Here is a 56,165-nt window from a genome sequence, read left to right as displayed (position 1 = left end):
AGGCCGACCAGGTCCATCTGTTCAACGCCAGCACCCAGCCGCCCCTGCATTTCAAGCCGCTTCTCGATCGCATCGAGCCCCATGCGCGCGCCATCAGGTGGCTGGCCCGCACGTCCCGCCACCACTTGGCCGATCCCGGCTGCCTGTATCTGCCGCAGCCGACCCTGGCGCCTGAGGCCTGGATTCGGCGGCCGCTGGGCCGTAACCGCTACAGCCTGTGCGGCATCACCCATACGACCGCGACCCACCGCGCGACGGACCTCCTGGCCGACATGATGACCGCGCCGGTCGAAGCCTGGGACGCCCTGATCTGTACCTCTGACGCCGTTCGCTCCAGCGTCCACGTCCTGCTGGAACAGACGCGCGAGCACCTGCGCGCCCAGCTCGGCGCAAGCCGCTTCCCCACTCCCGAGATCACCACCATCCCGCTGGGCGTGAACGCTTCTGACTTCACGCCGTCTGCGGAGCAGAGGTCGGCCTGGCGCGAGCGCCTCGACATTCCGCAGGATGCTGTTGTCGCCCTCTATCTTGGGCGTTTCCACGCGGCAGGAAAGATGAACCCCGCCACCATGGCCCTGGCGCTGGAGGCCGCCGCCGGCTCGACTGGGCGGCCCATCTACTGGATCGTGGCTGGCTGGGCCTCCACCGACGACAAGACGGCCGCCTTCCACCGCCAGGTCCAGGCCTTCTGTCCCAGCATCCACTACCGGCCCGTCGACGGCCGGCCGCCGGAAACCCGTTTCTCGATCTGGTCGGCCGCCGACTTCTTCATTTCGTTCTCCGAGAACGTCCAGGAGACCTTTGGTCTGACCCCGATCGAGGCGATGGCCGCCGGTCTGCCGTCGGTGGTGACCGACTGGGACGGTTACCGTGACACGGTGCGGCACGGGATCGACGGCTTCCGCATCGCCACCACAGCGCCCCGCCCGGGGCTCGGCCGGGACCTGGCCTATCGTTTCGCCAACGACTGGGTTCCCTATGAGGGGTATCTCGCGGCCGCGGCCCAGACGACGGGGGTCGACCATGCCGCCGCGGTGACGGCGATCGCCGCCCTGGTCACCAACCCGGATCTTCGGCGGCGGATGGGCCAGGCCGCGGCCCGGCGCGCCCAGGAGCATTTCGATTGGGCGGCGATCATCCCCCGCTATCAGGCGCTGTGGAGCGAACTGGCCGCCCGCCGCGCCGCTGCGGCCCCCGAGGCGTCAGACCTCGCGGTGATCGTGGACAATCCCCGCAGGCTCGACCCCTTCCAGCTCTTCGCCACCTATCCGACCGGCCTACTGACGTCCGAGACCCTGGTGCGATTGGCGCCAGGCATGACGCAGGCCGCGGCCCGCACCCGGCTGACCGCGGAGCTGAGCTCCCTGGGCGGCTGGGCCTTGCCCGGCTCGTCGGAAGTCGATCTCATCCTCGGCCACCTGGTTGAGCACGAGCAAGCCAAGGTCGGAGACCTGACGCCGCTCTTTGCGGTCCACCGGCAGGGCATTGTCGAGCGTGGCCTGCTTTGGCTGGTGAAGTTCGCGGTGATTGAACTGGTGTCGCCTCCCGAAGTGACGCCCGGCGGCTAGAGCTGACACGTCTATGACGCCGCCCACGAAGACGGCGAAAGATCATGAATTCAGAGGGGAAGGCGAGAGGCCGGGCGGCAAACCCTGGAGCTGACCGCCCGGCCAAAGCGACACAGCCTTGGAGAGCTAGGCTGACAGAAAACTGTAATCCAATTCAACGCGCGACGAAAGAAAATCCCGCGCCGCGCGAAATCAACAGTTCGAGAGCTTCAGTTTTTCGCGCTGAATCGTGCGGAGGACAGAGCCCTAGAAGGTCAGCCGGTACTCGCGCTGAAGGGCCGTCGCGCCCGAGCGGATCACAATATAGCGCGCCGTATAGACCCCCTGGGGCCAGCCTGACCCTGGACGCGTTTTGCCCGCATAAAGCAGATACTGGGCCTTGTCCCTGTCCAGGGGCGCCAGGCGCGACTGCGCCAGGACCTCGCCGCCCGGCGCTGTGAGGGTGATCTCCTGGACGTCCCCGCCCTTGAGTCCGATCGCCCGGACATAGGCGATCATCATCGCGCTCGCGGCCGTGGGCTGGGGGATGCCGCCGGCCTCCACCGCCTCGGGCGCGACCGGCCCGGCCGCGAACCCGGCATTGAGCACCGCGCCGTCCTGATAGGCCAGCATCTGGCCCGTGGGCCCATCCCAGAGACTTGAAGCCGGCCCGGTCCCGGGATCGCAGGCTGCGCCCGGGGTGGGGGCGAAGGGATCGATGGTCACCCCATTGTGGCGGACCGTGAGGTGAAGATGCGGATACTCGGTGTTGCCCGACAGGCCCACCTTCGCCAGCGGCTGGCCGGTGACGATGGTGTCCCCGGCCTTCACGACGATGCTGCCCCGGGCCAGATGGCAGTACTGAGTCTCCCAGCCGCTTCCGTGATCGACCACGACGCCATTGCCGCACTGGCGATTGGAGACATCGACGCCCGGTGTGCGGACCGAAATGTCCTCCACCCCGTCGCGCAAGCGGCTGACCTTCCCCGGCGCGGCGGCCAGGACCGCGACCCCCGCCCGTTGCGCCGCCATGTCGAGGAGGCGGAAATCGATCCCCCCATGGGCCTCATAGGTGCGCCGGCCGCAGCGATAGTCCTGTTCCGCCAGCCCGGGGTCTCGGTCGAGATAGTTCTGCAGCTCGCAGGTGACGCCGATCTCGCAGGCGATGGGCAGGGCCAGTCTCGGAGCGTCGGCCGGTGGTGGCGTCACCGGGGGCGGCGCCGTGGCCGACGCGGGTTGGGCCTTGGGCTCGGTCGCCGCGGGCGTTCCGCCACCGCAACCGGCCAGAAGAGCCAGGGCCGACAATGTGGCGCAGCGGGCGAAGGTCATCGGCGAAACTCCCATGGGCCACGATCCTCATCCAGTCCCGGGTCTGAACTATGACGGCCTAAAAGCTGATTCCGGTCAGATCCTTCAGGCGGGCAAGGTCGCGGGCATAGATCGCCCGCAGATGCGCGGCGTCGGCAGGGTCCAGCCCTCCCATCTCCTGGCCCACATGCACCGACCTCGGCTCGGTGCGCGGCGGTGGTGGCGCGCCGACGAAGGCGCAGACCTGGGCCAGGACGGTGTTGGGGTCGCTGCGCAGATCCTCGGCCTTGAGGAACAGCACCTGCTCGCGCGGGAAGACCCCGAACAGCCGATCGAGCTGTTCGCCGTAGAAGCCCCGCTCCACGTAGGAGAACTCCCGGTGGTGTCCCCAGGGTTCGCTGGCGAACAGCCGCTGCCGTCCCTGGCGAATGCACCAGGCGAACGGCTCGCGCTCGGCCCCGCGCTTGATCTCCATCCGCCATTGCGACCAGGCCCGCTCGACGGGGTCCCGCAGCAGGATAATGAGGCGGATGGCCGGGTTGTAGGTCGCGATGCGCTCAAGGGCGTTGGGCCAGTAGAGGTAGATCGGCGTGGCCTCACCGACGACCGCGCCCTCCTGCACCGGGAACTGGGCCTCGTAGGCGCGGTAGTCCGGGGATGACCAGTCCACGCTCTCGTCGTCGAAGAAGTGCACTTCCTTGGTGGCCGACAGCGAAATGCCCGGCACATCACCCAGGTGATCGAACAGGGCCGTGGTGCCGGCTTTCTGGAAGCCCGGAATGATGAAGTCGACGCGCGGCATGGTTCCTCTTGCGCTCACCCGTCGGGCGAGGGGCGCAGGCTCCAACCTACGCTTGGCGTGGATACGACTTCATGCGCGCGACGACACGCGATATTAGGAGGAGACCGCGCCGGTCGGGGCCCCGAAAGGCCGCGCCTGCGCCATTCCAGAACGGGTTTCAACGCCTTGACCGCTATCTTCGCCCGCACCGCCTCCGGCGGCCATACCCCCTCGAGCGCCCGATGAAGGTGGTCATCCTGGCCGGGGGGCTCGGCACGCGCATCTCCGAGGAAAGTCACCTCAAGCCCAAGCCGATGATCGAGGTCGGCGGGCGGCCGATCCTCTGGCACATCATGAAGCTGTTCTCCCACCACGGGTTCAACGAGTTCATCATCTGCCTTGGCTACAAGGGCTACGTGATCAAGGAGTACTTCTCCAACTACGTGCTCCACAACGCCGACTTCACCGTCGACCTGGCCAGCGGGTCGATGGAGTACCACGCCACCAACCACGAACCGTGGAAGGTCACCCTGGTGGAGACCGGGCCCGACACCATGACCGGCGGCCGTCTGAAGCGGGTGGCCAAGTACCTGGAGCCGGGCGAGCCCTTCTTCTTCACCTATGGCGACGGCGTGGCCGACGTGGACCTCACGGCCCTGGCCGCCTTCCACAGATCGCACGGCAAGCAGTCGACGGTGACAGCGGTCTCGCCGCCCGGGCGCTACGGCGCGCTCGACATCGTCAACGGCGCGGTGGAGCGCTTCATCGAGAAGCCGCCCGGCGACAACGGCCTGATCAACGGCGGCTTCTTCGTGCTGCAACCCGATGTGGTCAGCCGGATCGCCGGGGACGAGATCCCGTTCGAAACCGCGCCCCTGGAGGGCCTGGCCGCCGACGGCGAGCTGATGGCCTGGCGCCACGAGGGCTTCTGGGCGGCCATGGACACCCTGCGCGACAAGAACCAGCTCGAGTCGCTCTGGGCTTCGGGCAAGGCGCCCTGGCACGTCTGGAAATGAGCCGACCCGATCCCGCCTTCTGGTCGGGCAAGCGCGTCCTGCTGACCGGTCATACCGGGTTCAAGGGCTCCTGGGCGGCGATCTGGCTGGCCAGGATGGGGGCCAGGGTCACCGGCCTGTCCCTAGCGCCGGACCAGACCCCGGCCCTGTTCGACCAGGCCGGCGTCGGCGATCTCATCGACTCCCGCATCGCCGACCTGCGCGATCCGGTGGCGGTTGAGGCGGCGTTGAAGGACGCCGAGTTCGACCTGGTGCTGCACATGGCGGCCCAGCCGATCGTGCGCGCCTCCATCGAGGATCCCATCGCCACCTTCTCCTCCAACATCCTGGGCACCGCCCATCTGCTGCAGACCCTGCGCCGGCAGCCGGCTCTGAACGCGGTCCTGGTGATCACCTCTGACAAGGTCTACGCCAACGCCGAGACGGGCCGGGCCTTCACCGAGACCGACGCGCTTGGTGGCAAGGACCCCTATTCGGCCTCGAAGGCGGCGGCCGAGATCGTCACCCAGAGCTTCGCCCGCAGCTTCTTCGACAAGGCCGGCGTGCCGGTGGCGACGGCGCGAGGGGGCAATGTCATCGGCGGCGGAGACTACTCCCGTGACCGCATCGTCGCCGACATCGTCCGGGCCGGCCAGGCCCAGGGCGTCACGGTGCTGCGCCACCCCGAGGCCACCCGGCCCTGGCAGCATGTGCTGGACTGCGTAGCGGGATACCTGACCTACCTCGAGCGCCTGGCCACCGATCCCGCCGCGCCCCGCGCGCTCAACTTCGGCCCCCGGCCGGGCGGACCGGAGGTGACGGTGGGCGAACTCGCCACGACCGCGGTGAAGGCCCTGGGCGCCAAGCCCTGGCGCCACGAACCCGATCCCCATTCCCTGGAGGCCAAGTCTCTCGGCATCGACGCCAGCCTGGCCCGCCAGGTGCTGGGCTTCGAGAGCCAGCTCGACGCCCCGGTCGCCGTGGAGTGGACCATGGACTGGTATCGCCTGCAGGCCGACGGCGGCGATGCCCTCACCCTGTGCCGAGACCAGATCTCGCGTTACGAAGGTCTCTGATGACTGCTCCGACCTGCCGCTTCTGCCGCGCGCCGCTCACCCAGGACTTTGTGGACCTGGGCCTGCAGCCGCTCGCCAACAGCTATCTGACTCCGGCGCAGCTCAAGGCGGGAGCGGAGAAATCCTATCCGCTGCACACCCGGGTCTGTGGAAACTGCTTCCTGGTGCAGGCCGACGATCCCGTGGCGGCCGACGCCATCTTCGATGACGGGTACGCCTATTTCTCCGCCTATTCCGCGAGTTGGGTCGCCCATGCCAAGCGTTACGCTGACGCGATGGCCAAGCGACTGGGCCTCACCTCCCAGTCCCTGGTGATCGAGGTCGCCTCCAACGACGGCTACCTGTTGCAGCATTTCAAGGCCATGGGTGTGCCCGTGCTGGGGATCGAACCCACGGCCAATACGGCCGAGGTGGCGGTCCAGGAGCGGGGCGTCCCCACCGAGGTCTCGTTTTTCAACGACGCCACGGGGCGCGACCTGCAGGCGCGCGGGATCGCCGGCGACCTGATGGCCGGCAACAACGTCCTGGCTCACGTGCCTGACATCGGGGACTTCGTGGCCGGTTTCCAGCATGTGCTGAAGCCGCAGGGGGTGCTGACCTTCGAATTCCCTCACCTGCTGAACCTGATCGAGCTGGTGCAGTTCGACACCATCTATCACGAACACTACTCCTACCTGTCGCTGCTGGCGGTGGAGCGGGTGCTGCGGGCCAACGGTTTGCGGCCCTTCGACGTCGAGCTCCTGCCGACCCATGGGGGCTCGCTGCGGCTGTTCTGCGCCCATGAGGCGTCGAGCCATCAGGAGACCCAGGCGCTCAAGGACCTGCGGGCTCGCGAGCACGCCGCCAACCTCGACACATTGACGGGCTACCAGGGTTTCACCGCCCGGGTGGAGGCGGTGCGCGCCGACTTCCTCGCCTTCCTCGCCAAGGCCAAGGCGGAGGGCAAGTCTGTGGCGGCCTATGGCGCCGCGGCCAAGGGCAACACCTTCCTGAACTATGCCGGCGTAGGGACGGGGGACATCGTGGCGGTGTTCGACGCCAACCCGCACAAGCAGGACCATTACATGCCGGGCAGCCACATCCCGATCCACGCCCCGAGTAAGGTCGACGAGATCAGGCCGGACTACCTGCTGATCCTGCCCTGGAACCTGAAGGACGAGATCATGGGCCAGCTGGCTCACATCTCCGACTGGGGCGGTCGTTTCGTCACCGCCTCGCCGGAGACGAAGGTCATCAGCTGATGCGGTTCGCAGCCACGGCCATCGACGGCGTGACGGTCGTGGAGCTCGATCCGTCGACGGACGAGCGGGGCTCATTCGCGCGGTTGCACTGCCCCGACGCGTTCGCCGCGGCGGGCCATCCCTTCGTTCCGGCCCAGACCAGCCTGTCACGCAACATCGCCGCCCACACCCTGCGAGGCATGCATTATGAGGCGCCGCCGCGCGCCGAGGTGAAGCTGGTGCGGGTGACGCGCGGCGCGGTCTTCGATGTGGCGGTGGATCTACGGCCCGACAGCGCGACCTATCTGCGATGGGTCGGCGCGGAGCTCTCGGCCGACAACGGCCGCGCCCTGCTGATCGGGGCGGGCATGGCCCATGGCTTCATCACCCTGGAGCCGGACACCGACGTCCTCTACCAGATCGACCGCATGTTCGAGCCCGGCCACGGGCGAGGCGTGCGCTGGAACGACCCGGCCTTCGGGATCGTCTGGCCAGCGCCGCCTGTGGTGATTTCGGAGCGTGACGCGACCTACCCGGACCACGGCGCCTGAGATGGCCCGCGTCCTGCTCACCGGCGCGACGTCCTTCACCGGGGTCTGGATCGCCCAGGGCCTCGCCGAAGCCGGCCACCAGGTGGTCGCGCCGCTGAAGCGGGCCGAGGCCGACTATGAGGGGCTGCGCCGCGACCGGGTGGAGCGGCTGAAGGGCGTGGCCGAGGTCGTCTTCGAGACCCCCTTCGGGTCGCCTGCGTTCCTGGATCTGCTGAAAACCGCCGGCCCCCTGGACATCCTGGCCCACCACGCCGCCGATATCCCGGGCTACCGCAACGCCGACTATGACGTGGCCGCGGGTGTCACCCGCAATCTGACCGGGGCCGGCCTGGTGTTCGAGGCGGCGGCGGCGGCGGGGGTGACGGGTGTGATCGCCACTGGCACCGGCTTCGAGGACGCGGCCGATGGCCTGGCCGTCTCACCCTATGGCCTGTCCAAGCGGCTCACCAATGACGGCTTCCGCCACCTGGCTCTCTGGAGGGGGCTGGCCTTCGGACGCTTCATGATCAATGGGCCGTTCGGGCCGCTGGAGGAGGGACGGCTGGTCTGGTCGCTGTTCCAGGCCTGGTTCGCCGGGAAGGCCGGGATCGTCCGCACACCCGCCTATGTGCGCGACAACATCCCCGTCGTGCTGCTGGCGCGGGCTTATGCGGGCCTGGTGGACGAGATGCGGGCCAATCCGAAACTCGACCGCGTCTGCCGTCCTGCCGGCTATGTCAGCACCCAGGGGGAGTTTGCTCTGCGCGTCGCCCGCGAGGCCTCCGCGCGGCTGGGACGGGATTGCCCGGTGGATTGCCTGGAGCAGACGGCCTTCCCCGAACCGCGCATTGTCGCCAATGACGAGCCGACCCTGGATCGGGCCTGGGACGAGGCCGGTTTCTGGGACGCCTATGTCGACTACTACCGCGAGGTGGAGCGGCGCGGCCTGCTGGGCGCCCCGGCCTAACCCTTCACAGCTTTCTCGATCAGGCCGAAGAAGTCGTGAGCGAACTGGGTCGTCTGGCCGATGGGGCTGGCGCGCATCCGTTCGCGCAGGCCCGCCCGCAGTTCGTTGATGCGGTCGGGGTCCTTGCCCAGCTTCACTGCTGCGGCGATGAAGCCCTCGGTGTCGCGGGCGCAGAGCTCAGGCAGGCCGCCGTTCATCAGGCTGGAATAGCTGAGCCGCTCGAACAGGGTCTCGCCCACCAGGGTGATGACCGGGACCCCCATCCACAGGCTCTCGCAGGTGGTGGTGCCGCCGGTCTGTGGGAAGCTGTCCAGGGAGATGTCCATCTCGTTGTAGAAGGGCAGGTGGGCGCCGCGGACCGCCTCGAAGCGGAGCCGATCGACGCTGACGCCCTCCTCGGCGAAGATCGCGGCGAGGTTCTTGCGGAAGCTTTCCGACCCGCCCTCCGGCCGCACGAACATGAACTTGGAGTTGGGAACCTGGGCGACGGCCTTGGCCCAGGTGCGGACCATGTCGCGGCTGTACTTGTACGGATTGTTGGCGGTGCCGAAGGTGACGTAGCCGTTGCGCGTCACCGGTGCGGGGATCTGCACGGCCACGCGTTCATTGAAGGCGCCCGCGGACAGGGCGAACCAGCCGTGCGGCAGAACGAGCGGCTTTTCGATCAGCAGGCCCTCCCGTTCGGGCAGCATGAAAGGGTCGACGATCAAGTAGTCGATCGCCTTCAGCCCGGCGGAGTGCGGATAGCCCAGCCAGCTCGCCTGGATCGGCGCGGGCTTGTAGCCCATCACCGTGATCTTGTTCATGTGGGTGGAGCCGCCCAGCTCGATCAGCATGTCCAGCTGGTCGTCGGCGATCACCTGAGCGGCGTCCCGGTCACTGATGTCGGGGTTCCAGCGGAAGCCCTGCACCATGTCGGCGATGCGCTTCTGGGTCGGGTCTTCCTGGCCGGTGTAGTAGGAGTAGCAATAGACCTCGAACTTCTCCCGGTCGTAATGCTCGAACAGCGGCAGGGAGAAGTAGGCGACTGGGTGAGCTCGCAGGTCCGAGGACATGAAGCCGACACGGATCTTGCCGTTGGGCGTGCGGGGCGCCGGGTAGGTGAGCGGACGGCGGGCCACCGAGGCCTCCACCAATTGGCCCCAGATGCGGTGCTGATGGACCAGCTCGTCACGGTCCTGAGAGGTACGGACCCGCGCGAGGTGGGAGAGCAGGGCGGTGTGGCGGCCGTTGGAGGCCCACAGGCGGCCCAGGTGCTCGAAGTCCCCCAGGGCGTCAGCGGCGTCATAGTCGGCGACCCGGACGAAGATGTCGCTCGCCACCTTCACCGGACCCGCGCCGCCGCCCACCTTGTCGACGATCGGCTTCAGCAGCTGGTAGGCGCGCTCGAGATTGGCGGCTTCGTCACCGCTGCGGGTCCGCGAATAGCTTTCGGCCAGGGCGAGCTGGAAATCCGCATTGTCCGGCGCCAGCTCATGCGCCTTCTCCAAATGTAGATTGGCCTTGTCCCGGTTGAAGTCGGCGAGGGTCAGGCCGATCTGGTAGTGGATCCAGGCGTGCTCGCCCAATTCGGTCAGGAGGTCGGCGAAGTAGGTCTCGGCTTCCTTGTTGCGCCCGGCGCGGCGCAGCATGACCCCCAGGGACTCGTGCATTCGGTGCTCGTGGGGCAGGGCCGCGACCGCCCGCTCCAGCACAGGCAAGGTCTCAACGGCGCCCTTGGTGTCCGCGGCGAGCGAGGTCAGATCCAGCCAGGCGTCGACATAGTCGGGCTTGAGCTTGACCGCCAGGTTGAAGCGCATCTCGGCCTTTTCCAACTCGCCGGCGAACCAGTAGGCCCGCCCAAGCGAGCGCTGATGTTCGGCGTTGGTCGGCTGCTGGCGGAGGATCTTGGTGAAGATCTCGATGGCCGCCGGGTTCTTCAGGTCATTCAGGATATTGCCGCGGTTGATCTGCGGCGTCAGGTTCTTGGGATTGATCTTGATGGCGCGGTCCAGGGCCTTGAGCCCCTCCGCGTGCCGTCCCAGCCGACGCAGCGCGACGCCCAGAATGTTCCACAGTTCAAGATCGCGGGGATGGTGCTCCGTGGCCACCCTCGCCCAGTGCTCGGCCTGATCGTACAGCTTGCCGCGGATCAGGACCGCCGTGAAGTTCTGATAGATTCGCGGCGAGACGTTGGGGTCCAGCGTCAGCTGTTCGGCCGTCAGGCGAATGCCCTCGGCCCGGTCTCCCGCCCTGAAGGCGGCTTCAGCCGGGGCAAAGCGGTCGTTCGACATCTCGGCGTCCTGTCACGCGTGAGGGCTCGGGAGTCCGAGGCGCCGTCGGCCGCGATTGGGGGTTGGTCATGTGCGGGGCGTTCGCCCGCGGTTGGCGGCAATCTAGAGCGAGGTGGTCGCGGCGCCAACCGGCGTGGTCCTCAGCTCCGATTTTCGCGGAAGCGCCACTTGAGGGCCAGGATCGCGGCCGACAGCGCCAGGCAGACGACGTTGGAGGCGGCCACCGGCCAACTTCCGATAAGAATGCCGTAGGCGATCCAAAGGGCGAACCCGGTCACCGTGACCACATACATCCGCAGGGAGACGGAGGTGGCGTCCTTCTCGCGCCAAATCTTGATGATCTGGGGGGTGAAGCTGGCCATGGAGCAGAGCGCCGCCAGCGTGCCCACGATATCGGTCATCGAGAGATTGTTCATGGCGTGGGCCCTCTTCGAGGCCACAGAACGGGCGTCCACGTCGCGGGTTGCGAAACGCCTGCGAGAAAGGCTCTGGCCGATGGTGTTCCGAGCCAGGGGCAGGCGAAGCCGCGCCCGGTCGTGGGCCGCGGCTTTGCAGGCGGCCTGGACGGGGCGCGATCTCTGTTCTGAGTCTCGGAGGCCTAGAAGGCGATCTGGGATCGCAGGTTCACGGCGCGGTAGTCCTGGCCGATGGCGGCCCCGGCGGCGTTCTTCCGCTCCACGCTGACGTCATAATAGTCGAGCATGAACTTGACGGCGGGGTTGGGGAACCAGTTGACGCCGAGGGTCCAGATAACCTGCTCTCCACCGCGCACCCGCTCGGCGACTATCGGGCTGTTTTCCGCGTAGTTGAGATCGACGGTCGAATAGCGCGCCGCGAGCTCCCACGCGCCCCACTGGCCGTTCGCGCGATCGAAGGGCTTGTCGACGCCAGGCGCGTCGAAGGCCGCTGTCGTGGTGTTGTACTTGCGGCGCTCACCGGTCAGCACCCAGCTGCCCTGAGCATACCAGCCGTTGAAGCTGGGGTCGGAGGCGCCGGCGGCCGGGTTGCGGCGGTCGATCGAGAAATCGACGTACTCGGCCTGGAGGTACAGGTTCTGCTTCTGGGCGGCCAATTCCAGGCCGTAGGCCTGGGCGCCCCTGGCGTCGATCTGCCCGGTGTCCACCAGGCGGGAGCCGTCGACCCGCAGTTCAGGGCGCTCGCGCAGCTGCAGGGCGTAGCGGGTCCCGGCGGCCGCGCCCAGGTCGGTGGGCTGGGCCACGATGCTGGCGTTCGCGCCCACATGAATCATCCAGTCGGCGCCATGGAGCGGTGTGCCCGCGACCCGCAGGGCGTAGCCCTGCTGTTCGTCGAACACCGGGGCGTTGAAGGCCGTGGTCCCGGAATTGAGGCTCTGAACCAGGGCGCCGGTGGCGATGGCGGAAGCGAACCAGCGGTCGCCGTGACCGATGACGCCGGCGCCGATGCGAGTGTCGCCGCCGGCCAGGCCGCGGGCGATGTCGGCCACGGCCGGACGTTCCGGGAACAGGGCTCCGTTGGTGGAGGCAGCGTCTTCGAGGCCGAGTGGCGGCGCAAAGGCGCCGATCCGGAAGCGCAGCGGCTTGAGACCGGAATACTGCACCCACATTTCCTGGATCCGCCCGGAATCCTCTGCGCCGGACCCGCCGAAGTCGAACAGGATATTGTAGTCGAAGGCGCCGAAGACCTTGCCGTCGACGCCGATGCGGGCGCGGCGGAAGTTCCCGCCGCCCGACAGATCGCGGGCGGTGACGGCGGCCGGCAGGCGGTCGTCCTGGTCGTACTTGGCGGTGTCGAGCTGCATCACCCCGTGAAGGGTGGCGGAGAAGGCGCCGTCGGAGGAGGTGATGGTCGGCTTGCCGCCGGCGATGGAGGCCGAGGCTGTCTTGGTGTCGGGCCGCTTGGCGGCGATGCTGGCGCCTGTGGAAACCTTCAGGTCGGCGATCTGGGCCTGCAGCAGCGACAGTTGCGCCTCAAGGGCGGCGATCTTTGCGTCGGTGGCGGGATCGGCCGCGGCCAGGCCGGGCCACGCCAGGACAAGACCTGCGGCCCCCAGAAGCAGTTTCGATTTCAAAGCCATTTGGCCTCTAGCCCCTCGGTTGTCTGAGTTTTCCGAGACTGAGATCCGTGGAGATCGGACAAAGCCTATCGGATAAATAGAGATTGTTTTTGAACCGGTCGTAGATTTCGAGTCGCCCCACCACTTGGGCCGCTGTCATGTCAGTGTCATAAGTCTCGGGCCTGCTCAAACTTTGCAGCCGCGGAGAATCGTTTTGTCGCAGACGCCGCCGCGCGGATGGCTCCGGCTTTCGGGCCCGGCGCTGATCACCGGCGGGCTGGGAATCCTTGCTGTGCTGGCCCTGGGCGCGGGGGGGCTGGCCGAGCCGGACGTGGCCACCTGGACGGCGGCCGCCCTCACGGTGTTGGTTCTGGCGGTGGTCTGGCGAAGCGCCCGTGTGGTCGATCCCGAGGGACAGCCACCCCTGGCGCCCACGCGTCCGCCGCACGAAAACGCGCCGCCCTATGTCAGCATCATCAACGCGCTGCCCGATCCGGTGCTGGTGATCGCCGCCCATGAACCCGATGACCTCACAGGTCGGCGTTTCGTCATGGTGAATGACGCCGCCCGCGACCTGCTGCGGATTCAGTTTGAGGCAGGCCTGCTGGTCACCGCGATCCGCGATCCCCAGGTGCTGGAGGCGGTGGACGAGGCCCTGTTCGGCGGCCTCGACAGTCAAGCGGTCTATGAGATGGGCGGCGCCCAGGCCCGGGTCCTGAAGGCCTTCGCCAAGCCCCTGGGCGAAGCGCCCGACGGTTCACGCCTGGCCCTGCTGGTGCTCCGTGACGAGACCGACATCCGCCGCGCCGAGCAGACCCGGGCCGATTTCCTGGCCAACGCCAGCCACGAGCTACGCACCCCGCTGGCCTCCCTCTCCGGGTTCATTGAAACCCTGCGCGGCCACGCCCGCACCGACGAGGGCGCGCGGGAGAAGTTCCTCACCATCATGTCGACCCAGGCTGAACGGATGGCGCGCCTTATCGACGACCTCTTGTCGCTCTCGCGGATCGAGCTCAACGAGCACATCGCCCCTCAAGGCGAGACCGACCTGGCTTCCGCGGTGATGGATGTGATCGACGCCCTGGGGCCGCTCGCCCGAGAGCGCGGCGTGACCCTGGTTCCATGCCTGCCGCCCCGCGGCGTCGCCGTGGTCTCGGGCGATCGGGACCAGATCGTGCAGGTCGCTCAGAACCTGGTGGACAACGCGCTGAAGTACTCGCCACGCGAAGGATCTGTGAAGATCGCCCTGGTCAGCGGGCTGACCGCGGACGCGGCCGCCGCGCCCTTGAGGGCGCAGTCGGCGCGACTGTCCCTGCTGACGCCCGACCACGGCCCTGATCTCTATGCCGCGCTGCGGGTCACCGACTCCGGTGTGGGCCTGAAGCGCGAGCACCTGCCGCGGCTGACCGAGCGATTCTACCGGGTCGAAGGCCAGAAGAGCGGCGAGCGGTCCGGCACCGGCCTGGGCCTGGCCATCGTCAAGCACATCATGAACCGCCACCGCGGGGGCCTGGCGGTGGAGAGCGTGGAGGGGGAGGGGGCGACCTTCAGCGCGTATTTCCCGCTGGTTCCGGCCTCTCTCGCCCTGCCAGCCGCCCCATCTCCGGGGGCCGTTACAAAACCGTCGTAGAAGTGTCGTAAGCGGACAGTATTGCGCAGGCAGGTTCCGCGCGGCGTGGGATGACCTCCCATCTTGTTCTGGCTTGGGAGCCGCGATGCTCACCTGGATCGCCTTGCTGGCGCTCTTCCTGTTCTCCGGCGCCACCTATGCCTTTGGACGTCACAAGGCCCAGCGCCTGGCGTCGACCGTCAAGCCGGGCTCGTTCCACTCCCTGCCGGGCTATCATGGCAGCTATGTCGCCCTGTGGGCCGGCCTGCCCGCGGCCCTGATCGTCCTGGCCGCGGCCATGCTCGGCGGCCGCATGGAGGCCGCCCTGCTGCGCGCGGACCCGCCCGCCGCGGTTTCGGCGCTGACCCCCCAGGGCCAGAATGTCTTTTATGACGACGCCCGGGCCCTGGCCCACGGCTCGCAGGCTAGCGAGACGGTCTATGCCGGAGACCTGAAGACCGCCATCGAGGCCAAGGCCGCCCAGGCCAAGCGCCTGGAGCAACTCATCCAGTACGGCGCGCTCGCCGCGGGCGTGGTGGTGGGTCTGGCCGGCCTCGCCCTGGCCTATCCCCGCATTGGCCCGACCTTCCGGGCCCGCAACCGGGTTGAGGGATGGATCGCCGTCCTGTTCCTGGCCTGCGCGGTCACCGCCATCCTCACCACCGTCGGCATTGTGGGCTCCCTGGTCTGGGAGAGCTGGCGCTTCTTCCAGTCGGTGTCGCCGGTCGACTTCCTGTTCGGGACCCAGTGGGACCCGCAGATCGCCATGCGCAGCGACCAGTACGCTTCCAAGGGCGCGTTCGGCGCGGTGCCGCTGTTCGCAGGCACCTTCCTCATCATGATGATCGCCATGCTGGTGGCGGCTCCCATCGGCCTTTACTCGGCGATCTACCTTTCGGAATACGCCAATCCCCTGACGCGGGGGGTGGTCAAGCCGCTGCTGGAGATCCTCGCCGGCGTGCCGACCGTGGTCTACGGCTTCTTCGCCGCCTTGACCGTCGGGCCGATCTTCCGTGAGGCCTTCAACGGCCTGGGCGCCCTGCTGATCGGCGGCCCGCTGGACAGCCTCGGCATCTATCTCAGCCAGGTGCAGAACCAGATGGCCTTGGTGGCGGGCGCCGTGATGGGGATCATGCTGATCCCCTTCGTCTCGTCCCTCTCCGACGACATCATGAACGCCGTGCCCCAGTCCCTGCGGGACGGCAGCCTGGCCATGGGCGCCACCCGCTCGGAAACGGTGAAGCTGGTGGTCCTGCCCGCCGCCCTGCCGGGCATCATGGCGGCCATGCTGCTGGCGGTGTCGCGGGCCATTGGCGAGACCATGATCGTCACCATGGCCGCCGGGCTTCAGGCCAAGACCACGCTCAATCCGCTGGACACGGTGACCACCGTGACGGTGCAGATCGTCACCCTGCTGACCGGTGACCAGGAATTCGACAGCCCCAAGACCCTTTCAGCCTTCGGCCTGGGCCTGACCCTCTTCGTAATGACCTTCATCCTGAACGTGATCGCCCTGCGCATCGTCCAGAAATACCGGGAACAGTATGACTGACGGCGCCCTCCCCACGGACAAGACCGCCTTCCGGCAAGGGCTGGAGACGCGTCTGAAGAAGCGCTACGCCCAGGAGCGACGCTTCCGGCTGTACGGCCAGCTGGCGATCGTCTTCGCCCTCGGCTTCCTCGTGATGCTGGTGGGCCGGATCGGCCTGCAGGGCTATTCCACCTTCATCGACTACCAGGTCACCCAGACCATCTATGTCGACCCCGCGAAGGTGAACGCGGCCGACATCGCCGGCTCCAATTTCGACCGGCTTGTGGCCGAACAGATGCTGGCCAGGATGGGCGAGACCGACGACGAGTCCGGCGAGGCGTCGGGCAAGATGATGGACATCATCTCCAACGACTTCGGCTTCCAGCTCCTGGAGATGGTCCGGAATGATCCGTCCCTGATCGGCAAGGAGGTCACCCTGAGCGGCCCCGTGAAAGCCGACGCCGCCCTCTACTACAAGGGTGAGCTGAAGCGCTCCACGCCGCAGGACGAGCGCAAGCTCGACGACCGTCAGCTCACCTGGCTCGACAAGATGCAGGCGTCCGGCGCCGTCTCGAAGGGCTTCAACCTGGACTTCCTCACCAAGTCCGACTCCACCGAGCCGGAACAGGCCGGCGTGCTCGGCGCCGTGGTCGGCTCGGCCATGATGCTGTTGGTGACCGCGGTTCTGGCCGTGCCCATCGGGGTGCTGGCGGCGACCTATCTGGAAGAGTTCGCGCCCAAGAACCGCTGGACCGACCTGATTGAGGTCAACATCAACAACCTCGCCGCCGTGCCCTCCATCGTCTACGGCCTGCTGGGCTTGGCGGTGTTCATCAACTGGATGCACGTGCCCCGGTCCTCGCCCCTGGTGGGCGGGCTGGTCCTGGCGCTGATGGCCCTGCCCACGGTGATCATCGCCACCCGCTCGGCGCTGAAGGCGGTGCCCCCCTCCATCCGGGAAGCGGCCCTGGGGGTCGGCGCCTCGCGCACCCAGACCGTGTTCCACCATGTCCTGCCCCTGGCCATGCCGGGCGTCATGACCGGCGCGATCCTGTCGCTGGCCCACGCGCTCGGCGAGACCGCCCCCCTGCTGATGATCGGCATGATCTCCTTCGTGCCCGGCGTGCCCGAGGGCTTCACCGGGGCGGCCACGGTCCTGCCGGTCCAGGTCTTCATCTGGGAAAATGCCTCGGAGCGCGCCTTCCATGAGCGCACCGCCGCGGCGATTCTCGTCCTCCTCGCCTTCATGATCATCATGAACCTGGCTGCGATCCTCCTCCGCCGCCGCTTCGAACGCCGGTGGTAGTCAGATGATCCGGCGTCAAATCCCAAGGTCCCCCATGCCCGCCCAGCGTGACGACAGCCAGGCCCACGGCTCGGCGCCCGTCCATATCACCGTCGACCGCGCGCACGCCGGCGGTCCCCAGCACGCGATCAAAATCCGCGCCCGCGACGTCAACGTCTTCTACGGTGACAAGCAGGCCCTGTTCGACGTCTCCCTGGACGTGCCGGAAAAGGCGGTGACCGCCCTGATCGGTCCCTCCGGCTGCGGCAAGTCGACCTTCCTGCGTTGCATCAACCGGATGAACGACACCATCCCCGGCGCCACGGTCCGCGGTCGCATCGAACTCGACGGCGAGGACGTCAACGACCGGGCCATCGACCCCGTCATCTTGCGCGCCCGGGTGGGCATGGTGTTCCAGAAGCCCAATCCCTTTCCCAAGACCATCTTCGAGAACGTCGCCTACGGGGCCCGCATCCACGGCCTGACCACCAGCAAGTCCGAGCTGGAGGCCCTGGTGGAAACCTCGCTGAAGAAGGCCGGCCTCTGGGGCGAGGTGGCCGACCGGCTGCACCAGCCCGGAACCGGCCTGTCCGGCGGCCAGCAGCAGCGCCTGGTGATCGCGCGCGCCATCGCCGTCTCCCCCGAGGTGATCCTGATGGACGAGCCCTGCTCGGCCCTGGACCCCATCGCCACGGCGCGGATCGAGGAACTGATCGACGAGCTGCGCAACCAGTACTGCATCGTCATCGTCACCCACTCCATGGCCCAGGCCGCGCGGGTTTCGCAGAAGACCGCCTTCTTCCACCTGGGCAAGCTGGTGGAGGCCGGTCCCACCGGGGAGATCTTCACCAACCCGCGGGACAGCCGCACCCAGGACTACATCACCGGCCGGTTCGGCTAGGGGCACGAGATGAACGAGCACATCGTCAAATCCTACGAAGACGAGCTGAACACGCTGACCGCCGAGTGCGCCCGGATGGGCGGCCTGACCGAGGCCCAGGTCGGCGACGGCATCGACGCAGTGGTTCGCCGCGACACCACCCTGGCCGAGGCCGTTGTCGCCCGCGACGAGCGGCTGGATGTCCTGGAAGCCGACATCGAGCGCAAGGCGATCCGGCTGATCGCCCTGCGCCAGCCCATGGCCAACGACCTGCGCAAGACCGTGGCGGCCATGAAGATCGCCATGAACCTCGAACGCTGCGGGGACCTGGCCAAGAACATCGCCAAGCGCACCCTGGTGCTGACCGAGGCCGAGCCCATGAGCCCCCTGACCCGCTCCATCGAGCGGATGGGCAAGCTGGTCCTGGGCCGGCTGAAGGACGTGCTGGACGCCTACACCGCGTCGGATCTCGACCGGGCGCTCGCCGTCTGGTCCCGCGACGACGAGGTGGACGAGCACTACAACAGCCTGTTCCGCGAACTGCTGACCTACATGATGGGCGATCCGCGCACGATCACCGCCTGCGCCCACATGCTGTTCGTGGCCAAGAACCTCGAGCGCATCGGCGACCACGCCACCAACATCGCCGAGATCATCCACTACGAAATCACCGGGGCCGAGACGATCGGCTCGGCCCGGCCCAAGACTGACGCCCTGGCGAAGGAAATCTGAGAATGATCCCCTACATCCTGGTGGTGGAAGACGAGGACGCTCTTTCCACCCTGCTGCAGTACAACCTCGAGAAGGAAGGCTACGACGTGGCCGTCGCCATGGACGGCGAGGAGGCCCTGACCCAGGTCAGCGAGCGCCTGCCCGACCTGGTGGTGCTGGACTGGATGCTGCCCAAGGTCTCGGGCATCGAGGTGTGCCGCCGGCTCCGCCAGCGCAGCGAGACCCGCAACATTCCGATCATCATGCTGACGGCGCGGGGCGAGGAGAGCGATCGCATCCGCGGCCTCGACACCGGCGCCGACGACTACATTATCAAGCCCTTCGCCATGAGCGAGCTCTCGGCGCGCATCCGCGCCGTGCTGCGGCGCATCCGGCCGGGCCTCGCCGAGGACCGTGTCCATATCGGTGACCTGGTGATCGACCGCGTGGCGCACCGGGTGAAGCGGGCGGGCAGCGAGATCCACCTCGGTCCGACCGAATTCCGGCTGCTGGACTATCTGATGCAGCACCCGGGGCGGGTGTTCTCGCGCGAGCAGCTTCTGGACGCTGTCTGGGGCTCTGACGTCTATGTCGAGGCCCGCACGGTGGACGTCCACATCGGCCGCCTGCGCAAGGCCCTCAACCGCCAGGAGGCCGAGGCCGATCCGATCCGCACGGTGCGCTCGGCCGGCTACTCCCTGGACATGGACGCCTGAATTCAGGCGTCTCGGTGCAGGCGTTCCAGGTGCTCGACCTCGGCGCGTGATCCCAGCATCACGGAAATCCGCTGATGCAGGTCGTTGACCTCGGCGTCGAGGATGGGGCCGTGACCGTCGAAGGCCGCGCCGCCGGCCTGCTCCACCAGCATCGACATCGGGTTGGCCTCGTACATCAGGCGCAGCTTGCCGGCCCGGTCGGGCTCGCGCGCGTCCCAGGGGTAGAGGAAGACGCCGCCGCGCATCATGATCCGGTGGACGTCGGCCACCATCGACGCGATCCAGCGCATGTTGAAGTTCTTGCCCCGGGGTCCAGTCTCGCCCTCCAGGCAGGTCTCGATATAGCCGCGCACCGCCGGCGCCCAATGGCGCAGGTTCGAGGCGTTGATCGCGTACTCCTTGGTCTCCACCGGTATGGTCACGCCAGACCCGGTCTGCAGCCAGTCACCGGTTTCCGGGTCCAGGGTGAAGGCGTCGACGCCGTCGCCAAGGGTCAGGACCAGGGTGGTCTGGGGGCCGTAGACCACGTAGCCCGCGGCGACCTGCGCGCGGCCCTTCTGCAGGAAGTCCGCCAGGACGGCCGGGCGTGGCGTGTCGGCGCGGGGCGCGGGCAGGATCGAGAAGATGGTGCCGATGGAGACGTTGACGTCGATGTTGCTGGAGCCGTCCAGGGGATCAAACAGCAGCAGGTAGCCGCCCTCGGGCGTGAGGTCGCGGACCGGATGGATGTCGTCCATCTCCTCCGACGCCATGGCCATGAGCGCCGGCGACGCGCCGCAGCTTTCCAGCAGCATGTCGTTGGAGATGACGTCCAGCTTCTTCTGGACTTCGCCCTGGACGTTCTGGCTCTCGAGCGCCCCGAACACCTCCCCCAGCGCCCCGCGACGCACCAGGGCGCTGATCTCGGCGCTGGTGTGCACGACCATCGCGATGAGGTCGGCGAGGGACGGGTCGCGGGCCTTGGCGGCCAGGCAGTCGCGGAGGGTGGTGGGCATCAATCGTCCATCGGAAGGCGCCCGCCAGGGGCTCGCGGACCTAAGATCACAACCGGGTGCGATGGGACAAGCCCTGGCGGCTTGACCGGCGTGGCTGGCCGGGCGAAAGCGCGGGTCATGAACATCCTCCTCGTCGGTTCGGGCGGGCGCGAACATGCCCTGGCCTGGAAGATCGCGGCCTCGCCGCTTCTGGGGCGCCTGGTGATCGCGCCCGGCAATCCCGGCATGGCGGCCCTGGGGGAGCTGAGGCCGATCAAGGCCGTGGACGTCCCGGCCCTGGTGGCCCTGGCTCGGGAGATCGCCGCCGACCTGGTGGTGATCGGACCCGAGGTCTCCGTTGAGGCGGGGCTCGCCGACGCCCTGGCTGAGGCCGCTATTCCCTGTTTCGGGCCGGTCGCGCAGGCCGGCCAGCTTGAGAGCTCCAAGGCCTTCACCAAGGCCTTCTGCGACCGTCACAGCCTACCAACCTCGGCCTATGGCGTGTTCGAGGACGCCGCCATGGCCAAGGCCGCCCTCGCCGGCTTCAAGCCGCCCTACGTGATCAAGGCCGACGGCCTCGCGGCCGGCAAGGGCGTGGTGATCGCCGAAGACCTGAAGACCGCCGAGGCCGCGATCGACGACGCCCTTGGGGGCCGGTTCGGAACCGCTGGCGCACGGGTGGTGATCGAGGAGTTCCTGGTGGGCGAGATCGGATCGCTGTTCGCCCTGTGCGACGGCAAGACCTCGATCCTGTTCGGCGGGGCCCAGGATCACAAGCGGGCCTATGACAATGAGCAGGGGCCCAACACCGGCGGCATGGGCACCTATTCCCCCGCGCCGGTCTTCACCCCGGCCCTGATGGACCAGACGCGCGAGCGCTTGGCCGAGCGCGCTTTCGCCGGGATCGCGGCGGAGGGCGCCCCCTATCGCGGCGTGCTGTTCGTGGAGCTGATGGCGACGGCGGACGGCCCCAAGCTAGTGGAATTCAACGTCCGGTTCGGCGATCCGGAGTGCCAGGTGCTGATGCTGCGGCTCGAGAGCGACCTGGTCCCCTATCTGCTGGCCTGCGCCACCGGGACCCTGGACCAGATGCCCGCGCCCGTGTGGCGCGACGAGGCGGCCATGTGCGTCGTCATCGCCGCCGAGGGCTATCCCGACGCCCCCAGGACCGGGGCCGCCATCACCGGGGCCGAGCAGGACTTCGGCCCGGACGTGGTGGTCTTCCACGCCGGGACCTCGCGGGACGGCGACGGAACGCTGCGGGCCAGCGGCGGCCGGGTGCTGAACGTCTGCGCGCGGGGCCCCAGCCTGCAGGCGGCCCGCGACAGGGCCTATGCGGCGGTGGCCCGGATCCAACTGCCCGGCGGCTTCCACCGCTCCGACATCGGCTGGCGCGTGCTCGGCAAGTCCTCCTGATCTTCGAAGTTCCGGTATGAAGATCGCCTCTTGCCTTGCCGTCAGGGCTGGGGGGTCGGTATGGTGTTTTCAAACACGCGTAAGAGAACAAGGGGAACGCCCATGGCCGAAGTCACCGAGCAGGCGCGGGAGCAGCTCAACACCGGCACCAAAGAGGTCGTGGAGAGCCACAAGTTCGACGAAGCCGCCCTGGCCGCCTGGATGGAAGCCAATGTCGCGGGCTATGTCGGCCCCCTGGAAGTCCGCCAGTTCAAGGGCGGGCAGTCGAACCCCACCTACCAGCTGGTCACCCCGAACAAGAAATACGTCCTGCGCCGCAAGCCGCCGGGCAAGCTGCTGCCCTCGGCCCATGCTGTGGACCGCGAGTACAAGGTGATCACCGCCCTGCACACCACCGGCTTCCCGGTGGCTAAGTCCTGGGGCCTGTGCGTCGACGACAGCGTCATCGGCACCATGTTCTATGTGATGGACATGGTGGAGGGCCGCATCCTCTGGGATCAGAGCCTGCCCCAGTACGAGCCGGCCGAGCGCCACGCCATCTACATGGCCAAGCTCAAGACCCTGGCTGACCTGCACAACACCGACCACGAGGCCATCGGCCTGGGCGACTATGGCCGGCCGGGCAACTATATGGGCCGTCAGGTCGATCGCTGGACCAAGCAGTACAAGGCCAGCGAGACCGAACACATCGAGGAGATGGAGCGGCTGATCAAGTGGCTGCCCGAGAGCCTGCCTGAGCAGGAGCGCACCTCTGTCGTCCACGGCGACTACCGCCTGGACAACATGGTGCTGCATGCCACTGAGCCGCGGGTGGTGGCGGTCCTGGATTGGGAGCTCTCCACCCTGGGTGAGCCCCTGGCCGACTTCACCTATCTGCTGATGAACTGGGTCAATGGCGGCATCTCGGCCATCCCGGACCTCAAGGCCCACGGCATCCCGACCCTGGACGAGTACGTCGCTGAATACTGCCGGCTGACCAATCGCGAGGCCCTGCACGACCTCAACTGGTTCTTCTCCTACAACATGTTCCGGCTGGCCGGGATTTGTCAGGGGATCGTGGGTCGCGCCCGCGATGGTACGGCCAACAGCCCGCAGGCTGCGGCCATGGCCCTGCGCGTGCCGCAGCTGGCCAAGGCCAGCTGGGCCTACGCCCAGAAGGCCGGCGCCAAGGTCTAAGGGGCCAGGGCCCTATCCAGCAGCGCTTCGAGGGCGGCCTCGTCCTCGAACACCGCTGCGACCGGCCAGGCGGTGATCTTTGCGCGCCACGCCGGCGGCAGGCGCGCCCAGTCCTTTTCGGTGGTCACCAGCCCCGCGCCGAAGGTCGCCGCGCGGTCGGCCAGGGCCTGCAGGGTGCGTTCGTCATAGGCCCTGTGGTCGGGGAAGGGGGCGAAGTCCTTCAGGTCGCATCCCGAAGCCTCGAGGGACCGTTCCACCTTCCACGGCTTGCCGACGCCCGCGAACCCCACCTGCGGCCCTGGCGGTGGCGGGGCGGTGGGGGCGAGCCGGGCGACCAGCACGGGTTTGCCGGCGAACACCGCCACCAGGTCAGGATCAGGCGCCTCAACGTCCGAGGGCAGCATCAGGATCACCGCGTCTGCCCGGCCGAGGCCCGCGGCCAGGGGCTCGCGCAGGGGACCTGCGGGGAAGACCGCTCCGTCACCCAGGGGCCATTCGTTGTTGCGAGTCTCGCCGTCCACCACCACCAGGGACAGGGTCTTCCGGATCGACGGGTTCTGGTGGCCGTCGTCCATCACCAGGGCCTGGGCGCCGGCCCAGGCGGCGGCCAAGGCGCCGTTGGCCCGGTTGCGCGAGATCCAGATCGGCGCGTCGCCGGCCAGCATCAGCGGCTCGTCCCCCACCTGGGCCGCCGTGTGCCCGGTCGGGTCCACCTGCAGGGGCCCTTCAAGGGATCCGCCATAGCCCTTGGACAGTCCATGCGCATCGACGTGCCGCGCGCGCAGACGCCTCAGCAGTTCACGCACCACGGGGGTCTTGCCCGTGCCGCCGGCGGTGAGGTTGCCGACGCAGATCACCGGCACGCCGGGGTCGATGGGGGTGGTCTTGGCGATCCGCCGCGCCGTCACCGCCGCCCAGATCCAGGACAACGGTGTCAGCAGGGCGCGGCTGACGGGCGCCGGGGCGTGGTCGCGAACGTACCACCAACGGGGCGTGGACAATTTCATGTCGGCAGCAGGGGTTCGAGCAGGCCCATGGCCTGGTCCAGCGCCTCGCCCTGGCGGTCGGCATAGGCCAGGGCCGCCTCGCCCATACGGCGGCCGATGTGGGGGTAGGTGTCCAAGCCCCTCAGATGCCGGGCCAGGTTCGTGCTGTCGGCGGCCTCGATGGCGGCGGCGTGAGCGAAGAGGTCGGCATAGAGGGATGCGGCGTTGAAGGTATGGGGCCCGGTGAGAATCGGCTTTTCCAGGCGGGCTGGCTCCAGGGGGTTGTGACCGCCGATCCCCGGCAGGAAGCCGCCGCCCATCACCACCACGTCGGCCAGGCTGTAGAGCAGGCCCATCTCGCCGAGGGTGTCGGCCACATAGGCGGTGGTCTGGGCCATCAAGGGCTCGCCTGCCGCCCGCCGGGCGACCTCGAAACCGGCCAGCAGGCCCGCGATCGCTTCGCCCCGCGCGGGGTGCCGTGGCGCGATCACCAGCAGGGTGTTTGCGAGACCCGCCTGCCGGAACGCCTCGATGACGATCTCGTCCTCGCCGGGATGGGTGTTGGCGGCGAGGACCACGCGGCGATCGCCGACCGCTGTCTTCAGGCGCGCCAGTTCTGCGGCGTCGACGGGCAGGGCCTCGCCCACCGTCTTGAGGTTCAGGAGCTGCCCCGTGCGTGCGCCGAGGCGCTTGAGCCGCATCTGTGTCTCGGTCTCCTGCGGCGCGATCAGGTCGAAGGCGTCTAGCACCAGCTTGGCGGCGGCGGGGACCTTGGCCCAGCCCTGCGCGCTGCCCTCCGTCATCCGGGCGGAGAGGAGGGCCAGTTTCACCCCACGCTCATGGGCGCCGAGGATCAGGTTGGGCCAGAGCTCGCTCTCCACCAGGACGCCAAGGTCGGGCTCCCAATGATCGAGGAAGCGGCGCACGGCGCCCGGCGCGTCCAGGGGGATGTACTGGTGGATCACCTGGGCGGGCAGGCGTTTGGCCAGCAGCTCGGCGGAGGTCCGTGTGCCCGAGGTGACCAGCAGGACCAGCTCCGGGCGCTTGGCCTTCAGGGCGCTGACCAGGGGCAGCAGGGACATGCTCTCGCCGACACTGACCCCATGAAGCCAGACCAACCGGCCCTCGGGGCGGGTGATGTTGGCGTGGCCCAGCCGCTCCCCCAGCCGCGCGGCGTCCTCCTTGCCGGCCTTCGCCCGCCGGGCCAGCAGGGGCCGGGCGAGCGGTTCCAGAAGACGCAGGATGGCGGCGTAGAGCTGGAGGGAGAGCGGGCGTCTCACACGGCTTCCGCGGGCGAGAGCCGGCAGATCTCGGCCCCGCCGGTCTCCACCTGCAGGGTGCAGTGGCCGATCTTGAACGTCTTCTCGAGACCCTCGCAGGCGGCGTGCAGGAAGGCGTCGCCGTCGGGGTTGTCGGGTCGCGTGACGTGGGCGGTCATCGCCGTCTCGGTGGTGCTCATCGCCCAGACGTGCAGGTCGTGGACGCCGGTGACGCCGGGCAGGGCGTTGAGCCAGCCCCGCACCTCGGCCACGTCGATCCCCTTGGGCGCGGCGTCGAGGGCCAGGTTCACCGAGTCCTTCAGCAGGCCCCAGGTTCCCAGGACGATGACGGCGGCGATGATCAGGCTGAGCGCCGGGTCGATCCAGCCGAGGCCGGTCAGGGCCATCAGCCCCGCGCCGATCACCACCGCCAGGCTGACGGCTGCGTCGCTGGCCATGTGCAGGAAGGCCCCACGGACATTGAGATCGTCGTGGCCGCGCATGAACATCAGGGCCGTCGCCGTGTTGATCACCACCCCGATGGCCGCGACGATCATCACCGGCGCGGTGGCGACATCGGCCGGCTCGGCGAAGCGTCGCACGGCCTCCGAGACGATGACTCCTACCGCCACCAGCAACAGGACGGCGTTGGCCAGGGAGGCCAGGATGGTGGCCTTGCGCAGGCCGTAGGTGCGGTTGGCCCTGGGCGCCCGGCGGGCTAGGACGCTCGCGCCCCAGGCCAGCAGCAGGCTCAGCACGTCGGAGAGATTGTGGCCGGCGTCAGCCAGCAGGGCCAGCGACCCGGACCAGAGGCCCGCGGCGACCTCGGCCAGGACGAAGGCGAAATTCAGCGCCACCCCGACGGCGAAGGCGCGGCCGAAATCCTTGGGCGCATGACTATGGCCGTGGCCGCCATGGGCATGGCTATGCCCGCCGTGATCGTGATGATCATGGTCCTGGTGGGCGTGATCGTGGTGCTCGTGGGCCATGCCCCTATGTCTCACCCCGTGCGCGTCGGATCAATCCGCCGACACCCTCGCCTCGGCCTGACGGGTGGCGGCCGACAGCCTGGCCGCCCAGTCGGCGGTGAGCGCCTCGATGGCCGCGTCGTCGGCGTCGGCGGGAACGTAGTAGGGCCCCTCCCAGATCGCCGAGCCCCGGCCGAAGGGGGCGGCGACCATGGCGGTGTCCCAGCTCCCCAGCCGTTTGGCGGGAGAGACAGCCAGGCCCACCAGCAGCACCGGCGCGCCGGTGCGCCGGGCGATCTGCAGGGCGCCGGGCGCCATCACCTCGTTCGGACCACGCGGGCCATCGGGCGTGACGATCAGCACCCCGCCGCCCTTCACCCAGGCCATGGCCTCGCGGAAGGCGGCCACTATGGCGCGGGCCTTGGCCGAGTCGCCCTTCTTGGCGGAGGAGGCGCGGATGGAGGGGAAACCGTTGTGGGCCATGGCCTGGGCGAAGAACTCGCCGTCGGCGGAGGGCGACACCAGGCAGTGGGCGAGCTTGGTCTGCTTCAGGATAGGGGCGATGGTCAGGGCCACTGGGATGCGGCCGTGCCAGAGCAGGGCGATGACCCCCGGCTCGGCGGTCAGCACGGGCTTCACCGCCGCGAGGTTCTCGTGGCGCCAGCGCACGCTGTGGCGGATCAGGCTCATATAGCCGGCCAGGACCCAGCCCAGGAAGGCCTGCACGGCCGGTCGGCGGATGAACTTCTTCACGCGGCGGTCTCGGCCTCGAGGTCCTGGCTGCGGGCCAGGCGCGCATAGAGGCCGCGCTTCTTGATCAGGGAGTCGTGGTCGCCGGTCTCCACCACCTGGCCCTTGTCGATCACATAGATGCGGTCGGCGCCGCGCACGGTCGACAGGCGGTGAGCGATCAGAATGGTGGTGCGTCCGGCTATCAGGCGGGCCAGGGCGGCCTGGACCTGGGCCTCGCTTTCGGTGTCGAGCGCGCTGGTGGCCTCGTCCAGCAGCAGGATGGGGGCGTCCTTCAGGAAGGCGCGCGCGATGGCGATCCGCTGCCGCTGGCCGCCCGAGAGCCGGGCCCCGGCCTCGCCCACCAGGGTGTCGTAGCCGGCGGGCAGCGAAAGGACGAAGTCGTGGGCGGCGGCGGCCCTTGCGGCGGTCTCGATCTCTGACTGACTGGCGTTGGGACGCGCATAGGCGATGTTGGCGCGGATGGTGTCGTCGAACAGGAAGGGTTCCTGCGTCACCAGGGCGATCTGGGCGCGCAGGGAGGCCAGGGTCACGTCGCGGATGTCCACGCCGTCAATGGTCACTCCACCGTCGGTGGCGTCGTAGAAGCGGGGGATCAGGTTCAGGATGGTGGTCTTGCCGCCCCCGGACGGGCCCACCAGGGCGACGGTCTCGCCGCGGCGGACCTCCAGGGTCACGTCCCGCAGGGTGGGCGGACCGCCGGCATAGGCGAAGCTGACGCCCTTGAAGCAGATCGTGGTCTCGCCGCGGGCCAGGGGGGCGGCCCCCGGCTGCTCCCGCACTTCGGGTTCGACGTCCAGGGCGGCGAACAGGCGGCGCGCCGCGCTCATCCCCTCGGCCATCACCGTCGCCAGGTTGGAGAGCTGGCGCAGGGACTGGGAGGCCAACCCCAGGGCCAGGAGGAAGGCCATGAAGGCCCCGACGTTCATGTCGCCCGACTGCGAGCGCCAGCCGGCATAGGCGATGACGGCCGCCGTGATCAGGGTCATCACCAGCTCGGTGGCCGGGGCGGCGCGGGCCCGCGCATTGGCGCCCTTCACCAGATGCTTCTGGCGGCGCTGCACCACCTCGGCGACCCGGGCCTCCTCGTAGGATTCGCGGTTCTCGATCTTCACCACCCGAACCCCGTCCAGGCTTTCCATGATGGCGGTGGAGAGGGCCGAGGTCTCGGCCATGGCTCCCTTGGCGGCCTTGGTGGTCTTCTTGGAGAACCGGCGCATGATGAAGCCGGTCAGGGGGGCGGCGGCCACCAGGGTCAGGGACAGCAGCAGATCGTTGGAGACCATCACGGTGATGGCGCCGATCACCGTCAGGGCGTGCTGGGTGTAGTTGATCACCCCGGACGTGGCGGCTTCCCGGATCAGGCTGGCGTCATACAGCACCGACGAGACATAGGCGCCGGAGTGCTGGGTCCGCAGGTGGGCGAGGTCGGCGCGAACCAGCTTGCCGAACAGCTGCACCTGCACATCGCCCACCACGGCGTTGCCGATCTGGTTGACCAGGGAGGCCTGGATCACCTGGGCCAGCGCCCGGCCGATGGCCAGGGCGGCGATGGTCAGGGGCACCATCACCAGGGCGCCGGGCTTGTGGTTGACCAGCAGGTCGTTGATCGCCGGCTCGAAGATCTGAACCAGCTTGGCCGACAGCGCCGCCACGGCGATGGCGGCCAGCATGGCGCAGGTCCAGGCCTTCCAGCGGGGCCGCATATAGACCCCGGCGATCCGCGCGATCAGGGCGCGGGCCGAAAGCTCGGGCTCGGTGGTAGGCGCGGTCATCATCCTGGGGTCGGCTGTCAGGGACGGGAAGTCAAGCTTCCGGCGATGCGCTAAGATGCGGCGCCGCATGGATGAGGGAGTGCGCCAGATGAAGATCTACGGACTGCGGATCTGGGTCGATGACATGGCGGCCGCCAGGCGATTCTATGGGGAGACCCTGAGTCTGACAGCCAAGTGGGACATGGAGATGGCGGTCGGCTACGACCTTGGGATCGACCTGATCGTCGAGCGCGACGACGGGAGCCATGAGGACGAGAACCTGGTGGGCCGCTTCGTCGGGACCTCGATCCAGGTGGACGACATCCAGGCGACCTATGAGGCCCTGAAGGCCAAGGGCGTGCCCTTCCTGGGACCGCCGGAGAAGATGCCGTGGGGCGGGACCCTGGCCCACTTCAAGGATCCGGCGGGCAATACGCTCACCCTGCTGCAATAGCTGGGACCACCCGCCGCGCTTCCGTTTGGCGGCGTCACGGCCTAGTTAGGGGCCGAACACCCGGAGCCCCCCTTGGCCGACTTCGATCTCTCCACGCCCGGCGGGCGTATTTCCACGACGCTGAACTATCTCTGGAACGACCACGCCTATCTGCGGCTGGGCTTCTCCAACGCCCACTGGATCAGCGACGAGCTGGTGCGCACCAACCAGCCCTGGCCGTTCCAGCTGGCGGCGTGGCAGCGCCGCGGCGTCAAGACCATCATCAACCTGCGCGGCGGGTTCGACGCCAGCTTCCACGCCCTGGAGAAGGACGCCTGCCAACGGCTCGGCCTGACCATGGTGGACTTCACCATCACCAGCCGCGAGGTCCCCAGCCGCGCGCGGGTGCACGGCGCGAAGGCGCTGTTCGAGACCATCGAGTACCCGGCGCTGATGCACTGCAAGTCCGGGGCGGACCGGGCCGGGATCATGAGCGTCTTCTACATGCACTTCCGGCAGGGCAAGACGATCCGCGAGGCCTTGGAGCAGCTGTCGCTCAAGTACCTGCACATCAAGCAGGGCAAGACCGGGGTGCTGGACTACACCTTCGAGCGCTACCTGGCGGAGGGTGAACCGGCCGGCCAGACCTTCCTCGAATGGGTCGACAGCCCCGCTTACGACGAGGCCAAAATAAAGGCCGATTTCCGCAGCCAGATGTGGGGCCGGCTGCTCACCGAGGGCCTGCTCAAACGGGAGTAGAACCATGCCCACACGCCGCGCCCTGATCGGTGGCCTGATGGCCGCGCCGGCCTGGGCTCAGGCGGCGGGTGACCCGGGCGAGGCCCTGGCGCGGGCGGCTCGCGCTCAGGTGGGCGTCACCACCGGCTATGACCCGGCCTATGTGCGGCTCGCCTATCCGGGGGGCGATGTCCCGCGGACCACCGGGGTCTGCTGCGACGTGGTGATCCGCGCGGCCCGCGACGCCTGGAGGGCGGACCTTCAACAGCTCATCCACGGGGACATGACCCGGCGCTTCGGCGCCTATCCCCAGGCCTGGAGCCTGGCCAAGCCTGACACCAATATCGACCATCGCCGGGTGCTGAACCTGGAGACCTATTGGGGGCGGATGGGCGCCCAGATCTGGCGCGCCAAGCGGCCGGCTTTCGGGCAGGGATTTCCGGAGCCTCTGGCGGTGGGCGACATCCTGACCTGGCGCCTGCTGATCGGCGACCGGCCCCATGTGGGTATAGTCACGGCCACCGGCGGGCCCACCCGCGTGGTCCACAACATCGGCCAGGGTGCGCGGGAGGAAAGCCTCGGCATCCTCCTGCAGCTCAAGCCGGTGGGCCACTATCGCTGGCGGCCGCGCCCGGCCTAGTGGTCGTGATGGTCGTCCTTGTCGGGCTCAAGCAGCTTGTGGGCGTGGATGATGAAGTAGCGCATCAGGGCGTTGTCCACCGTCGACTGGGCCTTCATCCGCCAGGCGGCGACCGCCTCGGCGTGGCTGGCGTAGGCGCCCACCAGATCGACCTTGGTCAGGTCGCGAAAGGTGTTGTGCTCGAGGTCTTCAAGTTCGCCACCGATGACGAGGTGCAGGAGCTGCTTGTCGGGCATGGCTGAGGTTTCCGAAGTGAATCAATTCCTCAAGGCGATATGCCCGACGCGGTTAAGGATCAATGGCGCCAGTCGCGGCGCGGCGCAGACGAGGCTGGACTGCGAGGGTTCTGCGCGATTGTAGGCGAAGGGGCGGCCAAGATGATCCCCGCAATAGGCGCCGGCCTCGCGAGCGATCAGATCGGCGGCGGCCAGGTCCCAGTCGCTCTTGCGCACGATGGCGATGGCCGCGTCGAAGGCGCCCGAGGCCACAAGGCACATGCGGTAGGCCGTCGAATTGCGGGCCTCGATCCGCATGGCCGGCCAGGCCTGTGGCCAGGAGGGATGCTCGAACATCCGCTGGTCGCCGATCATGCCGCAGCCCTCCACCAGGTCGCAGGCGCTGGCGCGGATCAGCTCCCCGTTCATGTGCGAGCCCTGGCCGGCGACGGCGGTGTAGGTCTCCTCAACATCAGGCGCGAAGACCACGCCGGCGATCGGCAGACCATCCTCCACCACGGCGATGGAGACCGCCCACCAAGGCCGGTCGCGAATGAAGGCCCGGGTGCCGTCGATGGGGTCGACGACGAAGAGCCGGCGATTGGACAGTCGGTCGGTGTTGTCGGCGGTCTCTTCCGACAGCCAGCCATAGTCCGGCCGTGCTGCGCGCAGGCGTTGGGTCAGCAGGGCGTCGGTGGCGAGGTCGGCGTTGGTGACCTGGGTGTTGTCGGACTTGATCTCGACGCTCAGGCCCTCGTCGCGCATGCGCACCGCGAGGCGGCCGGCCTCCAGGGCCGCGGCGACGATCAGCTCCAGATCGGCGCCCGCGTCGGTCATTTCCCGGCTATGGCCAGTCCGTCCACGAGGATCGACGGCGCATTGGCCGAACCCCGGAACTCCAGGTCCGATCCGGGGATCAGGCGGGCATAGATGTCGATCAGATTGCCGGCCACGGTGATCTCGGCCACCGGATAGGCCAGGACGCCGTTCTCGAACCAGAAGCCGGCGCAGCCCACCGACCAGTCGCCGGTATTACCGTTGAGCGAGGGGCCGAACATCGACGTGATCAGCACACCGCTTCCAGCGTCGGCCATCAGCTCCGCCTGGGTCCGGGTTCCCGGCTGCAGGGTCAGGTTGGTGGTGGAGACGCCCGGGGGACCTGCCAGGCCGCGCGAGGCGTGGCCCGTGGTTTCCAGGCCCAGCTGCCGGGCCGAGGAGGAGTTCATCAGCCAGGTGCTCAGGACGCCATCGTCGATCAGGTTCCAGGCGCGGTTGGCCACCCCCTCGTCATCGAAGGGCGAGGAGCCCAGGCCGCGCACCTTGTGCGGGTCGTCGGTGACGTTGATCCCCTTGGAAAAGACCTGGGCCCCCAGCTTGTCCTTCAGGAAGGAATTGCCCCGCGCGATGGCGGGACCGGAGATGGCGCCGATCAGCGGACCAATCAGCGACATGGCCAGGCGGTTTTCGAAGATCACCGGGGCGGTGGTCGAGTTGATCTTGCGAGCGCCCAGCCTCGCCGCCGCGCGGCGGCCGGCCTCCGCCCCGATGCTCTCGGGCGTGGGCAGGTCGGCCTGCCAGCGGGTGGAGCGGCCGTCATAGCCGCCTTCCATCTCGTCGCCATCGCTGGCGATCACCGACACGCCGATGGAATAGCTCGAGGCGCGGTGAACGCCGGAAAAGCCGCCCGAGGTCACCAGCCGCCATTGGCCCGAGGAGGTGGAGGCCGATCCGCCGTCGGAGTTGGCGACGCGGGGCATGGCGCGGCCGGCCTCCTCGGCGGCGCGGGCGCGATCCTCCAGCTGTTCCGGCGTCGGCTCGGAGCCGTCATAGAGATCAAGGTCCGGGAAGGGGCCCCGCGCCAGGCGGCTGGCCTCAGCGAGGCCGGCATAGGGATCCTCCGGCGCCAGCCGGGCCATGGCCACGGCGCGTTCCACCAGCTTCGCGCGGGCCTCGGCCGAGACGTCGGAGCCGGAGACGGTGGCCTGCTGCTTGCCCACGAAGACCCGCAGGCCGAGGTCGCGGGACTCCTCGCGCTCCACCTCTTCCAGCTTGCCCAGGCGGACATTGATGCTCAAGGCGGCGCGCTCGGCGCCGACGGCTTCAGCGGCGTCGGCGCCGGCCTTCAGGGCGGCGGCGACGACATCGGCTAACAGGCTCTCTTCCATCCCGTGGATATGGCCGGGCGCGGGCCCCGGGGCAACCCTGACGTCGTCCTGTCCGGGATCGGGCCGCCCCTAGGGTTTGGCGGCCCGCTTCGGCGCCGGGATGCCGAGGGCCTCGCGCATGACCTCGAAGATGTCGGTCTGGTCGATCAGGCCGCGCAGGCGCTCGGCCCCCGGTCCCTGGGCATAGGCGGCGACGTCCTCCCCCGTATGGGCCGCGCTGTTCATCTGAATGCCGGCCGGGGCGCGATAGCCGGGTTCCAGCGTATTCACCGTCGTGGGGTCGATGCGGCTCTCCCCGGCCTTTGGACCGCCTGGACCCGTCTGATAGTTCAGTATGCCGTAGGCCTTGCCGTCGCCCGCCAGCCTGGGCTTGCCCTGCGCGTCAGTGACCAGGCCCAAGATCGGGCTATCGCGGTGTCCACCGTTGATTGTCAGGCCGTGGCTGTGATCGGCGGTCACCAGGATCAGGGTGTCGGCGCGGTCGGTCATGGCCAGAGCCTGGTCGACGGCGGCGTCGAATTCCACGGTCTCGTTCAGGGCGTCGCGGACCAGGCCGGCATGGTGGGCCTTGTCGATCAGTCCGCCCTCCACCATCAGGAAATAGCCCTTGGGGTTCTGGGACAGCAGCGAGATCGCGGCCTTGGTCATGTCCGTCAGGCGCGGCGCCTGCACCGGGCGGCTGCTCTCGCGGGCCATGCTTTCTCCGGCGAACAGACCCAGCAGGTGGCGCGTTCCCTTGGGCAGCTTGGACAGGCCCTCGGCGGTATCGACGAAGGCCGCATCGGGCCGCTTTGCCCATTCCCGCGTCAGGTCGCGGCCGTCCAGCCGCTTGGCCGGGGTGAAGAAGGTCGCCCCGCCGCCCAGGGCCACGTCCAGCCTCATGGCTTCGGGGGCGTCCACCAGTTGGCGGGCGATATCCACGCATCCCTCGGCGGCGGCTTCCTTCGGCATGGCGAAGTCCCCTTGCCAGCTGCGGGCGCTGGTATGGGCGTACAGCGCCGCCGGCGTGGCGTCGGTGATGGCCGCGGTGCTGACGGCGCCTGTCGACATTCCCCGCTGCTTGACCAGTTCGGCCAGGGTGTCGACCCGGCCGGCGATGGCCGACGCACAGCTCTGGCGATTGACGGTCGCGTCGACCCCCAAGGCGCCGTTGATGGTTCGCACCCCGGTCATCATGGCCGAGGCGCCGTTGGCCGAGTCGGTCACCAGGCTGTCGGCCGAATAGGTTTTCACCAGGGCGAGGTTGGGGAAGCGTTCAAAGGTCAGCCGATTCGAGGCGCCATCGACGCCCCGAAGCTGACCCTGATAGATGCGCGCCGCCGTGACGGTCGAAACCCCCATGCCATCGCCGACGAACAGGATGACGTTGCGAGCCTTCTGCGGCTCCGCCGACTGGGCGGCTCCAACGACGGAGAGGCCGACAGCGAGCGCCGCCGCCGCGCTACCAGCGTGTCGAAATCCGAATGTCTTCACGTCCGTCTACTCCCAGACCATCGACCACTGTGGAGAGGCGCCCGCCTTTGGAGCCGACAACCCGATCTGGATGGTCATCGGCCAGATTGATCACACCCGCATGAAGGCGGACGCGATTGGTCGGTTCTTAGGCGCAGGACATCCATTGGCGGCTTGGCTTGCGCTGGATGCAACGGCCGCTAGGCGATGGCGTAGAACAGCAGGGCCACGCCGATGAACACATAGGCGACCCAGGTGGCCAGGACCCCGATCACCCTGGGGAAAGAGGTCCCGCCGCTGTTGGAGAGGCCGATGGCGTGCAGGCAGCGGCCGGTGAACATCACAAAGCCCGCCAGGTGAATGGCCAGGCTGGGCGCGCTGACCAGGGCCAGGACCGCGATCCCGCACATGGCGGCGGGGATGTACTCGGTCGCGTTGCCGAAGGCGCGGATGGCCTGGGCCAGCTCGGGGATGCCCTCGTCGCCCAGGGCAACCTTGTGCTTCTGCCGCTGGCGCACCACCAGCAGGGACAGCACGAGAAGCAGGAACAGGTGCAGCCCGACCCAGAGGGCGGCGGCGTTGCCCGAGAACGATGTTACGGCGTCCATGGTGTCACTATCCCCGATATGCGGCGGCAGTTGGGGTGGAAACGCCCCAAAGGGCAACCCCTGCCGCTATTTGACTGGCGCGCCGCCGCCCGGCAGCCCCAGCCGGGACCATTTCTCGCTCACCAGCTTCACGGTCGCCTCGTCCATGCCGAGCTTCTCGCCCCACTCGCGATGGGTCTCAGGGGGCCATTTGTTGGTGGCGTCCAGGCCGACCTTGGACCCCAGCCCGCTCTCGGGCGAGGCGAAGTCCAGATAGTCGATGGGGGTGCCCTCGATCAGGGTGATGTCGCGGGCCGGATCCATGCGGGTCGACAGGGCCCACATGACGTCCTTCCAGTCGCGGGCGTCGATGTCGTCGTCCACGACGATCACCCACTTGGTGTACATGAACTGCCGCAGATAGCTCCAGACGCCCATCATCACCCGCTTGGCGTGGCCCGGGTAGGCCTTCTTCATGGAGACCACGGCGATGCGGTAGGAGCAGCCCTCCGGCGGCAGCCAGAAGTCGACGATCTCCGGGAACTGCTGGCGCAGCAGGGGAATGAAGACCTCGTTCAACGCCTCGCCCAGCACGGAGGGTTCGTCCGGCGGCCGGCCGGTGAAGGTGGTCAGATAGATGGGGTTCTTCCGCATGGTGATGGCGCTCACCTGGAAGATCGGGAACTGCTCGACGGAGTTGTAGTAGCCCGTGTGATCGCCGTAGGGGCCCTCATCGGCATATTCATCAAGAAGAACGTGGCCCTCGATGACGATCTCGGCATTGGCCGGCACCATCAGGGGCACGGTCTTGGCGGGGACCAGCTCCACCTTGGCGCCGCGCATCAGGCCGGCGAACTGATACTCCGAAAGGGTCTCTGGGACCGGTGTCACCGCCGCCAGGATGGTGCCGGGGTCGGCGCCGATCACCGCGCAGGCGGGCAGGGGCTCGCGCTTGCCGGCGCTCTTCCAGCGGCGGTGGTGCTGGGCGCCCCCGCGGTGGGCCAGCCAGCGCATGAGGGTGCGGTCCTTGCCCAGCAGCTGCATGCGGTAGATGCCGAGGTTGTAGTCGTCCTCGCGGTCCTCCGACGGACCCTTGGTCACCACCAGGGGCCAGGTGATCAGGGGCGCGGGCTCGCCGGGCCAGCAGGTTTGAATAGGAAGCTTGTTCAGGTCGATCTTGTCGCCGGTCCAGACGATCTCCTGCACCGGCGCCTTCTTCACCGTGGTCGGGCGCATGGACATCACGGTCTTGGCGAGCGGCAGCATGTCCCAGGCGTCCTTCAGGCCGCGCGGCGGCTCTGGCGCGCGCAGGAAGGCCAGCAGTTCGCCCACCTCGCGCAGCTCGGCGGCGGTGGTGCGTTCCTGGTTGTCCAGGGTGACCCCCATGGCTACCCGCTTGACGGTGCCGAACAGGTTGACCAGGCAGGGCATGCCCGAGGGCTCGCCGTCGGCGCGGGTGACATTCTCGAACAGGACCGCCGGGCCACCGGTGGCCAGCAGGCGGCGCTGGATCTCAGTCATCTCGAGAACCGACGAGACGGGCTCGGCGACGCGCACCAGTTCCCCGGCGGCCTCCAGCTTGGCGATGAAATCCCGCAGGGACCGATAGGCCATGTGCTCTCCGAAAACAGTTGGCCGGAAGCTAGGGCCCGCCCCCGCCTCTGTCACCCTTTGCGGTGCGGGGCGGGCGGGGTAAAATCAAACCCATGAAACGCCTCGACCTCGACGACATGCCCCCCAAGCTCGCTCAGATGCTCACCGGCCTCGCCGAGGGCGAGGAGTTGCTGCTGGTGCAGGGCGGCATGGTGGCCGGCCACCTCACCGGCGGGGCGCCGGTGGCCAAGGCGGGCGAAGGCGAGCCGCCGCCCCCACCCGAGGAGCAGGCCAAGGAAATCTTCGAGCAGTTCCGCTCGATGATGGAGGATGACTTCTAGGCCCTGGAGGCGTCGAATTCCTTGATCAGCTTCTTCGGCGCGATCTGCCGCCACTTGCGCTCCAGGAAGCCGCGGAACGAGCCGGGGTGCAGGGTCTCGATGCGGGCCAGCACGCTGGGATAGTCCTTGTAGTGCGGGGTGATGTGGAAGGTCCTGGGCTCGGCCTCCATCAGCATGTCGCGCTCGTCTAAGCTGACGCCCATCAGCACCACGCTCTGGTCCTCGCCGCGCAGGCGGGTGAAGAACTTGCCGTTCACCTTGTAGGCGGGCGCGCCGTAGGACTCGCCCTCCTCGGCGCCGGGAAACGACAGGATGATCTCGCGCATCTCGTCGGGCGTCATGGGAGTCTCCGTGCTTCAGGCGAGGCTCGCCCCAGGCGCCGCCATCGTCAATCGCGTCCTGCTTGGTGGCGTCAGTAGGCGAGCGCCACCCCGTCCTTGCGCATCTCGGTGGCGGCGGCGTAGCGGCCGGGCCAGCGCTCGATGGCCTGATACCCGCCATAGCCGCCGGGCTCCGGGGCCATGACCCAGCCGATCTTGGCCAGCGCCTGTTTCGTCGCCTCGGGCACCCCGGTCTCCAGGTTGAGCACGCCGATCCCCTGCTGCGCCTCGCCGGTGGGTTCGGTGGAGCCGCCGTGATGCCAGCGCGGAGAGTCGCCGGCTTCCTGAAGGCCGAGGCCGAAGTCCACCATGTTGGAGATGATCTGGGCCTGGCCCTGGGGCTGCATGTCGCCGCCCATGACGCCGAAGGACAGCCAGGGCTGGTCGCCCCGGGTGGCGAAGCCGGGGATGATGGTCTGGAAAGGCCGCTTGCCCGGCGCGTAGAGATTGGGGTGGCCGTCGGTCAGGGCGAAGAGTTCGCCGCGGTCCTGGAGCATGAAGCCCAGGCCGTCGGGCGCCAGGCCCGAGCCCATGCCGCGGTAGTTGGACTGGATGATGGAGACCATCATGCCGTCGGCGTCGCTGGTGGTGAAATAGGTGGTGTCGCCGTGGCCGGGCGCCTGGCCCGGATTGACCGGGGTCAGGATGGCGTCAGGGCGGATCAGCCTGGCGCGCTCCCTGGCGTAGGCCTTGGAGATCAGCCACTCGGTGGGGATCTTGGCGAAGTCGGGATCGGCGTAGTATCGGGCGCGGTCCTCGAAGGCCAGACGCTTGGCCTCCACCCCATGGTGGATCGCGGCGGCGGACTGGAAGCCCATCGCCTTGATGTCGAATTCCTCCATGATGTTGAGGGCTTGCAGGGTGGCTAAGCCCTGGCTGTTGGGGGACAGGCCCCAGACGTCCACGCCGCGATAATTGACCCTGTGCGGCGGGTCCCAGCGGCTGTGGTGAGCGGCCAGGTCGGCCTTGGTCATCCAGCCGCCGATGCGCTTGAAATAGCGCTCGATGGTGGCGGCGATCTCGCCCTCGTAGAAGGCGTCGCGCCCGCCATCGGCGATCAGGCCGTAGGTGCGGCCAAGGCCTGGATTGCGGAAAACCTCGCCCTCGACCGGGGTCCTGCCGCTGGACGCCCAGACCGACTTGAAGTTCTCCACCTCCTCCAGCCCGGCGCCCGGCCTGGTGAAGTTCTTGAGGGAGCGTTCCAGGTAGTAGGCGACGTTCTGGCTGACCGGGGCGCCCTCATCGCAGTGGGCGATGGCGGAGGTGAACAGGTCCTTCCACTTCAGCTTGCCGTAGCGCTGGTGCAGGGTCCACCAGGCGTCGACGGCGCCCGGCACGCTGACCGAGACCGCGCCATAGGAGGGGATGAGGCCCTTCTTCGAGCGCGCACGCACCGTCTCCAGCGACAGGCCCTTAGGGCTGCGGCCCGAGCCGTTGAGGCCCACGACCTGTCTGGTCTTCGGGTCCCACAGCATGACGAAGCAGTCGCCGCCGATCCCGCAGGCGATGGGCTCGACAAACCCCAGCACCGCATTGGCGGCGATGGCCGCGTCCACCGCCGACCCGCCGGCCTTGAGGATCTCGATGGCGGCCAGGCTCGCCAGCGGGTGGGCGGTGGCCGCCGCGCCATGGACGCCCCAGGCGGCGCTGCGGCTGGCGAAGGTGGCGCCGTCCACGCGGTCGCCGCCGCGCACATCGGGACGGTTGCGATTCGGATTGTCGCTGCGGGCATCGGCCAGCGCGCGGGTGGCCAGGGCGGCGGCGGGGAGGGCGGCGAGGAAGGTGCGGCGGCGCATGCGGACTCCAAGACTGGACGTCGCGCACTATGACTCAGGCGTCAGGGCGCGTGAAACTTTCCTCGGCGCCCCTATCGCCTTGATGGAGACATCGCTCTGTCAGCCCCCGGCTATCTATCCGAAACTACAGCCCAGGCCCTGCGCCGAATTTAGCCCTCGGTGAATACCGCGAGTTCATTCCCGCTGGGGTCGCGGAAGTGGAAGCGGCGGCCGCCAGGGTAGCTGTAGATGGGCCTGACGACCTCGCCGCCGGCGGCGGTCACCTTGGCCAGCATGGCCTCCAGGTCCGTGGTGAAGATCACCACCAGGGGCGCCGCCGCAGCCTCGGCCTCATCGGCCTGGAAGCCGCCGTCCAGGCCGCTGTCGTCGAAGGCGGCATAGGTCGGGCCGTAGTCGGTGAAGCGCCAGCCAAAGGCCTCACCGTAGAAGCTCTTGGTGGCCGGCAGGTCCCGGCCGGGCAGCTCCACATAGTCGATCTTGCCGTCTTCGCGCATTTCGGTCGCCACTCTCAGTTCCGCGTTTGTTCTATTTCTAGAAGTTCAGGCCGGGAGAGTCCAGACCGAGGTCTTCTTGACCTCCTGATCCTCCAACTCGCGGGTGGTGGCGACCTGGTATTCGGCCAGCTTGGTGAGGCCCGAGCGGGGGAAATAGGAGCGGCCTGGATCGCCGATCAGCACCGTGGTCCCCCGCGCGCGGGCGGCGGCCAGCCAGGCCATGACGGCGTCGGCCATGGGCTTTTCGTAGCAGATGTCGCCGGCCAGGATGACGTCGGCCGCCGGCGCGGGCGCGTCCAGCAGGTTGGCGTCGGTGAAGTCCAGGCTCACCCCGTTGACCTGGGCGTTGAGGGAGAGCGCCGCGCCGCAGAAGCCGTCGATGTCGGCGGCCAGGACGTGGGCCGCGCCGGCCTGCATCGCCGCGATCCCGACGATCCCGGAGCCCGAGGCGAAGTCGACCACCCGCTTGCCGGCGACGACCTCGGGATTGTCGAGGATATAGCGGGCCAGGGCCTGGCCGCCGGCCCAGGCGAAGGCCCAGAAGGGCGGCGGCAGGCCGATCTCGGCCAGGGCTTCCTCGGTCATCTTCCAGATCGGGGTGATCTCGTCGGCGAGATGCAGCACCAGCTCCGGCGTGTGGGGCGGGGTCTGCAGCCGGGTGTTTTCGAGGATGAAGGCGCGGCGGCCCTCAAGGCTGGGATCGATCATCCCCCCGCTTAGAGACTTTCAGTCGGAAACTGAAAGCCTCTAGGTCTTTTGCTTGGTCGCGGGACGGGCGCCTGAACCGGCGGCCACTTCAGGCTGTCACGCTCGCGCGGTCAGGCTTCCCCGCCGCCAGGGACAAGACCTTCAGATACCCACCCGGCTCCACCAGCATGCCCTTGGTGACCCCCGCCTTGGCCAGGGCCCGGTGCGCGTGGGGCAGCTGGTAGCAGGGCAGGTGCATGAACATGTGATGTTCGCAGTGGTAGTTCACATAGTAGGGGGCCAGCAGGGCGCGCTCGATCAGGTTGGCCCTGGTGGTGCGGGCATGGCGCAGGGGATCGGGCTCGTCCTTGGCGATGCAGGCGTGCTCGGCGATGTTCCTCAAGCGGGTGATCATCGGATACCAGGTGGCCTGGGGCAGAACCCACAGCACGGGCCAGGCCCACCAGGCGCCGAAGGGCAGGCCGATGGCGGTGATGACCACGCCCCCCAGCAGCCAGCGGCGCTTGCGGCGCACCTCCTCGGCCAGGATGGGCAACACGGGCTGACCGGGCTTGCGGGCCTTCAGCCGGGCGACGAGATCGCCGAACCGCTGCTTGAAGAAGGTCTGGCCGGTGAGGTCGCGGACCAGCTTGCGGCGCAGGGACTTGCGCGTGATCGGAAACGGCGCCGAAAGGCCGAGGTCCGGATCCTCGGCCTGCTGGGCGAAGCGGTGGTGGGTGAGGTGATAGGGCCGGTAGCGGGCCAGGCCGCCGCCGGTCAGCCACTCGCCGGCCCAGTCATTGACCTTGAGGTTCCTGTGCAGGGCGCCGTGGGCGGCGTCGTGCATGAGGATGGCGAGGCCCAGCTGCCGACCGCCGATGATCATCACCGCCAGGGGCAGGGTCAGCGGCCAGACCACCACCATGGCCCCGGCCGCCAGGATGACGATCCAGGCGTGGGCCAGCAGGGCCAAGCCCCGCCAGTTGGAATGGGCGGCGAGGCGCGCCCACTGGTCGGGCGCGAAATAGGTCTTGGGATCGACGCGGGATGCGGCTGCCATGATCACCATTGTCCCACAAAACATCGTGACGAAACAGCGTGACCCTAGGTCACGACAGGTCTTGGGGAAGATGGCCGCGCGGCCTAGGTTGGCGTCAGGATTTCCCCGGAGACCCGAATGCGCGCGCCGATCCGTCTGGCCTTGCTGGCCCTGACCGCAACCTTGATGGCCGGGGGCGCCCAGGCCGCCAGCTTCAATTGCGATCGCGCGCGGACCCAGGACGAACTGACCATCTGCGCGACCCTGAAGCTGAACGACCAGGACGTGCGCATGGCCCAGCTCTACGACATCGCCCAGCATTCGGTGGCGATGGGCGCGCGGGGCGCCATCCAGGACGATCAGCAGGCGTGGCTGAAGACGCGGCGGGCCTGCGGCGCAGACCGCACCTGCCTGGCGCGGGCCTATACCCGGCGGATCGCGGCGCTGAACACCGTGCTGGAGCGCGTCTACCAGAAGGGGCCGTTCTAGGCGTCTCGCCTGAAGGCGCTTAGAGCGCCGAGGCTGGCCCGTCCCACATGCCGGCGGTCATGGCGATCACCAGCAGCAGACCCGCCAGGCTGTTGGACTTGAAGAGGGCCAGGGCGGCCACGCCGTCTCTGACGTCCAGCCGCGCGGCCTGCCGCGACAGGTGGACGCCGAACAGGGCGGCCGGCGGCAGGAAGAGGGGGCCCAGGCCCCCGACCCAGGCCGCGGCCAGGGCCAGGACGAAGGCGGTCACATAGAAGCCGAGCACCGCCTTCGGGGCGGCGTCGCCCAGCCGCAGGGCCGAGGACTTCACGCCGGCCAGGGCGTCGTCCTCCAGGTCCTGGACCGCGTAGATGGTGTCATAGCCCAGGGTCCAGAAGACGCCGGCCGCATAGAGCAGGATGGCGGGCCAATCGACCCGGCCGGTGACAGCGGCATAGCCCAGCAGGGCGCCCCAGTTGAAGGTGAGGCCCAGCCAGGCCTGCGGCCACCAGGTGATCCGCTTCATGAAGGGATAGGCCGCCACAAGGGCCAGGGAGGCGACGCCAAGGCCGATGGCCACCGGCCCCATGGTCAGCAGGATGGCCAGCGAGATCATGGCGCAGGCGACGACGAAGACCCAGGCCTGGCGGACGCTGATCTGGCCCGCCGGGATCGGGCGGGCGGCGGTGCGCGCCACCTTGGCGTCGAAGTCGCGGTCGACGATGTCGTTATAGGCGCAGCCGGCCGCGCGCATCAGGGCGGCGCCGACGAAGAAGGCCGCCATCAGCAGCGGATCCGGCCACCGGCTCTCCATGGCGGCGGCCAGCGCGATCCCCTGCCAGCCCGGCAGCATCAGCAGCCAGATGCCGGTGGGACGGTCGAAGCGTCCCAGTTTCAGCCAGGGGCGCAGGGCCGAGGGGGCGTGGCGGTCCACCCAGTTGGTGGGGGCGGCGTCGGGGAGGTGGGTGGTCATCTTGCCCTCTCCATAGCAGCACCGTGGCTTTCGCGCCGCAGTCAGAATTTGGCGTAACGCCGTCGCTTGACGGGGGAATCCGAGCCGCCTAGCTTCCGGCCTCCACACGCGACCGGAAAGGAGGGTCATCAAAGATGAAAGTCATCGCAACGACCACCCTCCGCCGACGCGCCGCCGGGTCCTTCTGCTGACCTGAGAGATTTCCCCGGCCCGCGCGCCCGCTGCGCCCGCCCCAAGGGATCCCTCCCGCGACCCGCGCTGGACGTTCCAGCCGCTCCCCATTCTCCATGACGTCGATGATGCGCGCGCCGCGTCCCTCGCCGTCCCCGCACTCCGACGGCTCACATGACGCAAGCTTACGACGATGAGGACGCCAACCGTCCCCGAACCCTGACCAACAGCCAGGTGATCGGCTTCATGGCCGGCCACTGGATGGCCGAGCCTCGGCGGTTCGCGCTGCTCGCCGTGCTGATGCTGGCCTCGACCGCCTGCGACTTGTCGATCCCCTGGGCGACCCGGGCCCTGATCGACGCGGTGGCGACGCCCACCTCGCCCACCGACCAGGCGTGGATCGCCTGGGCCGCGCTCTCGGGGCTCTACCTGGCCTTCTACTGTCTGCGCAGCTTCATGTTCCGCATGTCCAACGGCTACTATTCGCGGATCATGGCGCGGATGGTGACGGCCGCCTTCGCGCGGGTGCAGGCCTTTTCCGCGGACTGGCACGCCTCCAACTTCGCCGGCGCCACGGTGCGGCGGGTGAGCCGGGCCATGTGGGGCTATGACAGCGCCTCGGACGCCCTGCTGTGGATGCTGACGCCGACCCTGATCGTGCTGTCGGGCCTGGCCATCTCCATCGGCCTGAAGTGGCCGGCGGCGGGGATTTTTGTGGCCGTCCTGGTGGTCGCCTTCGCCATCTTCAACATCGTGGTCTCCACCCACTTCATCCGCCCGGCCAACCTGGCCTCCACGGCCCTGGACTCCCAGATCGGCGCCAACCTAGCCGACGCCATCGGCGGCAATCCGGTGGTGAAGGGTTTCGGCGCCGAGGCCCGCGAGGAAAAGCGGTTCAGCGACCATGTCGCCATCTGGCGGACAGCCCAGAACAAGACCTGGGACCGGTTCAACACCGTGGGCTGGGGGCAGAACCTGTTCCTGGTGATCCTGCAGGCGGGCCTGACGGGACAGCTGGTCTATGCCTGGAGCCATGGCGACGCGACGCCCGGCGACGTGGCCTTCGGCATCACCTCCTTCATCGTCATGGCCGGCTACATGCGGAACTTCAGCGAGATCACCCGCATGCTGCAGAAGGGCCTGGACGACATGGTGGATGTCGCCACCTACATGCGCACCGAGCCGCAGCTGGCCGACAAGCCGCACGCGGCGCCCTTCCGCGGCGAACTGGGGGCGGTGGTCTTCGACCGCGTGACCTTCGGCTACGAGAACGCCGCGCGGCCGCTGTACCAGGACTTCACCCTGGTGGTGGCGCCCGGCGAACGGGTGGCCCTGGTGGGGCCGACGGGGGCCGGCAAGTCGACCTTCGTCAAGCTGCTGCAGCGGCTCTACGACGTGCAGGCCGGCCGCATCCTGATCGACGGCCAGGACATCGCCCATGTCAGCCAGGGCAGCCTGCGGCGCGCCATCGCCGTGGTGCCCCAGGACCCGGCCCTGTTCCACCGCACCATCGCCGAGAACATCAGCTATGCCCGGCCCGAGGCCACCGAGGACGAGGTGATCCTGGCCGCCAAGCGGGCCCGGGCGCACGACTTCATCGCCAGCCTGCCGAAGGGCTATCACACGCTGGTCGGTGAGCGCGGCGTGAAGCTGTCGGGCGGGGAGCGCCAGCGGGTGGCCATCGCGCGCGCCTTCCTGGCCGACGCGCCGATCCTGGTGCTGGACGAGGCCACCTCGTCCCTGGACGTGGAGACCGAGCGCCAGGTGCAGGCGGCCATGGAGGAACTGATGATGGGCCGCACCACGGTGGTGATCGCCCACCGGCTGTCGACCATCCGAGGCGCTGATCGCATCCTGGTGTTCGAGGGCGGCCAGCTGGTGGAGGAGGGCCGCCATGCGGACCTGGTGGCGCGCGGCGGGGCCTATGCCCGGCTGCACGCCGTGACGGAGGCGGGCGCGTGACCGAGCACTATGAAGAGGTCGACGAGTCGGCCAACCGGGTCCTGAGCAACCGCCAGGTCCTGGGGTTCGTCATGGGCTACTGGCTCCGACGACCCTGGCTGCTGGCCGGCACCCTGGTGATGACCCTGGCCGGGATCGGTTTCGACCTGGCCATGCCCTGGGCGTCGGGGCGGCTGGTGGACGCGGTGACCGCGGGACCTTCGTCGCAGGACACCGCCTGGGTGGCCTGGGGCCTGTTCGTCGGGGTCTATCTGGTGGGCTCGCTGATGCGCAATCTCGCGCCGCGGTTCTGGATTCCCCTGGCGGCCGGCAACATGCGCGAGATCACCGAGGAGGGGTTCGGCAAGGTGCAGTCCTTCTCCGCCGACTGGCACGGCGACAACTTCTCCGGCGCCACGGTGCGCAAGCTGAGCCGCGCCATGTGGGGCTATGACGAGGTCTCCGACGCCGTGGTCATGTGGCTGGGTCCGGCGCTGGCGGTGCTGCTGGGCCTCTCGGTGATGATGATCCTGCGCTGGCCCATGGTGGGCCTGTTCTCGCTGGCCACGGTGATCTTCTACATCGCCTCCAACGTCTTCCTGACCAGCACCTTCGGGCGGCCGCTGAACCTCAAGTCGGTGGGGCTGGACAGCCGGATCGGCGGGGCGATCGCCGACTCCGTCGCCTCCAACGCCACGGTGCGCGCCTTCGGGGCCGAGGACCGCGAGGCGACCCGGATCGCCGGGGTGACCCAGCTGTGGTCCAAGGCGGTGCAGCGCACCTGGACCCGGTTCACCGACATCTGGTTGGTGCAGAACCTGCTGCTCGTCCTGCTGCAGGCGGGGCTTACCGGCCTGCTGTTGCGGCTGTGGGCGCGGGGCGAGGCGACTCCCGGCGACGTGGCCTTCGGGGTCACCTCCTTCATGTTGATGAGCGGATACCTGCGCAACATCGGCGACAATATCCGCATGCTGCAGAAGGGCCTGGACGACGTCGAGGACGTGGCCCGCTACCTGACGCTCGAGCCCCAGGTGGCCGATGCGCCCGGCGCGCCGGCCTTCGCGGGCGACCTGGGGGAGGTGGTCTTCGACCGCGCCACCTTCGGCTACAAGTCGGCGCAGAGCGCGCTCTATCGCGACTTCTCCCTGAGGATCGCGCCGGGGGAACGGATCGCCCTGGTGGGGCCGACCGGGTCGGGCAAGTCGACCTTCGTCAAGCTGGTCCAGCGGCTCTATGACCTGGATGGAGGCCGTATCCTGATCGACGGTCAGGACGTGGCCAAGGTGACCCAGGGCAGTCTGCGGCGCGCCATCGCGGTGGTGCCGCAGGATCCGGCCCTGTTCCACCGCACCATCGGCGAGAACATCAGCTACGCGCGGCCCGAGGCGACCCGTGACGAGATCGAACTGGCCGCCCGCCGCGCCCGCGCCCACGACTTCATCACCCGCCTGCCCAGGGGCTACGAGACCCTGGTGGGGGAGCGCGGCGTGAAGCTGTCGGGCGGCGAGCGCCAGCGGGTGGCCATCGCGCGGGCCTTCCTGGCGGATGCTCCCATCCTGGTGCTGGACGAAGCCACCTCGTCCCTGGACGTGGAGACCGAGCGGGAGGTGCAGGCGGCGATGGAGGAGCTGATGGTGGGCCGCACCACCATCGTCATCGCCCACCGCCTGTCGACCATCCGCGGCGCCGACCGCATCCTGGTCTTCGACAACGGCCAGGTGGTCGAGGAGGGTCGCCACGCCGAGCTGGTGAGCCGGGGCGGGGCCTACGCCCGGCTGCATGCGGTGACGATGGGGGCGGTTTAGGCGCCAGGTGAAGTGGTTCCGCCGCCCCCCGAAACTGGTTCGGTATCCGAACTAGTTCTGGGCCGCGGCGAGGCGCAACGCCAGGTCGCCCTTGGGTTCCACGCGGACGCTGCCCAGGCCGAGCCAGCGCGCCATGAGCTGAAGTTCGGTCATCAACCGGCCAGGCGTTTCGCCGTCGGCCGAAGGTTCGGCGTGGGCCGACTGCACCACCAGGACGCCGGCCTTGCGGTCGGCCTTGAGGTCGACGCGGGCGGTGATGGCTTCGCCCTGCAGGAAGGGCAGGACGTAGTAGCCATGCACCCGCTTGTGGGCCGGCGTGTAGATCTCCAGCCGGACCCGGACCCCGAACAGCCGCTCGGTGCGCTCGCGGAACCAGATCAGGTTGTCGAAGGGCGAGAGCAGGGCGCCCGCGCTGATCTTCCGGGGCCGCCGGGCGCCGGGGTCGAGATAGGCCGGCGGGTCCCAGCCCTTCACCGACACTGGCAGCAGGTCGCCGGCCTCCACCAGCTCTGCCAGACGCGCCTTGGTGTCGGCCACCGGCATGCGGAAATAGTCGCGCAGGTCGCGCTCCGTCGCCACGCCCTGGGCGCGGGCGGCGATGCGCAGCAGCTGGCGCTGGGCCTCGTCGCGCGGCGGGGTGGGGGCGTCGCGCACCGACCTGGGATGCACGTCGTCCGGCAGGCCATAGACCCGCTCGAAGGTGGTGCGCCGGGTGGCCGTGGTGATCTCGCCGGCCCAGAACAGGCACTCCATGGCCCGCTTACCCTCGCTCCAGCCCCACCAGCCGCCGCGGCCCTTTTCGCCGATCTCCAGCTCGCCGGCGGAGATGGCGCCGCGGGCGTGGATCTCGGCCAGCGCCTTGTCGATGAAGGTCCGGTTCTCGCGCAGGAAACGGGCGACCCCCTTCCAGGTCCCGAGCCCCTCGCGGGCGTCGTCCATCCGCCAGCGCATCAGGGGCTGCAGGGCGTGGGGGGCGAGGGACGCCTCGTGCATCCAGTATTCGAACAGGGCCGGCTTCTTGCCCCAGGCGATCTCCTCCAGCAGGGGCCGGGGATAGGCGCCGAGCCGCGAGAACAGCGGCAGGTAGTGGGTGCGGCTGACCACATTGACCGAGTCGATCTGCAGCAGGCCGAGCCGGTCGATGGTCTTCAGCAGGTGACGCCTGGCGGGCGCCTCGGGCCGGCGGTCGGCGAACCCCTGCGCGGCCAAGGCGATGCGCCGGGCCTCAAGGGCGCTGATCGTCGGCGTCACGCCCTTACCGCTCCAGGCGTCCGTCGGTGAGGGCCTCGATCACGAAGGGGAAGACGATCTCCGGATCGGGGTTCTTGATCTGCTTGGCGATCTCCTTCGGGGCGATGGCGTTGACGATATGGCGCATGACGTTGAGCCGCCCGGCGTCCTTGTCGTCGTTGCGCACGCAAACCCAGGGACTTGGGGCCGCATGGGTGCGCTTGAGCATCTCGTCGCGGGCTGTGGTGTAGTCGTCCCAACGGCTCTGGGCGGCCTCGTCCAGGGGGCTCGACTTCAGCACCTTCAGCGGGTCGGAGTGGCGTTCGGCCAGGCGCTTGGCCTGTTCCTTCTTGGAGACGTCGAGCCACAGCTTGACGATGTTGACGCCGCTTTCCACCAGCATGGCCTCGAAGGCGGAGACGTCACGCAGGAAGGTCTCGTGCTCCTCGGGCGTGCAGAAGCCCATCACCGGCTCCACGCCGCCCCGGTTGTACCAGGAGCGGTTGAAGATCACGAGTTCGCCGGCCGCCGGCAGGTAGGGCACGTAGCGCTGGAAATACCATTGGCTGCGCTCGCGGTCCGAGGGCTTGGGCAGGGCGACCACGCGGGTGGCGCGCACCGACAGGTGTTCGGTCAGGCGCTTGATCGTGCCGTCCTTCCCCGCCGCGTCGCGGCCCTCGAAGATGATCAGCACCTTGGCGCCGCTCTCCATCGCCTTCTGCTGGAAGCGCACCAGGGCGAGCTGGGCCTGTTCGAGATCGTTGAGGCCGTTGTCGGACTTATCGGATTTGGACATGGGCTGAGCCTAGTCCTTGTGGCGGGGCGTGCGCCAGGGGGGTCGAAAGTGGGAATACGCGCTACTTATCCGGGGCGTCGGCTTCGACCCGTAGCGCCCTCACCCCTCACATCCAATGACGGTTCGCGATCCTGCGCCCAGACGCCGGCGCCGACAGGCCAAGGTCTGGCCCTGTGCCGTCCAGGCCGCCGGCGCCGCCAAGCCGCGCCGATACCGCCGACTGCTCCCCAGGAGACAGGGCGGCGAACTGTCGGCGGAGGTCCAGCCAGCAGGCCGCCCGATAGGGAGAGGCCGGAATTTCAAAGCGGGCCCCGAAACTCTCAAAGCTTACCTTGGGGGCATGGCTCGCCACCGCCGCCAGATTGGTGGCCAGATAGGGCAGATAATCTGCCCCTATGCAGCGCAGCAGCGGATCGAGATCGCCGGGCGGATCTCCGACCCTGAGGCTGCCAGACAGAGTCTCCGGCGTCGCGGCCCACAGGCGTGCGGTCCAGGCCAGGACATTGGGAGCCCGCTCGCGCAGGATGGCCGCTGGGGTCGGGTCGTGGGAGAAGTGACGGAACATCGGACCGAACAGACCGAAATCGGCCTCGCAGGGTCGATCGCCAAACAGGAAGGCCTGGGCGGCCAGGACCGGTTCCAGCATGTCCAGCACCGCCAGATAGTGCCCTTCAACGGCCGGGCCATTGTCGCGGGTCACGCCGTCGGCGCGCAGGTACTCCCGCTTCTGCCGTGTGGTGATCACCAGGCTCCGTATCCAAAGGGGCGCCGGCACGTCTCGCAGCATGGTCCGCGCAATCTGGCGGCCCATGAGCCGGGAGTCCTCCTCAAACGCCCAGCGATAATAGAGCGCCGGGCGCCAGAGCCATTCGTCGAAGGCGTCTTCCAACAGGCGGCTTAAGAAGGCGCCGGTGGCGGCCAGGGGGCGAAACTGCGGCTCCATCCCCTGGTCCTCGAACCTCGCCATGATCGCCGTGGTGTCGGTGAGCCAGTCGCCCTGCGGGGTCCGCAATTGCGGCATCTGGGCGACCCCGGTTTCCTTCGCGCATCGCCGGAAGTCAGCGGTGTCCATTTCCACAAAGGTGAACGCGATCCCCTTGGCGCGCAGATAGGCTTCCAGCTTGCCGGTGAAATAGGAAAGCTTCAGCCCGTGCAGCTCATAGGGCTGGTCCGTCATGCCGCGCGCTTCCGTCTCCTGAGCCAGTTACCGCCGGCGACCAGAGCGACCAGCCCCGCAATGATGGCCCCAAAGGCTGGCAAGGCGAAGCCGAGCTGACGCTGAATGGCGTTCACGGCGACCTGCTTCATGCTGTTATAGCCCTCGGGTAGAGGTTGCACCCCGACCCGGCGCTCATAGGCCGCGTAGTCGGCCAGCATGGATTTGAACACGGCGGGCTGGTCGCCGGAAAGGTCGCGGGTTTCGCCTGGGTCGGCCTCCATGTTGAACAATCGCCATCGCCCATCGCCAACCGGCGCCATGTTTCGCACGATCTTCCAGGCGCCGCGAAACAGGGCCGCATTGCCCGAGACCTCCATCCCCACTGCCTCGTCGTCGGGGTGGGCGGTGGCCGCGTTGTCAGCCAGCGCCGGCCGGAGGCTGCGCCCGTCCAGGGATACCGTTTTGGCCGGGGCCGGCGGCGCCGAGGCGAAGTCGAGTATGGTCGGCGTGACATCGGTCACAAACGTCGCCGAGGTTACCCGCGTGGCTGGCGCGATCCCGGGACCCGACATGATCAGCGGCACATGGATGCCGCCTTCGGAGGTGTAGAACTTGTACAGCCCCCCGGGGGAGGAGATCGCCGCAGCCCATTCAGGGCCGATATAGTTGAGGCTGCCCCGTTCCCCCAGGGTTTGCAGGTTCCGGTCATAGCCATGTTGGGCCATCCACAGGCCCATGCCGGGGGCATGGACGGGATCACTGGGTTCCGGCCCATTGTCGGAGGTCACCACGAACAAGGTGTTCTCAAGCTCTCCCCGCTCGCCGAGACGACGGATCAGCCGACCAATGCTGGCGTCCATCGCCTCCAGCATGCCGGAATAGACTTCCATGCTGCGCGCATAGGTGCGCCGGTCGGCTTCGGACAGGCTCTCCCAGGCCTTGGCGAGCTGGGGCATGTCCTGCACCGGCGCCCCGGGCGGCAGTATGCCCAGTTCCCGCGCCCGCTCAGCGCGCTGACGGCGGAGCTCAGCCCAGCCACCATCGAAGCGGCCGCGATAGTGGTCGGAGAACTGGCGCGGCGCCTGCACCGGTATGTGCACCGCCTGAAACGCCAGATAGGCCAGGAAGGGCTGGGCCCCGGCCGGTTTCTCGTCCAGGTATCTGATCATCCGGTCGACCAGCAGGTCAGAGGAATAGTAGTTGGCCGGCATGCGGGCGCGCACACCGTCCTCGAACCATGGCGCGTCGGCGTAATAGGGCATGTAGGGCTTGGCCGCCCAGTTGTCGGCGCCCGACGCGTCCAGGGCCAGGGAGCGGTCAAAGCCATGGCCGTTCGGCAGCTGACCTTCGCCATGCCCCAGGTGCCACTTGCCGGCCATCAAGGTACGATAGCCAGCCTGTTTCAGCCGATCGGCGACGGTCAGAACGCCAGGTTCAAGGTGCAGGCCATAGCCCGGCTTGCCCCGCTGCGAGGCCGGCAGCACCTCTTCGATGGTCGCCACGCCCGCACGATGATTGTCGACGCCGGTCAGCAGCATGGCCCGCGACGGCGAGCACAGAGGCGATGTGTGATACCCCGTGAACATGGCGCCGCGCGCCGCCAGCCGGTCGATATTGGGCGTGCGCGCCTCGCCCCCGAAGGCCCCGAAATCCATCAGGGCCGCGTCATCCACCAGGATCAGCACCACATTGGGGCGCTTGGGCGCAGCCGCGATGGGGGCCGCCACCGGCGCCCCCGGCAGAGTCATCAGCAACAGACCCGCGGCAAAGCTTCCTGCCCATCGGTTCAACTGCATTATGAGGATCTCTAGGTCAGACTACCGACGTTGGACGATTTTGTGGCACGTATAGTGTCACTAGGTCAACGCCGGGCCCCGGGGGGGAGATGTCGGAGCTACATCGATGATGTGGAGGCCGCTCTCTAGGAGCATCTTGATGCCCCCGATAAGGCCATTCGGCTCTATCGGATGGGGGGTAGAGGTCCGCTTTCAGGCATCGGGCCTGGGACAGTTTTCACCCTCGGGAGACATTCGCTGAGTCCGCTTCGGGCGCGGAAGTTCAAGGTCTGCTTTCGGAAAGTAGGGACACACACGACTTGTCTGGGCGTCAGGTTCGGTCGGTTAGGTCGTGCGTGTCCCCACGGTCGGCGGCGCGCATCTAGGTCACCGGCAGGGGCTCCATCCCGAGGGCCCGTCGGAAGGTGTTGTGGTAGTGGTGCAGAGGCGGCTCGTTGCGCCCGAACAGCAGCTGGTCCTGCAGGCCCGCGGCGAGGGCTCGCTGGGTGGTTTCGGCGGTGGCGTAGTCCTCGGCGGCCACCACGGCGGTGAAGCCTTCGGAGAACAGCATGCCCATTCCCGGATTCTCGGCCAGGACCTCGGGGTCGAAATAGTAGCTGATCTGCGAGATCGAGCGGCCGGGATTTTCCGGGTCGGGATAGACCCGCACCACCGCGATCCGCTTGTTACCGACGTTCACCACCACGTTGGGGAACAGGAAATAGACCGGGAAGCCGCCCTGCTCGATGGTCCAGTCATCTTCGGGCCGCCCTCGCAGATCGTCGATACCCTTGAGGCACAGGACCATGCGGTGGTTGCGCTGGTAGGACCGGTAGGACAGCACGTCGCCGTGGAAGTTGTTGGCCAGGGTGTCCTTGTGAAGGCGCTTGAAATGGTAGGTCTCGCCAAAGGTGTCGGTGGCCAGTTTCCAGTTCAACTTCATGTCCAGGTTCTGTTCGTGGGCCAGGACGTAGCGGCCCCAGTCCCAGTGCTCGAGATCCTCGGCGACGCCCTGGAACAGGGTCTCGGTGTCGATCACACCCTTCGGATCGGGATGGACCAGCAGGAAGCCGAACCGCTCGGCGGCCGGCAGCTCGATCAGGCCCAGGCAGCTCTTGTCGATGGTTCCGAACTGGTCCTCCTGGGGCACGCCGACCAGGGCGCCTGTGGCGTCATAGGTCCAGGCGTGGAAGGGGCAGGAGAACCGCGACTTCTGGCCCCGGCGGGCCTGTTCCACCATCGGCCCGCGATGCCGGCAGGAATTGAGGAAGGCGCGGACTTGGCCCGCCTTGTCCCGGGTCACCAGGATCGGGATGCCGAGATCGTTGCAGGTTATGAAGCTGCCCGGCTCGGGCAGGTCGGCGGTCATGCCGACGATCTGCGGGTGACCGCGGAAGAAGGTCTCCCACTCCCGTCGGGCAAGGTCGGGGCAGGTGTAGGTGCTGGCCGGGCAGGACATCACCCCGCCGGCGTCGGCGTTCACGCCCTCGTCGAGCTGGGTCATCAGTTCGCGCAGGACTTCGATCTGGACGGCGGGTTTCATGTCGAGGCGACCTCGGTGGGAATGGCGGCGCTGAGCACGCGGAAGGTGGTGGCGATCTGGTCGCGGCGGGCCTGAAGGGGCTGGGCGCGGCGGCTGGACACCCGCAGGCCCTGGTTGACCAGCATCAGGAAGGCGGCCAGTTCATCGGCCTGGCCCGGCGGGCAGCCGGCGTCCCGCAGGCAGGCCTCGAACCCGGCCTGAACCTGCGCCAGCCGCATAGCGGCTTGGGCGCTGAGCCCGTCATCGACCTCGGCCATTTCCAGCACCGTGTTCACCAGCAGGCAGCCCCATTCCGCCTTGCCGCCGGGCGGGTCGACGACGCTGCGGTCGAAGAACCGGCGCAGCGCCTCCAGGGGCGGCTGACCGTTGCGGGCGCGGGCCAGGATCTGCAGGGTCCGGGCGGCGAACAGGTCCAGGCATTCCAGCATCAAGCCGCGCTTGTCGCCGAAGGCGGCGTAGAGGCTGCTGCGGCTGATCCCCATCTCGGCGAGCAGATCGGGGAGGGACGCGGCCTGGTAGCCTTGGCGCCAAAACACCCGCATCGCCCGGTCCAGGGCGGCGTCACGATCGAATTCGAGGGGCCGGGCCATTGAGATATTCTGGACCGTTCAGTCCAGAATGCAAGCCCGTTGGTGAAGCTGGGCCGACGGTCAGCTGGTGAGGCGTTTCCTCCCAGGCCGGGCAGCACTAGAACCCTCCGATGATCCGCCTCTTCGTGCCCCACGATCTCGCCGCCACGCTCGCCCTGCCGCTGGACGACGGCCAGAGCCGCTACCTGGCCGCGGTGATGCGCCAGGGGGTGGGCGACGAGCTGCTGGTGTTCAACGGCCGCGATGGGGAGTGGCGGGCCACCATCATCGAGACCGGCAAGCGCCGGGTGATTCTGCGGGCCGACCGGCTGGAACGGGCCCAGGCGATGGGGCCCGACCTCGACCTGGTGATCGCGGTGGTCAAACGCGGGCGGCTGGAGACCATCGTCGAGAAGGCCGCCGAACTGGGCGCGCGCCGGGTCCAGCCGGTGCTGACCGAGCGCACCAACGCCGACCGGGTGCGGGTGGACCGGCTGCAGGCCATCGCCGTGGAGGCCGCCGAGCAGACCGGCCGGCTGGACGTGCCGGAAATCCTTGAACCTGTGAAGCTGGACCGGCTGCTGAAGGCCTGGAGCGGCCGCCGGCTGCTGTTCTGCGACGAGGCGGGCGACGCGCAACCGGTGACGGAGGCGCTCTCCGGTGGGGTTTCTGAACCCTGGGCGATCCTCATCGGTCCGGAGGGCGGGTTCTCCGCCGCCGAGCGCGAACGCTTGCGGGGCTTGGATTTCGCGGTCCCGGCGACACTAGGCCCCCGGATCCTGCGGGCCGACACCGCGGCGATCAGCGCCATGACCCTGTGGCAAGCTTCGCTGGGGGACTGGCGAACATCTTGAGCTTTGGAGAATTGCGCCCACCTGAGTGAACGGCGTAAAGATCGCCGCCGCTTGGGATCGACGCCCGTTCGGCGTGTCTGTGTGGGTTGGGGAGATACATATGGCCGACGTCCTGGGCGACGACCGACCCCTCACGTTCGAGGATCTGGTCCACTGGTTCCAAGAAGGCGAGAAGCCGGCCGACCAATGGCGGGTGGGCGCCGAGCACGAGAAGTTCGTGTTTCGCCTGGGGAGCCACGAGCCGGTCGCCTATGACGGGCCCAAGGGCATCAAGGCGCTGCTGGACGGCCTGACCCGCTTTGGCTGGAAGGGCGTCTACGAGGGCGAGCACATCATCGCCCTGGAACGCGGCAAGGCCAATGTGAGCCTGGAGCCCGGCGGCCAGTTCGAGCTGTCCGGCGCGCCGCTGGAGACCATGCACGACATCTGCGAGGAGACCGGGACCCACCTGCAGGAGGTCAAGGTCGTGGCCGACGAGCTGGGGCTGGGCTTCCTGGGTCTCGGCCACACGCCGATCTGGAAGCGTGACGAGGTCCCGGTGATGCCCAAGGGCCGCTACAAGATCATGCGGGAATACATGCCCAAGGTCGGCGGCCTGGGCCTGGACATGATGTTCCGCACCTGCACCGTGCAGGCCAATCTCGACTTCGGCTCCGAGGCCGACATGATCGCCAAGTTCCGCACGAGCCTGGCCCTGCAGCCCATCGTCACCGCCCTGTTCGCCAACTCGCCCTTCGTCGAGGGCAAGCCGTCGGGCTGGCTGTCGAGCCGCGCGCGGATCTGGACCGACACCGATCCGGACCGCACCGGCATGCTGGGCTTCGTCTTCGAAGACGGGTTCACCTACGAGACCTACGCCCGCTACGCGATGAACGTGCCGATGTACTTCGCCAAGCGCGACGGCAAGTACATCGATCTGGCCGGCAAATCCTTCGTCAAGTTCATGGCCGGCGAGTTGCCGGAGATGCCGGGCCAGCGCCCCAGCATCAAGGACTGGGCCGACCACACCACCACCCTGTTCCCGGAAGTGCGCCTGAAGCAGTACCTAGAGATGCGCGGCGCCGACGCCGGGCCCTGGGGCCGGCTCTGCGCCCTGCCGGCCCTGTGGACCGGGATCTTCTACGACCAGGCGGCGCTGGCCGCGGCCTGGGACCTCTGCAAGGACTGGTCAGTGGACGATCACGAGCGCCTGCGCGCCGACGTGGCCCGTATCGGGCTGAAGGCTCAGGTCAACGGCCGCAGCGTACAGGACGTCGCCAAGGACATGGTGGCGATCGCGCGCCAAGGGCTGAAGAACCGCAACCGCCTGAACGGCGGCATGATCGACGAGACCGGCTATCTCACCGAACTGGAAGAAATCGCCGACAGCGGCGTGACCCCGGCCGAACGGCTTCTCGAACTGTACAACGGCCCCTGGGCCGGCGACGCCAGCAAGGTCTTCGAGGCGTTCGCATATTAGAGCCGCGAACCCTTCTCCCCTTGCGGGCGTGAACAACGCCCGTCATCCCGGGCGACCCACAGGGGAGACCCGGGACCCAGGGGGATTGATTGCGGCCCCTGGGTCCCGGCTCTCC

The 56,165-nt window shown here is 68.4% G+C and carries 52 protein-coding genes (1 of these 52 running past the window's edge); 23 read left to right on the top strand and 29 right to left on the bottom strand.

Annotated elements, in window-relative coordinates:
* A protein-coding gene (locus OCL97_RS14420) for a glycosyltransferase family 4 protein (protein ID WP_377370619.1) crosses the window boundary here: on the top strand, positions 1-1,568 show its 3' portion. Its footprint begins 115 nt before the window's first position; 1,568 of the gene's 1,683 nt are visible here — the last part of the coding sequence; its start codon lies off the left edge, out of view; its stop codon occupies positions 1,566-1,568.
* A 246-nt stretch (positions 1,569-1,814) separates the two neighbouring features.
* Here the strand turns inward: OCL97_RS14420 and OCL97_RS14415 are convergent, their stop codons facing one another.
* Positions 1,815-2,891, bottom strand: coding sequence for a M23 family metallopeptidase (locus tag OCL97_RS14415; RefSeq protein ID WP_377370618.1), 1,077 nt, complete (start codon positions 2,889-2,891; stop codon positions 1,815-1,817).
* Between the two features lie 43 nt (positions 2,892-2,934).
* Entirely contained in the window at positions 2,935-3,657 is a 723-nt protein-coding gene (locus OCL97_RS14410) for a sulfotransferase domain-containing protein (protein ID WP_377370617.1), read from the bottom strand.
* A 221-nt stretch (positions 3,658-3,878) separates the two neighbouring features.
* On the opposite strand from OCL97_RS14410, the gene rfbF reads away from it, so the two are divergent.
* From rfbF to OCL97_RS14385, 5 genes are read left to right on the top strand one after another with little or no spacing between them, the layout of a single operon-like run.
* Complete coding sequence (gene rfbF, locus OCL97_RS14405) at positions 3,879-4,652, top strand: glucose-1-phosphate cytidylyltransferase (RefSeq protein ID WP_305762605.1); 774 nt, start codon at positions 3,879-3,881, stop codon at positions 4,650-4,652.
* Positions 4,649-5,707 carry a CDP-glucose 4,6-dehydratase gene (gene rfbG / locus OCL97_RS14400; RefSeq protein ID WP_377370616.1) on the top strand — a complete coding sequence of 353 codons (1,059 nt, stop codon included), beginning with the start codon at positions 4,649-4,651 and terminating at the stop codon, positions 5,705-5,707. Before rfbF ends, rfbG begins: the two co-directional genes overlap by 4 nt.
* The gene (locus tag OCL97_RS14395) at positions 5,707-6,948 is read left to right on the top strand and encodes a methyltransferase domain-containing protein (RefSeq protein ID WP_377370615.1); all 1,242 of its coding nucleotides are present in this window, start codon (positions 5,707-5,709) and stop codon (positions 6,946-6,948) included. Before rfbG ends, OCL97_RS14395 begins: the two co-directional genes overlap by 1 nt.
* Entirely contained in the window at positions 6,948-7,478 is a 531-nt protein-coding gene (locus OCL97_RS14390) for a dTDP-4-dehydrorhamnose 3,5-epimerase family protein (RefSeq protein WP_377370614.1), read from the top strand. The genes OCL97_RS14395 and OCL97_RS14390 overlap by 1 nt, the downstream gene beginning before the upstream one ends.
* 1 nt (position 7,479) lies before the next feature.
* Positions 7,480-8,424, top strand: coding sequence for an NAD-dependent epimerase/dehydratase family protein (locus OCL97_RS14385; RefSeq protein WP_377370612.1), 945 nt, complete (start codon positions 7,480-7,482; stop codon positions 8,422-8,424).
* On the opposite strand, the gene OCL97_RS14380 is transcribed toward OCL97_RS14385, so the two are convergent.
* The 3 genes from OCL97_RS14380 to OCL97_RS14370 all read right to left on the bottom strand — a co-directional run bounded on the left by OCL97_RS14380 (position 8,421) and on the right by OCL97_RS14370 (position 12,753).
* The gene (locus tag OCL97_RS14380) at positions 8,421-10,697 is read right to left on the bottom strand and encodes an O-linked N-acetylglucosamine transferase, SPINDLY family protein (RefSeq protein WP_377370611.1); all 2,277 of its coding nucleotides are present in this window, start codon (positions 10,695-10,697) and stop codon (positions 8,421-8,423) included. The two genes, OCL97_RS14385 and OCL97_RS14380, sit on opposite strands and share 4 nt — an antisense overlap.
* A 140-nt stretch (positions 10,698-10,837) precedes the next feature.
* Positions 10,838-11,113 carry a SemiSWEET family sugar transporter gene (locus tag OCL97_RS14375; protein ID WP_305337591.1) on the bottom strand — a complete coding sequence of 92 codons (276 nt, stop codon included), beginning with the start codon at positions 11,111-11,113 and terminating at the stop codon, positions 10,838-10,840.
* Between the two features lie 182 nt (positions 11,114-11,295).
* Entirely contained in the window at positions 11,296-12,753 is a 1,458-nt protein-coding gene (locus OCL97_RS14370) for an OprO/OprP family phosphate-selective porin (RefSeq protein ID WP_377370610.1), read from the bottom strand.
* 187 nt (positions 12,754-12,940) lie between these two features.
* Between OCL97_RS14370 and OCL97_RS14365 the strand changes: the two genes are divergently transcribed.
* From OCL97_RS14365 to phoB, 6 genes are all read left to right on the top strand, one after another.
* Positions 12,941-14,362 (top strand): sensor histidine kinase, encoded by a 1,422-nt coding sequence (locus OCL97_RS14365; RefSeq protein ID WP_457852599.1) that lies wholly within the window; start codon positions 12,941-12,943, stop codon positions 14,360-14,362.
* An 85-nt stretch (positions 14,363-14,447) separates the two neighbouring features.
* Positions 14,448-15,893 carry a phosphate ABC transporter permease subunit PstC gene (gene pstC / locus OCL97_RS14360; protein ID WP_377370608.1) on the top strand — a complete coding sequence of 482 codons (1,446 nt, stop codon included), beginning with the start codon at positions 14,448-14,450 and terminating at the stop codon, positions 15,891-15,893.
* A complete protein-coding gene (gene pstA, locus OCL97_RS14355; protein WP_377370607.1) occupies positions 15,886-17,178 on the top strand; it encodes a phosphate ABC transporter permease PstA in 1,293 nt (430 codons plus the stop codon). The genes pstC and pstA overlap by 8 nt, the downstream gene beginning before the upstream one ends.
* A 34-nt stretch (positions 17,179-17,212) precedes the next feature.
* A complete protein-coding gene (pstB, locus tag OCL97_RS14350) occupies positions 17,213-18,058 on the top strand; it encodes a phosphate ABC transporter ATP-binding protein PstB (RefSeq protein WP_305337586.1) in 846 nt (281 codons plus the stop codon).
* A 9-nt stretch (positions 18,059-18,067) separates the two neighbouring features.
* Positions 18,068-18,769 (top strand): phosphate signaling complex protein PhoU, encoded by a 702-nt coding sequence (gene phoU, locus OCL97_RS14345; RefSeq protein ID WP_304777021.1) that lies wholly within the window; start codon positions 18,068-18,070, stop codon positions 18,767-18,769.
* Between the two features lie 2 nt (positions 18,770-18,771).
* Positions 18,772-19,464 (top strand): phosphate regulon transcriptional regulator PhoB, encoded by a 693-nt coding sequence (gene phoB / locus OCL97_RS14340; RefSeq protein WP_305337585.1) that lies wholly within the window; start codon positions 18,772-18,774, stop codon positions 19,462-19,464.
* 2 nt (positions 19,465-19,466) lie between these two features.
* On the opposite strand, the gene OCL97_RS14335 is transcribed toward phoB, so the two are convergent.
* Complete coding sequence (locus OCL97_RS14335) at positions 19,467-20,459, bottom strand: class 1 fructose-bisphosphatase (RefSeq protein ID WP_377370606.1); 993 nt, start codon at positions 20,457-20,459, stop codon at positions 19,467-19,469.
* A 117-nt stretch (positions 20,460-20,576) separates the two neighbouring features.
* On the opposite strand from OCL97_RS14335, the gene purD reads away from it, so the two are divergent.
* Complete coding sequence (purD, locus tag OCL97_RS14330) at positions 20,577-21,854, top strand: phosphoribosylamine--glycine ligase (protein ID WP_377370605.1); 1,278 nt, start codon at positions 20,577-20,579, stop codon at positions 21,852-21,854.
* Positions 21,855-21,956: 102 nt separating this feature from the next.
* Entirely contained in the window at positions 21,957-23,030 is a 1,074-nt protein-coding gene (locus OCL97_RS14325; RefSeq protein ID WP_377370604.1) for a phosphotransferase family protein, read from the top strand.
* On the opposite strand, the gene lpxK is transcribed toward OCL97_RS14325, so the two are convergent.
* From lpxK to OCL97_RS14300, 5 genes are read right to left on the bottom strand one after another with little or no spacing between them, the layout of a single operon-like run.
* Complete coding sequence (gene lpxK / locus OCL97_RS14320) at positions 23,027-24,037, bottom strand: tetraacyldisaccharide 4'-kinase (RefSeq protein WP_377370602.1); 1,011 nt, start codon at positions 24,035-24,037, stop codon at positions 23,027-23,029. The genes OCL97_RS14325 and lpxK overlap by 4 nt on opposite strands.
* Positions 24,034-25,296 (bottom strand): 3-deoxy-D-manno-octulosonic acid transferase, encoded by a 1,263-nt coding sequence (locus OCL97_RS14315; protein WP_377370601.1) that lies wholly within the window; start codon positions 25,294-25,296, stop codon positions 24,034-24,036. The genes lpxK and OCL97_RS14315 overlap by 4 nt, the downstream gene beginning before the upstream one ends.
* The gene (locus tag OCL97_RS14310; protein ID WP_377370600.1) at positions 25,293-26,264 is read right to left on the bottom strand and encodes a cation diffusion facilitator family transporter; all 972 of its coding nucleotides are present in this window, start codon (positions 26,262-26,264) and stop codon (positions 25,293-25,295) included. Before OCL97_RS14310 ends, OCL97_RS14315 begins: the two co-directional genes overlap by 4 nt.
* Before the next feature lie 30 nt (positions 26,265-26,294).
* Positions 26,295-26,996, bottom strand: coding sequence for a lysophospholipid acyltransferase family protein (locus tag OCL97_RS14305; protein ID WP_377370599.1), 702 nt, complete (start codon positions 26,994-26,996; stop codon positions 26,295-26,297).
* Positions 26,993-28,768 carry an ABC transporter ATP-binding protein gene (locus OCL97_RS14300; RefSeq protein ID WP_377370598.1) on the bottom strand — a complete coding sequence of 592 codons (1,776 nt, stop codon included), beginning with the start codon at positions 28,766-28,768 and terminating at the stop codon, positions 26,993-26,995. Before OCL97_RS14300 ends, OCL97_RS14305 begins: the two co-directional genes overlap by 4 nt.
* An 88-nt stretch (positions 28,769-28,856) precedes the next feature.
* Here OCL97_RS14300 and OCL97_RS14295 point away from each other — a divergent pair, with 88 nt between their 5' ends.
* From OCL97_RS14295 to OCL97_RS14285, 3 genes are all read left to right on the top strand, one after another.
* The gene (locus OCL97_RS14295) at positions 28,857-29,201 is read left to right on the top strand and encodes a VOC family protein (RefSeq protein ID WP_305663863.1); all 345 of its coding nucleotides are present in this window, start codon (positions 28,857-28,859) and stop codon (positions 29,199-29,201) included.
* 72 nt (positions 29,202-29,273) lie between these two features.
* Positions 29,274-29,939, top strand: coding sequence for a fused DSP-PTPase phosphatase/NAD kinase-like protein (locus OCL97_RS14290; protein WP_305703838.1), 666 nt, complete (start codon positions 29,274-29,276; stop codon positions 29,937-29,939).
* Positions 29,940-29,943: 4 nt separating this feature from the next.
* The gene (locus OCL97_RS14285; RefSeq protein WP_377370597.1) at positions 29,944-30,558 is read left to right on the top strand and encodes a DUF1287 domain-containing protein; all 615 of its coding nucleotides are present in this window, start codon (positions 29,944-29,946) and stop codon (positions 30,556-30,558) included.
* Here the strand turns inward: OCL97_RS14285 and OCL97_RS14280 are convergent.
* The 6 genes from OCL97_RS14280 to OCL97_RS14255 all read right to left on the bottom strand — a co-directional run bounded on the left by OCL97_RS14280 (position 30,555) and on the right by OCL97_RS14255 (position 36,591).
* Positions 30,555-30,794 (bottom strand): DUF4170 domain-containing protein, encoded by a 240-nt coding sequence (locus OCL97_RS14280; RefSeq protein ID WP_304777036.1) that lies wholly within the window; start codon positions 30,792-30,794, stop codon positions 30,555-30,557. The two genes, OCL97_RS14285 and OCL97_RS14280, sit on opposite strands and share 4 nt — an antisense overlap.
* 21 nt (positions 30,795-30,815) lie before the next feature.
* Entirely contained in the window at positions 30,816-31,610 is a 795-nt protein-coding gene (locus tag OCL97_RS14275; RefSeq protein WP_304777037.1) for a 3'(2'),5'-bisphosphate nucleotidase CysQ, read from the bottom strand.
* Positions 31,607-32,938 (bottom strand): TldD/PmbA family protein, encoded by a 1,332-nt coding sequence (locus OCL97_RS14270; RefSeq protein WP_305703840.1) that lies wholly within the window; start codon positions 32,936-32,938, stop codon positions 31,607-31,609. Before OCL97_RS14270 ends, OCL97_RS14275 begins: the two co-directional genes overlap by 4 nt.
* A gap of 69 nt (positions 32,939-33,007) precedes the next feature.
* Positions 33,008-34,411 carry an alkaline phosphatase gene (locus OCL97_RS14265; protein WP_377370596.1) on the bottom strand — a complete coding sequence of 468 codons (1,404 nt, stop codon included), beginning with the start codon at positions 34,409-34,411 and terminating at the stop codon, positions 33,008-33,010.
* A 179-nt stretch (positions 34,412-34,590) separates the two neighbouring features.
* On the bottom strand, positions 34,591-34,998 hold the full coding sequence (locus OCL97_RS14260; RefSeq protein WP_304777040.1) for an MAPEG family protein: 408 nt from the start codon (positions 34,996-34,998) through the stop codon (positions 34,591-34,593).
* Positions 34,999-35,064: 66 nt separating this feature from the next.
* The gene (locus tag OCL97_RS14255; protein ID WP_377370595.1) at positions 35,065-36,591 is read right to left on the bottom strand and encodes a UbiD family decarboxylase; all 1,527 of its coding nucleotides are present in this window, start codon (positions 36,589-36,591) and stop codon (positions 35,065-35,067) included.
* Positions 36,592-36,683: 92 nt separating this feature from the next.
* On the opposite strand from OCL97_RS14255, the gene OCL97_RS14250 reads away from it, so the two are divergent.
* Positions 36,684-36,911: a hypothetical protein gene (locus tag OCL97_RS14250; RefSeq protein ID WP_304777042.1), complete on the top strand. Its 228-nt coding sequence runs from the start codon at positions 36,684-36,686 to the stop codon at positions 36,909-36,911.
* On the opposite strand, the gene OCL97_RS14245 is transcribed toward OCL97_RS14250, so the two are convergent.
* The 5 genes from OCL97_RS14245 to OCL97_RS14225 all read right to left on the bottom strand — a co-directional run bounded on the left by OCL97_RS14245 (position 36,908) and on the right by OCL97_RS14225 (position 41,328).
* Positions 36,908-37,252, bottom strand: a complete 345-nt coding sequence (locus tag OCL97_RS14245) for an MmcQ/YjbR family DNA-binding protein (RefSeq protein ID WP_377370594.1) — start codon at positions 37,250-37,252, stop codon at positions 36,908-36,910. The two genes, OCL97_RS14250 and OCL97_RS14245, sit on opposite strands and share 4 nt — an antisense overlap.
* A gap of 71 nt (positions 37,253-37,323) precedes the next feature.
* Entirely contained in the window at positions 37,324-39,087 is a 1,764-nt protein-coding gene (locus tag OCL97_RS14240) for a gamma-glutamyltransferase family protein (protein ID WP_377370593.1), read from the bottom strand.
* 149 nt (positions 39,088-39,236) lie between these two features.
* Positions 39,237-39,581, bottom strand: a complete 345-nt coding sequence (locus OCL97_RS14235; RefSeq protein ID WP_377370625.1) for a VOC family protein — start codon at positions 39,579-39,581, stop codon at positions 39,237-39,239.
* A gap of 45 nt (positions 39,582-39,626) precedes the next feature.
* The gene (locus OCL97_RS14230; protein ID WP_377370592.1) at positions 39,627-40,289 is read right to left on the bottom strand and encodes a class I SAM-dependent methyltransferase; all 663 of its coding nucleotides are present in this window, start codon (positions 40,287-40,289) and stop codon (positions 39,627-39,629) included.
* 88 nt (positions 40,290-40,377) lie between these two features.
* The gene (locus OCL97_RS14225) at positions 40,378-41,328 is read right to left on the bottom strand and encodes a fatty acid desaturase family protein (protein WP_377370591.1); all 951 of its coding nucleotides are present in this window, start codon (positions 41,326-41,328) and stop codon (positions 40,378-40,380) included.
* 117 nt (positions 41,329-41,445) lie between these two features.
* On the opposite strand from OCL97_RS14225, the gene OCL97_RS14220 reads away from it, so the two are divergent.
* A complete protein-coding gene (locus OCL97_RS14220; RefSeq protein ID WP_377370590.1) occupies positions 41,446-41,796 on the top strand; it encodes a lysozyme inhibitor LprI family protein in 351 nt (116 codons plus the stop codon).
* Between the two features lie 19 nt (positions 41,797-41,815).
* Here OCL97_RS14220 and ubiA read toward each other — a convergent pair whose 3' ends face one another.
* Positions 41,816-42,748: a 4-hydroxybenzoate octaprenyltransferase gene (gene ubiA, locus OCL97_RS14215; protein ID WP_377370589.1), complete on the bottom strand. Its 933-nt coding sequence runs from the start codon at positions 42,746-42,748 to the stop codon at positions 41,816-41,818.
* A 345-nt stretch (positions 42,749-43,093) separates the two neighbouring features.
* Here ubiA and OCL97_RS14210 point away from each other — a divergent pair, with 345 nt between their 5' ends.
* On the top strand, positions 43,094-44,881 hold the full coding sequence (locus OCL97_RS14210; protein WP_377370588.1) for an ABC transporter ATP-binding protein: 1,788 nt from the start codon (positions 43,094-43,096) through the stop codon (positions 44,879-44,881).
* Positions 44,878-46,665, top strand: coding sequence for an ABC transporter ATP-binding protein (locus OCL97_RS14205; protein ID WP_377370587.1), 1,788 nt, complete (start codon positions 44,878-44,880; stop codon positions 46,663-46,665). Before OCL97_RS14210 ends, OCL97_RS14205 begins: the two co-directional genes overlap by 4 nt.
* A gap of 51 nt (positions 46,666-46,716) precedes the next feature.
* Here the strand turns inward: OCL97_RS14205 and OCL97_RS14200 are convergent, their stop codons facing one another.
* The 6 genes from OCL97_RS14200 to OCL97_RS14175 form a co-directional block, all read right to left on the bottom strand.
* On the bottom strand, positions 46,717-47,916 hold the full coding sequence (locus OCL97_RS14200) for a winged helix-turn-helix domain-containing protein (RefSeq protein ID WP_377370586.1): 1,200 nt from the start codon (positions 47,914-47,916) through the stop codon (positions 46,717-46,719).
* 4 nt (positions 47,917-47,920) lie between these two features.
* Positions 47,921-48,691, bottom strand: a complete 771-nt coding sequence (gene ppk2, locus OCL97_RS14195) for a polyphosphate kinase 2 (protein ID WP_377370585.1) — start codon at positions 48,689-48,691, stop codon at positions 47,921-47,923.
* Positions 48,692-48,797: 106 nt separating this feature from the next.
* On the bottom strand, positions 48,798-49,868 hold the full coding sequence (locus OCL97_RS14190) for a glutathione S-transferase N-terminal domain-containing protein (RefSeq protein WP_377370584.1): 1,071 nt from the start codon (positions 49,866-49,868) through the stop codon (positions 48,798-48,800).
* Positions 49,865-51,598, bottom strand: a complete 1,734-nt coding sequence (locus OCL97_RS14185) for an arylsulfatase (protein WP_377370583.1) — start codon at positions 51,596-51,598, stop codon at positions 49,865-49,867. The genes OCL97_RS14190 and OCL97_RS14185 overlap by 4 nt, the downstream gene beginning before the upstream one ends.
* Before the next feature lie 409 nt (positions 51,599-52,007).
* A complete protein-coding gene (locus tag OCL97_RS14180) occupies positions 52,008-53,168 on the bottom strand; it encodes an aromatic ring-hydroxylating oxygenase subunit alpha (RefSeq protein WP_377370582.1) in 1,161 nt (386 codons plus the stop codon).
* Positions 53,165-53,758, bottom strand: a complete 594-nt coding sequence (locus OCL97_RS14175) for a TetR/AcrR family transcriptional regulator (RefSeq protein ID WP_377370581.1) — start codon at positions 53,756-53,758, stop codon at positions 53,165-53,167. Before OCL97_RS14175 ends, OCL97_RS14180 begins: the two co-directional genes overlap by 4 nt.
* 110 nt (positions 53,759-53,868) lie before the next feature.
* On the opposite strand from OCL97_RS14175, the gene OCL97_RS14170 reads away from it, so the two are divergent.
* Positions 53,869-54,591, top strand: coding sequence for a 16S rRNA (uracil(1498)-N(3))-methyltransferase (locus OCL97_RS14170; RefSeq protein ID WP_304777055.1), 723 nt, complete (start codon positions 53,869-53,871; stop codon positions 54,589-54,591).
* 100 nt (positions 54,592-54,691) lie between these two features.
* Entirely contained in the window at positions 54,692-56,050 is a 1,359-nt protein-coding gene (locus tag OCL97_RS14165; protein ID WP_377370580.1) for a glutamate--cysteine ligase, read from the top strand.
* The last annotated feature ends 115 nt before the right edge of the window (positions 56,051-56,165 follow it).

Origin of the sequence: Phenylobacterium ferrooxidans (assembly GCF_042714595.1) — a bacterium.
GTDB lineage: Bacteria > Pseudomonadota > Alphaproteobacteria > Caulobacterales > Caulobacteraceae > Phenylobacterium > Phenylobacterium ferrooxidans.
This window is presented reverse-complemented; position numbering and strand designations above follow the sequence as displayed.

Bases quoted from the DNA above. Each gene is read 5' to 3' on its own strand.
- OCL97_RS14415 (WP_377370618.1), bottom strand. From the start codon at position 2,891: ATGGGAGTTTCGCCGATGACCTTCGCCCGCTGCGCCACATTGTCGGCC.
- OCL97_RS14410 (WP_377370617.1), bottom strand. From the start codon at position 3,657: ATGCCGCGCGTCGACTTCATCATTCCGGGCTTCCAGAAAGCCGGCACC.
- rfbF (WP_305762605.1), top strand. From the start codon at position 3,879: ATGAAGGTGGTCATCCTGGCCGGGGGGCTCGGCACGCGCATCTCCGAG.
- rfbG (WP_377370616.1), top strand. From the start codon at position 4,649: ATGAGCCGACCCGATCCCGCCTTCTGGTCGGGCAAGCGCGTCCTGCTG.
- OCL97_RS14395 (WP_377370615.1), top strand. From the start codon at position 5,707: ATGACTGCTCCGACCTGCCGCTTCTGCCGCGCGCCGCTCACCCAGGAC.
- OCL97_RS14390 (WP_377370614.1), top strand. From the start codon at position 6,948: ATGCGGTTCGCAGCCACGGCCATCGACGGCGTGACGGTCGTGGAGCTC.
- OCL97_RS14385 (WP_377370612.1), top strand. From the start codon at position 7,480: ATGGCCCGCGTCCTGCTCACCGGCGCGACGTCCTTCACCGGGGTCTGG.
- OCL97_RS14380 (WP_377370611.1), bottom strand. From the start codon at position 10,697: ATGTCGAACGACCGCTTTGCCCCGGCTGAAGCCGCCTTCAGGGCGGGA.
- OCL97_RS14375 (WP_305337591.1), bottom strand. From the start codon at position 11,113: ATGAACAATCTCTCGATGACCGATATCGTGGGCACGCTGGCGGCGCTC.
- OCL97_RS14370 (WP_377370610.1), bottom strand. From the start codon at position 12,753: ATGGCTTTGAAATCGAAACTGCTTCTGGGGGCCGCAGGTCTTGTCCTG.
- pstC (WP_377370608.1), top strand. From the start codon at position 14,448: ATGCTCACCTGGATCGCCTTGCTGGCGCTCTTCCTGTTCTCCGGCGCC.
- pstA (WP_377370607.1), top strand. From the start codon at position 15,886: ATGACTGACGGCGCCCTCCCCACGGACAAGACCGCCTTCCGGCAAGGG.
- pstB (WP_305337586.1), top strand. From the start codon at position 17,213: ATGCCCGCCCAGCGTGACGACAGCCAGGCCCACGGCTCGGCGCCCGTC.
- phoU (WP_304777021.1), top strand. From the start codon at position 18,068: ATGAACGAGCACATCGTCAAATCCTACGAAGACGAGCTGAACACGCTG.
- phoB (WP_305337585.1), top strand. From the start codon at position 18,772: ATGATCCCCTACATCCTGGTGGTGGAAGACGAGGACGCTCTTTCCACC.
- OCL97_RS14335 (WP_377370606.1), bottom strand. From the start codon at position 20,459: ATGCCCACCACCCTCCGCGACTGCCTGGCCGCCAAGGCCCGCGACCCG.
- purD (WP_377370605.1), top strand. From the start codon at position 20,577: ATGAACATCCTCCTCGTCGGTTCGGGCGGGCGCGAACATGCCCTGGCC.
- OCL97_RS14325 (WP_377370604.1), top strand. From the start codon at position 21,957: ATGGCCGAAGTCACCGAGCAGGCGCGGGAGCAGCTCAACACCGGCACC.
- lpxK (WP_377370602.1), bottom strand. From the start codon at position 24,037: ATGAAATTGTCCACGCCCCGTTGGTGGTACGTTCGCGACCACGCCCCG.
- OCL97_RS14310 (WP_377370600.1), bottom strand. From the start codon at position 26,264: ATGGCCCACGAGCACCACGATCACGCCCACCAGGACCATGATCATCAC.
- OCL97_RS14300 (WP_377370598.1), bottom strand. From the start codon at position 28,768: ATGACCGCGCCTACCACCGAGCCCGAGCTTTCGGCCCGCGCCCTGATC.
- OCL97_RS14295 (WP_305663863.1), top strand. From the start codon at position 28,857: ATGAAGATCTACGGACTGCGGATCTGGGTCGATGACATGGCGGCCGCC.
- OCL97_RS14285 (WP_377370597.1), top strand. From the start codon at position 29,944: ATGCCCACACGCCGCGCCCTGATCGGTGGCCTGATGGCCGCGCCGGCC.
- OCL97_RS14280 (WP_304777036.1), bottom strand. From the start codon at position 30,794: ATGCCCGACAAGCAGCTCCTGCACCTCGTCATCGGTGGCGAACTTGAA.
- OCL97_RS14275 (WP_304777037.1), bottom strand. From the start codon at position 31,610: ATGACCGACGCGGGCGCCGATCTGGAGCTGATCGTCGCCGCGGCCCTG.
- OCL97_RS14270 (WP_305703840.1), bottom strand. From the start codon at position 32,938: ATGGAAGAGAGCCTGTTAGCCGATGTCGTCGCCGCCGCCCTGAAGGCC.
- OCL97_RS14260 (WP_304777040.1), bottom strand. From the start codon at position 34,998: ATGGACGCCGTAACATCGTTCTCGGGCAACGCCGCCGCCCTCTGGGTC.
- OCL97_RS14255 (WP_377370595.1), bottom strand. From the start codon at position 36,591: ATGGCCTATCGGTCCCTGCGGGATTTCATCGCCAAGCTGGAGGCCGCC.
- OCL97_RS14250 (WP_304777042.1), top strand. From the start codon at position 36,684: ATGAAACGCCTCGACCTCGACGACATGCCCCCCAAGCTCGCTCAGATG.
- OCL97_RS14245 (WP_377370594.1), bottom strand. From the start codon at position 37,252: ATGACGCCCGACGAGATGCGCGAGATCATCCTGTCGTTTCCCGGCGCC.
- OCL97_RS14240 (WP_377370593.1), bottom strand. From the start codon at position 39,087: ATGCGCCGCCGCACCTTCCTCGCCGCCCTCCCCGCCGCCGCCCTGGCC.
- OCL97_RS14235 (WP_377370625.1), bottom strand. From the start codon at position 39,581: ATGCGCGAAGACGGCAAGATCGACTATGTGGAGCTGCCCGGCCGGGAC.
- OCL97_RS14230 (WP_377370592.1), bottom strand. From the start codon at position 40,289: ATGATCGATCCCAGCCTTGAGGGCCGCCGCGCCTTCATCCTCGAAAAC.
- OCL97_RS14225 (WP_377370591.1), bottom strand. From the start codon at position 41,328: ATGGCAGCCGCATCCCGCGTCGATCCCAAGACCTATTTCGCGCCCGAC.
- OCL97_RS14220 (WP_377370590.1), top strand. From the start codon at position 41,446: ATGCGCGCGCCGATCCGTCTGGCCTTGCTGGCCCTGACCGCAACCTTG.
- ubiA (WP_377370589.1), bottom strand. From the start codon at position 42,748: ATGACCACCCACCTCCCCGACGCCGCCCCCACCAACTGGGTGGACCGC.
- OCL97_RS14210 (WP_377370588.1), top strand. From the start codon at position 43,094: ATGACGCAAGCTTACGACGATGAGGACGCCAACCGTCCCCGAACCCTG.
- ppk2 (WP_377370585.1), bottom strand. From the start codon at position 48,691: ATGTCCAAATCCGATAAGTCCGACAACGGCCTCAACGATCTCGAACAG.
- OCL97_RS14190 (WP_377370584.1), bottom strand. From the start codon at position 49,868: ATGACGGACCAGCCCTATGAGCTGCACGGGCTGAAGCTTTCCTATTTC.
- OCL97_RS14185 (WP_377370583.1), bottom strand. From the start codon at position 51,598: ATGACTCTGCCGGGGGCGCCGGTGGCGGCCCCCATCGCGGCTGCGCCC.
- OCL97_RS14180 (WP_377370582.1), bottom strand. From the start codon at position 53,168: ATGAAACCCGCCGTCCAGATCGAAGTCCTGCGCGAACTGATGACCCAG.
- OCL97_RS14175 (WP_377370581.1), bottom strand. From the start codon at position 53,758: ATGGCCCGGCCCCTCGAATTCGATCGTGACGCCGCCCTGGACCGGGCG.
- OCL97_RS14170 (WP_304777055.1), top strand. From the start codon at position 53,869: ATGATCCGCCTCTTCGTGCCCCACGATCTCGCCGCCACGCTCGCCCTG.
- OCL97_RS14165 (WP_377370580.1), top strand. From the start codon at position 54,692: ATGGCCGACGTCCTGGGCGACGACCGACCCCTCACGTTCGAGGATCTG.